The sequence below is a fragment of the Pandoraea apista genome (assembly GCF_001465595.2).
GTDB lineage: Bacteria > Pseudomonadota > Gammaproteobacteria > Burkholderiales > Burkholderiaceae > Pandoraea > Pandoraea apista.
Genome location: NZ_CP013481.2, coordinates 2,751,229 through 2,808,899 on the forward strand (window position 1 = coordinate 2,751,229; position 57,671 = coordinate 2,808,899).

General features: G+C 63.7%; 41 protein-coding genes and 1 pseudogene (1 of these 42 running past the window's edge). 17 read left to right on the top strand and 25 right to left on the bottom strand.

What is annotated here, in order from left to right:
• A protein-coding gene (locus AT395_RS12770) for a ferredoxin--NADP reductase (protein ID WP_039374413.1) crosses the window boundary here: on the top strand, positions 1 to 663 show its 3' portion. The gene continues 108 nt to the left of window position 1, outside the view; 663 of the gene's 771 nt are visible here — the last part of the coding sequence; the start codon falls outside the window, past its left edge; the stop codon is at positions 661 to 663.
• 119 nt (positions 664 to 782) lie between these two features.
• Here the strand turns inward: AT395_RS12770 and AT395_RS12775 are convergent, their stop codons facing one another.
• The gene (locus AT395_RS12775; RefSeq protein WP_237165723.1) at positions 783 to 3,032 is read right to left on the bottom strand and encodes a TonB-dependent siderophore receptor; all 2,250 of its coding nucleotides are present in this window, start codon (positions 3,030 to 3,032) and stop codon (positions 783 to 785) included.
• Positions 3,033 to 3,174: 142 nt separating this feature from the next.
• The gene (locus AT395_RS12780) at positions 3,175 to 4,833 is read right to left on the bottom strand and encodes a PepSY-associated TM helix domain-containing protein (protein WP_048629388.1); all 1,659 of its coding nucleotides are present in this window, start codon (positions 4,831 to 4,833) and stop codon (positions 3,175 to 3,177) included.
• A 37-nt stretch (positions 4,834 to 4,870) separates the two neighbouring features.
• Here AT395_RS12780 and AT395_RS12785 point away from each other — a divergent pair.
• The 9 genes and pseudogenes from AT395_RS12785 to AT395_RS12825 form a co-directional block, all read left to right on the top strand.
• Positions 4,871 to 5,917: pseudogene (locus AT395_RS12785) on the top strand (TraG/VirB4 family ATPase); the annotation flags it as partial.
• Positions 5,914 to 6,669: a P-type conjugative transfer protein TrbJ gene (gene trbJ, locus AT395_RS12790; protein WP_027457565.1), complete on the top strand. Its 756-nt coding sequence runs from the start codon at positions 5,914 to 5,916 to the stop codon at positions 6,667 to 6,669. The pseudogene AT395_RS12785 and the gene trbJ, both read left to right, overlap by 4 nt.
• Before the next feature lie 11 nt (positions 6,670 to 6,680).
• Complete coding sequence (locus tag AT395_RS12795; RefSeq protein ID WP_027457564.1) at positions 6,681 to 6,980, top strand: hypothetical protein; 300 nt, start codon at positions 6,681 to 6,683, stop codon at positions 6,978 to 6,980.
• Complete coding sequence (gene trbL / locus AT395_RS12800; RefSeq protein ID WP_048629390.1) at positions 6,977 to 8,329, top strand: P-type conjugative transfer protein TrbL; 1,353 nt, start codon at positions 6,977 to 6,979, stop codon at positions 8,327 to 8,329. Before AT395_RS12795 ends, trbL begins: the two co-directional genes overlap by 4 nt.
• A gap of 11 nt (positions 8,330 to 8,340) precedes the next feature.
• On the top strand, positions 8,341 to 9,045 hold the full coding sequence (trbF, locus tag AT395_RS12805) for a conjugal transfer protein TrbF (protein ID WP_048629391.1): 705 nt from the start codon (positions 8,341 to 8,343) through the stop codon (positions 9,043 to 9,045).
• On the top strand, positions 9,042 to 10,046 hold the full coding sequence (trbG, locus tag AT395_RS12810) for a P-type conjugative transfer protein TrbG (RefSeq protein WP_048629392.1): 1,005 nt from the start codon (positions 9,042 to 9,044) through the stop codon (positions 10,044 to 10,046). Before trbF ends, trbG begins: the two co-directional genes overlap by 4 nt.
• A 2-nt stretch (positions 10,047 to 10,048) precedes the next feature.
• Positions 10,049 to 11,317 (top strand): TraB/TrbI/VirB10 family type IV secretion system protein, encoded by a 1,269-nt coding sequence (locus tag AT395_RS12815; RefSeq protein WP_048629393.1) that lies wholly within the window; start codon positions 10,049 to 10,051, stop codon positions 11,315 to 11,317.
• Positions 11,314 to 11,559: a DUF2274 domain-containing protein gene (locus tag AT395_RS12820; protein ID WP_048629394.1), complete on the top strand. Its 246-nt coding sequence runs from the start codon at positions 11,314 to 11,316 to the stop codon at positions 11,557 to 11,559. The genes AT395_RS12815 and AT395_RS12820 overlap by 4 nt, the downstream gene beginning before the upstream one ends.
• 590 nt (positions 11,560 to 12,149) lie before the next feature.
• On the top strand, positions 12,150 to 13,364 hold the full coding sequence (locus AT395_RS12825; protein WP_042115877.1) for an MFS transporter: 1,215 nt from the start codon (positions 12,150 to 12,152) through the stop codon (positions 13,362 to 13,364).
• On the opposite strand, the gene AT395_RS12830 is transcribed toward AT395_RS12825, so the two are convergent.
• From AT395_RS12830 to arfB, 5 genes are all read right to left on the bottom strand, one after another.
• Entirely contained in the window at positions 13,262 to 14,692 is a 1,431-nt protein-coding gene (locus tag AT395_RS12830) for an MATE family efflux transporter (RefSeq protein ID WP_197090700.1), read from the bottom strand. The two genes, AT395_RS12825 and AT395_RS12830, sit on opposite strands and share 103 nt — an antisense overlap.
• Before the next feature lie 149 nt (positions 14,693 to 14,841).
• Positions 14,842 to 15,426, bottom strand: coding sequence for a DUF2239 family protein (locus tag AT395_RS12835; protein ID WP_048629395.1), 585 nt, complete (start codon positions 15,424 to 15,426; stop codon positions 14,842 to 14,844).
• A 159-nt stretch (positions 15,427 to 15,585) separates the two neighbouring features.
• A complete protein-coding gene (locus AT395_RS12840; protein WP_048629396.1) occupies positions 15,586 to 16,881 on the bottom strand; it encodes a type II toxin-antitoxin system HipA family toxin in 1,296 nt (431 codons plus the stop codon).
• A 53-nt stretch (positions 16,882 to 16,934) separates the two neighbouring features.
• Positions 16,935 to 17,222 (bottom strand): helix-turn-helix transcriptional regulator, encoded by a 288-nt coding sequence (locus AT395_RS12845; protein WP_231586104.1) that lies wholly within the window; start codon positions 17,220 to 17,222, stop codon positions 16,935 to 16,937.
• A 122-nt stretch (positions 17,223 to 17,344) separates the two neighbouring features.
• On the bottom strand, positions 17,345 to 17,761 hold the full coding sequence (gene arfB / locus AT395_RS12850) for an alternative ribosome rescue aminoacyl-tRNA hydrolase ArfB (protein ID WP_042115881.1): 417 nt from the start codon (positions 17,759 to 17,761) through the stop codon (positions 17,345 to 17,347).
• Positions 17,762 to 18,359: 598 nt separating this feature from the next.
• Between arfB and AT395_RS12855 the strand changes: the two genes are divergently transcribed.
• Both AT395_RS12855 and AT395_RS12860 read left to right on the top strand, forming a co-directional pair.
• Positions 18,360 to 18,971 carry a hypothetical protein gene (locus tag AT395_RS12855; RefSeq protein WP_048629397.1) on the top strand — a complete coding sequence of 204 codons (612 nt, stop codon included), beginning with the start codon at positions 18,360 to 18,362 and terminating at the stop codon, positions 18,969 to 18,971.
• 122 nt (positions 18,972 to 19,093) lie between these two features.
• On the top strand, positions 19,094 to 19,684 hold the full coding sequence (locus AT395_RS12860; protein WP_048629398.1) for a hypothetical protein: 591 nt from the start codon (positions 19,094 to 19,096) through the stop codon (positions 19,682 to 19,684).
• On the opposite strand, the gene AT395_RS12865 is transcribed toward AT395_RS12860, so the two are convergent.
• The 5 genes from AT395_RS12865 to AT395_RS12885 form a co-directional block, all read right to left on the bottom strand.
• Positions 19,672 to 21,132 (bottom strand): heavy metal sensor histidine kinase, encoded by a 1,461-nt coding sequence (locus AT395_RS12865; RefSeq protein WP_082118037.1) that lies wholly within the window; start codon positions 21,130 to 21,132, stop codon positions 19,672 to 19,674. The genes AT395_RS12860 and AT395_RS12865 overlap by 13 nt on opposite strands.
• Before the next feature lie 21 nt (positions 21,133 to 21,153).
• Complete coding sequence (locus AT395_RS12870; protein ID WP_042115882.1) at positions 21,154 to 21,828, bottom strand: heavy metal response regulator transcription factor; 675 nt, start codon at positions 21,826 to 21,828, stop codon at positions 21,154 to 21,156.
• A 9-nt stretch (positions 21,829 to 21,837) separates the two neighbouring features.
• Positions 21,838 to 23,307 carry an efflux transporter outer membrane subunit gene (locus AT395_RS12875; RefSeq protein ID WP_174554641.1) on the bottom strand — a complete coding sequence of 490 codons (1,470 nt, stop codon included), beginning with the start codon at positions 23,305 to 23,307 and terminating at the stop codon, positions 21,838 to 21,840.
• Positions 23,304 to 24,551 (bottom strand): efflux RND transporter periplasmic adaptor subunit, encoded by a 1,248-nt coding sequence (locus AT395_RS12880; RefSeq protein WP_048629399.1) that lies wholly within the window; start codon positions 24,549 to 24,551, stop codon positions 23,304 to 23,306. Before AT395_RS12880 ends, AT395_RS12875 begins: the two co-directional genes overlap by 4 nt.
• 65 nt (positions 24,552 to 24,616) lie before the next feature.
• On the bottom strand, positions 24,617 to 27,904 hold the full coding sequence (locus AT395_RS12885) for an efflux RND transporter permease subunit (protein ID WP_042115885.1): 3,288 nt from the start codon (positions 27,902 to 27,904) through the stop codon (positions 24,617 to 24,619).
• Positions 27,905 to 28,250: 346 nt separating this feature from the next.
• Here AT395_RS12885 and AT395_RS12890 point away from each other — a divergent pair, with 346 nt between their 5' ends.
• Positions 28,251 to 29,369: a Dyp-type peroxidase gene (locus AT395_RS12890; protein WP_048629400.1), complete on the top strand. Its 1,119-nt coding sequence runs from the start codon at positions 28,251 to 28,253 to the stop codon at positions 29,367 to 29,369.
• Entirely contained in the window at positions 29,366 to 30,196 is an 831-nt protein-coding gene (locus AT395_RS12895; RefSeq protein ID WP_042115887.1) for a family 1 encapsulin nanocompartment shell protein, read from the top strand. Before AT395_RS12890 ends, AT395_RS12895 begins: the two co-directional genes overlap by 4 nt.
• Positions 30,197 to 30,290: 94 nt before the next feature.
• Here AT395_RS12895 and AT395_RS12900 read toward each other — a convergent pair whose 3' ends face one another.
• The 4 genes from AT395_RS12900 to metE form a co-directional block, all read right to left on the bottom strand.
• Positions 30,291 to 32,006: a glycosyltransferase family 39 protein gene (locus AT395_RS12900; protein ID WP_048629401.1), complete on the bottom strand. Its 1,716-nt coding sequence runs from the start codon at positions 32,004 to 32,006 to the stop codon at positions 30,291 to 30,293.
• A 60-nt stretch (positions 32,007 to 32,066) separates the two neighbouring features.
• Positions 32,067 to 33,428: a sensor histidine kinase gene (locus AT395_RS12905; protein ID WP_042115889.1), complete on the bottom strand. Its 1,362-nt coding sequence runs from the start codon at positions 33,426 to 33,428 to the stop codon at positions 32,067 to 32,069.
• The gene (locus tag AT395_RS12910; RefSeq protein ID WP_042115890.1) at positions 33,425 to 34,084 is read right to left on the bottom strand and encodes a response regulator transcription factor; all 660 of its coding nucleotides are present in this window, start codon (positions 34,082 to 34,084) and stop codon (positions 33,425 to 33,427) included. Before AT395_RS12910 ends, AT395_RS12905 begins: the two co-directional genes overlap by 4 nt.
• Before the next feature lie 373 nt (positions 34,085 to 34,457).
• Positions 34,458 to 36,746, bottom strand: coding sequence for a 5-methyltetrahydropteroyltriglutamate--homocysteine S-methyltransferase (gene metE, locus AT395_RS12915; protein ID WP_058375198.1), 2,289 nt, complete (start codon positions 36,744 to 36,746; stop codon positions 34,458 to 34,460).
• 218 nt (positions 36,747 to 36,964) lie between these two features.
• Here metE and AT395_RS12920 point away from each other — a divergent pair, with 218 nt between their 5' ends.
• Both AT395_RS12920 and AT395_RS12925 read left to right on the top strand, forming a co-directional pair.
• Positions 36,965 to 37,558 (top strand): molybdopterin-dependent oxidoreductase, encoded by a 594-nt coding sequence (locus AT395_RS12920; RefSeq protein ID WP_042115892.1) that lies wholly within the window; start codon positions 36,965 to 36,967, stop codon positions 37,556 to 37,558.
• Positions 37,559 to 37,650: 92 nt separating this feature from the next.
• On the top strand, positions 37,651 to 39,096 hold the full coding sequence (locus AT395_RS12925; RefSeq protein WP_048629404.1) for a DEAD/DEAH box helicase: 1,446 nt from the start codon (positions 37,651 to 37,653) through the stop codon (positions 39,094 to 39,096).
• A 113-nt stretch (positions 39,097 to 39,209) separates the two neighbouring features.
• On the opposite strand, the gene AT395_RS12930 is transcribed toward AT395_RS12925, so the two are convergent.
• The 9 genes from AT395_RS12930 to AT395_RS12970 form a co-directional block, all read right to left on the bottom strand.
• Positions 39,210 to 41,339, bottom strand: a complete 2,130-nt coding sequence (locus AT395_RS12930) for an esterase/lipase family protein (RefSeq protein ID WP_072632829.1) — start codon at positions 41,337 to 41,339, stop codon at positions 39,210 to 39,212.
• Positions 41,340 to 41,407: 68 nt separating this feature from the next.
• Entirely contained in the window at positions 41,408 to 42,481 is a 1,074-nt protein-coding gene (locus AT395_RS12935) for an Lnb N-terminal periplasmic domain-containing protein (protein ID WP_082164830.1), read from the bottom strand.
• 370 nt (positions 42,482 to 42,851) lie between these two features.
• A complete protein-coding gene (locus AT395_RS12940) occupies positions 42,852 to 44,363 on the bottom strand; it encodes an efflux transporter outer membrane subunit (protein ID WP_082117888.1) in 1,512 nt (503 codons plus the stop codon).
• Between the two features lie 17 nt (positions 44,364 to 44,380).
• The gene (locus AT395_RS12945) at positions 44,381 to 47,668 is read right to left on the bottom strand and encodes an efflux RND transporter permease subunit (RefSeq protein ID WP_058375199.1); all 3,288 of its coding nucleotides are present in this window, start codon (positions 47,666 to 47,668) and stop codon (positions 44,381 to 44,383) included.
• Positions 47,665 to 50,835 (bottom strand): efflux RND transporter permease subunit, encoded by a 3,171-nt coding sequence (locus AT395_RS12950; RefSeq protein WP_042118449.1) that lies wholly within the window; start codon positions 50,833 to 50,835, stop codon positions 47,665 to 47,667. The genes AT395_RS12945 and AT395_RS12950 overlap by 4 nt, the downstream gene beginning before the upstream one ends.
• A gap of 28 nt (positions 50,836 to 50,863) precedes the next feature.
• On the bottom strand, positions 50,864 to 52,129 hold the full coding sequence (locus AT395_RS12955; RefSeq protein ID WP_042115896.1) for an efflux RND transporter periplasmic adaptor subunit: 1,266 nt from the start codon (positions 52,127 to 52,129) through the stop codon (positions 50,864 to 50,866).
• Positions 52,130 to 52,474: 345 nt separating this feature from the next.
• Positions 52,475 to 53,467: a sterol desaturase family protein gene (locus tag AT395_RS12960; RefSeq protein ID WP_042115897.1), complete on the bottom strand. Its 993-nt coding sequence runs from the start codon at positions 53,465 to 53,467 to the stop codon at positions 52,475 to 52,477.
• A gap of 12 nt (positions 53,468 to 53,479) precedes the next feature.
• Positions 53,480 to 54,511: a YVTN family beta-propeller repeat protein gene (locus AT395_RS12965; RefSeq protein WP_042115898.1), complete on the bottom strand. Its 1,032-nt coding sequence runs from the start codon at positions 54,509 to 54,511 to the stop codon at positions 53,480 to 53,482.
• A gap of 190 nt (positions 54,512 to 54,701) precedes the next feature.
• The gene (locus AT395_RS12970) at positions 54,702 to 55,289 is read right to left on the bottom strand and encodes a PadR family transcriptional regulator (protein ID WP_048629406.1); all 588 of its coding nucleotides are present in this window, start codon (positions 55,287 to 55,289) and stop codon (positions 54,702 to 54,704) included.
• 187 nt (positions 55,290 to 55,476) lie between these two features.
• Between AT395_RS12970 and AT395_RS12975 the strand changes: the two genes are divergently transcribed.
• Positions 55,477 to 57,498 carry an NADPH-dependent 2,4-dienoyl-CoA reductase gene (locus tag AT395_RS12975; RefSeq protein WP_048629407.1) on the top strand — a complete coding sequence of 674 codons (2,022 nt, stop codon included), beginning with the start codon at positions 55,477 to 55,479 and terminating at the stop codon, positions 57,496 to 57,498.
• Positions 57,499 to 57,671 lie beyond the last annotated feature (173 nt).

Here is a 57,671-nt window from a genome sequence, read left to right on the forward strand (position 1 = left end):
TTCACGATGATCGGGCTGGAAGTGGAAGGCAAACCGCTGCTGCGTGCGTACAGCATGGCAAGCGCGAATTACGAGGAAGAGCTGGAGTTCCTGAGTATCAAGGTGCAGGACGGTCCGCTGACCTCGCGTCTGCAGCATTTGAAGCCGGGCGACAAGGTTATCGTTGGCCGCAAGCCGACCGGCACGCTCATCAACGACAACCTGCTGCCGGGCAAGAACCTTTACCTGCTGTCGACGGGCACGGGACTCGCGCCGTTCATGAGCATCATCCGCGACCCGGAAGTCTACGATCGCTACGAGCACATCATTCTGGTGCACGGCTGCCGTTTCGCCAGCGAGCTGGCGTACCGCGACCTGATTACACAGCATCTGCCGGAACACGAGTATCTGGGCGAGTACATTCGTGACAAGCTGATTTACTACCCGACGGTCACGCGCGAAGAGTTCGAAAATCAGGGCCGTATCACGGAACTGGTGGAGTCGGGCAAGATGTTCACCGATATCGGCCTGCCGGAATTCAGCCCGGAGAACGATCGCATCATGCTGTGCGGTAGCCCCGCCATGCTCAAGGACACCCGCGAACTGCTGGAAAAGCGTGGCTTCGTGGAAGGTCACAACCACGCCCCGGGGCATTACCTCGTCGAGCGCGCGTTCGTGGGGTAAGACGGTGATCGTTGCCGTCTTGTCGTCGTCCAATACGCCACGAACGACGCGAACGAAGCAAACGTAAAAAAGGCCGCTCAATCGAGCGGCCTTTTTTCATGGTGACGTGACCGTGCCGGTCAGAAGTCCATCGTGGCGCTGGCGAGGAACGTGCGTGTCGAACCCGGCAGCACGAAGCCGTTGTACGTCGTGGTCCAGTAGTGCTTGTCCGTCAGGTTGTTGATCGCGGCGCGCAGCACCACCGACTTGCCGGCGATACGCGTGGCGTACTTGGCCGACAGATCGATAGTGGTGTACGCGGGGATCGACAGCGTGTTGGCGGCATCCACTTCCTGCTGGCCGGTGACCTTCACACCAGCGGCGAGCGTCAGGCCGCGCACGAACGGGGTGTCGTACTCGACTCGCCCGGTCACGACATAGCGCGGTGCGGCGAAAATGCGCTTGCCCGCGACGCTCGGATCGTCGACATCCACGGCCTTCGTGTTGAGCAGCAGCACGCCGCCCATCACGCGCCAGTCGCGCGCGAGACGCACCCAGCCGCTCGCGTCCAGTCCCTGGAAGCGCTGCGTGCCGTCCTGCACGTAGTAGTTTGCCTGGTTGGTGTAGCCATAACCGCGCTCGACGCGGAACAGCGCGAGATTCGCCCCCCATGTCTGTTTGTCAGCCTTCCAGCCCACCTCGTACTGCTTGCTGGTGAGCGGCCCGAAGGTCTGCGGAAAGTTGACGTTGGTGATGCTCGCCGAACCGCCCGGCTCCAGCGACTCGACGTAGCTGACATACGCCGTCGAATCGTTGTCGGTCTTGTACATCAGTGCGACAGTCGGCGAGACGGGTTTTGCGCGATACGACGTGCTGGTCTGACCGGAAATGTCGTACAGGTCGTCATTGAACTGGGTGTACCGCAGGCCGGCCAGCAGCGAAATGCGCGAGGTGATGCCAATCGTGTCGCTGGCATAGATCGCCCGTTGCGAGATCTTCTCGCTGCGGTACGGCTGGTAGTTCAGTCCGAAGTCTTGATTCGGCAGCAGCGACGGGTTGTAAATATTGCTTGTGCCGAGCGAAATCCCGTTGCCGCCGTCGCCGTTATCGTTGAGCTTGACCTGGCTCTGATAGGCCACCCCGAATACCACGTCGTGCTTGAGCGGGCCGGTGGTGAACTTGCCCTGCATCATGGCGTCCCACGCCTGGTAGTAATAGGCGGTCTTCCATTTGTACTGCGTGTCGGCGTAATCTCCCGCCGCATTGAGTACGGAGAGGAAACTGTCACCGTTCAAACGATTCTGACGTGCGAAGCGGTACTTGAAGTTCGCCTTCCACTGATCGTTGATGCGATAGTCGAGTGACGTGCCGGCCGTCAACGAGTCGGTTTCGTAATACGTGAACGGTTGGGCGAGATTGCGCGCGACCTTGTTCGCGTCGGGCACCGCACCCGCACCGTTGAAGTTCATGCCGAACAGGGTGCCGGTCGTCTGGCGTTTCCAGTACGCCACGTCGGCCGTCCATGTCAGATCGGGCGTGATACGAAAGTCCGTGGCAAACGAGATCGTCTTGCGACGCACGTGATTGTTCGGCTCGGCGGTGTTGCCTTCCTCGTTCACGAGGTTCAGACGATAGCCGAAGCGATCGTCGGGACCGAAGCGTCCGCCGAGATCGAGCTTCTCGCTCCACACATTGCTCGCTTCATAGCCCACCGAAAACTGACGCAGCGGCTCGTCGGTCGGTCGCTTGAGCACATAATTCACGATCCCGCCCGGCGCGCCGAAACCGTACATGAAGCCGGACAGACCTTTGAGCAGTTCCACTTGTTCGAACGGTTCGAGCGGAATGTCGGCCTGCCACGAGACAAAGTTCTGACCGTCGACCTTGGTACCGTCGAGCATATCCACGCGCATGCCGCGCACGGCGAAATACGAGTTCTCGTTGCGCTTGTTTTCCGAGAGCGTAGTGACGGCCGGGTCGTATTTGAATGCGTCCGTAGCGGTCTGGGCCATCTGGTTCTTGATCTGCTCGCTGTTCACGGCGACGACCGAGAATGGCGTGTCGACGGCGCGTCGCGTGCCCAATGCGCCGCTCGACACCCGCTCGACCTTGATGTCGTCGTCGCGGCCTGCCGACACCGTGGTGGCGGGCAGTGCAGCGGTACCCTGCGATGCGTTCGCAGCCGGTTGTGCGTCGGCAGTCTGCGACACTTGCTGCGCATGGACGCTGCCCGAGGCGAGCGTCAGCGAAGCGGCGCAGATCGCGAACACGCTGGCCACGGCCCGCGACATCGAGGACGGCGAGAGGGGGGAAGCGAGGCGAGGTGTCAAATCGTGCGCGGCGCGTGTGCGAGCGAGACCGCGCCCAGCGAGCGGGCGGTGAGGCAACATCGGTGTAAATCTCCCTATTGGTGATGCGTCGTGTGCCGACGGGTACGTCTTGAAATCGGTCTTCTTATGTGGGGACGGGCGAACGCGCTTGCTCAAGCGCAGCGTGCGACAGCATGTCGTCGCACGGCGCTTGCGAAAGCCCTCAGGTTCGCGCCGGGTCCGGCTGCTCGGGCAGCGCTGTAGTTGTGTTGGCCGTGTCTTGGCAGGCGGCGGCAGTGCGCTCTGCGGTGTGCGCCGGGTCAGTGTCGTGCAACGTCTGACCGTTGCTCGCAGCAGGCCGGGCCCAGACGCTGTTCGGATCGCCGCGACGGGCGCGTTGCCATGTGGCACGCGCGAACAGCGCAAAGATCGCCGCGCAGACGACGGCAATCAGATCGACGCCAGCGAGCACCCAATCGCCCGAGACCATCGAGTGCACCAGATTGTCGGGCGTGAGTGCTGCATCGAGCACAGGAATGGCGACGCACGCGAGCGCGGTCGCCGCGAGCAGTCCGGTGGCGGCCACAGGGGGGGCGGTGAGTGCTGCAAAGAGGACGGAAATCGCGAGCGTAGCGACGAAGATCGAAAGCGCCGTGGTACCGGGAGCGACTATGGCGCCGACGAAGGCGACGGCAATTCCCAGGCATGCGCCGAGGAATACGCCGGCGGTGGCTTTGGCCATCCAGCGCAAATTGGCAGGCTGAATGGCCGCGTTGCGCTTGCGACGCGATTCGAGCCACAGCAGGTTGCCGCTGTAGACCAGCACAGCGCCCATCAGCCCAAGCACGAAGTACACCCAGCGCATGGCGTCGCCCGCGAAGTTACCGAAGTGCGCGCCATAGATCATGCTCAACACCGCGTGGTTCGTGTCGCGCGCGCCCGGGCTGTGTTGACCGACGATCTCTCCGTCGTTCAGACGCACGGCCACGGCGGCGAAAACCCCCAACGAGTCGCTGGCCTCGCCGTAGACTTCGGCCACTGCGTCAGGCTTGCCGTAACGGGTCCAGGCCACGGCGGTGGCCTCCATGTCGGGCGCCGCATGTTCGGCGCGTGCAAGCACGGCCTGCAAGTCGAGCGGCTTGCCGTCCACCGGGGCGATTTTGGCAGGCACAGCGCCGGTGACCTGCGGGATCTGCGACATCAGCTTGCCTTCGAACGTCACGACGTTAAACGCCATCATGAGCGGCAGGCTCAGGCACAGCAGCGCGCCTGTGAGGGCGAAAACGATGTGAAACGGCAGACTCAGCACGCCGATGGCGTTGTGGGCGTCTTGCCAGAAGCGCTTGAGATTGCGCCCCGGGCGCAGCGCGAAAATGTCACGCGTTACGCGCGGCAAATGCACGATCACGCCGGAGATCAGTGCCATGCCGTAGAACAGGGACACCACCCCCATCAGGTACAGGCCATATGTCGGGATCGACAGCGAGTAGTGCAGCGCGTTGATCGTGCTCGACAGACCGGGGCGCGCGTTGCCAATGACCAGAGAGGGCGCAGCCCCTTCGGCGCCCAGGCCCAGACGCGCCTGCATCCATTCGCCGTTGGGCTCCTGCCAGTAGGCGAACGGCGTAGGAGAGTGATTGGGCAGCACGACACCCATCTGCTCGCGAGCTGCCGGGTATGTCTCACGTACTCTCTCGGCGAGCTGTTCCGTTTGGGCAAGCGAGAGCGGCGCATGGCGCGTGGCCGGTTGCTCCCAGCGTTCGATCTCATGATGGAACACGGTCAGAGCACCGCCGAGCATGGCGATGAACAGGGCGAAGCCGGCAACGATGCCGGCCCACGTATGAACACTCAGGTATTGACGCAGGGTTTGGGCGCGCATGGGACGATCCTTACCAGACGGCGCGCGCCAGCATCAGCGCATCTTCGCCTTCGACATGGGGCGTTCGATCCGTGCGGCCATCCTGGGCATGGGCGGCGAGCACTACGACCTGGGCGCGGATGACGAGATCGCCTTCCAGCCGCTCGCACGCATCGACCGCGAGGGCTACCGCACCTGGGCCAGCGAATGGGTGGAAGGCCGCCTGCTGCACGAAGGCGCGGCCGTCGGCCCGGACGAGAAGGCGGCCATCTGGTCTGCGCTGGGGAGCCTGGCCAGCGCGCCGGTGGAGCAGCGCACGCTCACGGGCCTGACGGCGTTGCTGCAATCGAACACGTTGCGCCAGGCACTCGCGCCCTACGTCCTGGGCGGCGCGCACGGCAGGCTGCTGGATGCCGACCATGACCGCCTCGGCACGGCCGATGTGCAGGCGTTCGAGATGGAGGAGCTGATGCACAGCAAGGCCGCTGTGCTCGCGGTGCTGCGCTACCTGTTCGCGCGCTTCGAGGAGCGGCTGGATGGTGCGCCCACGCTGCTGATCCTTGATGAAGCGTGGCTGTTCCTCGACGACCCGGTGTTTGCGGCGCGCATCCGCCAGTGGCTCAAGACGCTGCGCAAGAAGAACGTCAGCGTGATCTTCGCAACGCAGTCGCTCGCGGACGTGAAGGACTCGGCCATCGCGCCGGCCATCATCGAAAGCTGCGCGAGTCGGATTTTCTTGCCGAACCCGCAAGCGACCGAACCGCAGATTCGCACGATCTACGAGGGCTTCGGCCTCAACAGCCGGCAGATCGAGATCGTAGCCACCGCGCAGCCCAAGCGCGACTACTACTACCAATCCCGCCTCGGCAACCGCGTGTTCGACCTCGACCTGGGGCCGGCGACGCTGGCCTTCGCGGGCGCTTCCACGCCGCAAGACCAGCGAGACATAGACCGCGTGCTGGCCGACGCCGGCGTGCCCGGCTTCGCGGGCGCCTGGCTGCGCCATCGCGGCCTCGATTGGGCGGCTGACCTGCTGCCCTCGTTCCCCGGCCTCGCGCCGGGTTCCCTCCGTACCGCTGACCACCCCCAGGAGAACCAGCCATGAAATTGCATACCCCCAAACTCGCCGCGCTGACCGCTGTCTGCGTGCTCGCCTTCGGCATCGCGCAGCCCGCGCATGCCTTGTTCGGCGTCGGCGACATCGTGCTCGACCCGACCAATCTGATTCAGAACACGATGACGGCTGCGCGCACGCTGGAGCAGATCAACAACCAGATCCGCCAGCTCCAGAACGAAGCGCAGATGCTCATCAACCAGGCACGCAACCTGGCCAGCCTGCCGTCCAGCGTGGTCGGCCAGTTGCGCGCGAACCTGGCGACCACCCAGCGGTTGATCGCGCAGGCCAAGGGCTTGGCCTACGACGTGACGAGCATCGACCGCGAGTTCGCGCGCCTGTATCCCGAGAAGTACGCCGCCACGGTGAGCGGCAATCAGATGTACCTCGATGCGCAGGAGCGTTGGAAGAACACGCTCAACGGCCTGCAAACCACCATGCAGATGCAGGCCCAGGCATCGCAGAACCTGAGCGACGACGAAAGCGTGCTGGCCGACCTCGTGGGCAAGAGCCAGTCGGCCGAGGGTGCGCTGCAAGCAATGCAGGCCATGAACCAGTTGCTGGCCTTGCAGGCCAAGCAGTCGATCCAGACGCAGCGGCTCCAGATCACGCAAGACCGCGCGGCCGCGCTGGAACTGGCGCGGCAGGCGGCGGCCACGGAGCGCGGGCGCGAGGTGACGCGCCGTTTCCTGGGCGAAGGCACGCCGTACACGCCGCAGCCCGTCAATTTCTACAACCGCTGACGGAGGCTGCCATGCAACACACGCCCGTCGTGTTCGCCTTCGCCGTTCATGCGCTTGTGCTGGCCGGCTGTGGCTGGCCGCAGCAGTTGCCGGTGAATGCACTTGCCGCCGATCCGGCCCGGCTGCGCGCGCAGGGCGGCACGTTTTGCGCGCAGGTGGCCCAGGCCGACCTGGGGCGCTTTCTCTCCGGCCAGGCTGGGCCGGGCGAGTACCAGACGCTGGCCGACCTGCCGCCGATTCCGCCCGGCTTCGATGAACCCGCCGATTGCAGTGCGGCAATCGCTCTGCCTGGGCAGGAGGACTCGCCATGAACGACGTGACGGTCATCGACCGCTTCCTCGACACCTTCTCGCGCTACATCGACTCGGGCTTTGGCCTGTTGCACGGCGAAGTGGCGTTTCTGACCGCCACGCTGATCGTCATCGACATAACGCTCGCCGGGCTGTTCTGGGCGATGAGCCATGCCACCGGCCAGGGCGAGGACGTGATCGCCAAGCTGATCCGCAAGGTGCTGTACGTCGGCGCCTTCGCCTACATCATCGGCAACTTCAACTGGTTGGCCGGCATCGTGTTCCGCTCCTTCGCCGGGCTGGGCCTGACGGCCAGCGGCTCGGCCCTGAGCATGGAAAACTTCCTGCAACCGGGCCGGCTGGCGAAGGTCGGCATCGACGCCGGGGCGCCGATCCTCAAGCAGATCGGCGACATGGCGGGCTTTCCCGAAGTGTTCGTGAACATCACGCCCATCGTCGTGATGTTCCTCGCGTGGCTGATCGTCCTGCTGTGCTTCTTCGTGCTGGCGATCCAGCTTTTCATCACGCTGATCGAGTTCAAGCTGACCACGCTCGCGGGCTTCGTGCTGGTGCCGTTCGCGCTCTGGAACAAGACCGCGTTCCTTGCAGAGAAGGTGCTGGGCAACGTGGTGTCATCAGGCATCAAGGTGCTGGTGCTCGCGGTCATCGTGGGCATCGGCTCCGGGTTGTTCGCCGAGTTTCAGGTGCAGCCGACCGAGTCATCCATCGACCACTCCGTGGTCGTGATGCTGACCTCGCTGACGCTGCTGGCCTTGGGCATCTTCGGGCCGGGCATTGCGACCGGGCTGGTGTCCGGCGGGCCGCAGCTCGGGGCAGGTGCGATGGCGGGCGCCGCGCTGGGTGGGGCTGGCGCTGCTGTTGCCGTGGGCGCTGCGGCCACAGGCGTTGGCGGTGCAGTCGCCGCCGGGGCGCGCATGGCGCCCGCAGCCGCCAAGCTGGCCGGCAGCGGTGCGCGGGCTGCTGCTGGAGCCGCCAGCAGCGCGCGGTCGGCGTTCCAGGCCGGTTCTGCTTCGGCAGGCGGTGGCCTCAAGGGCACTGCCGTCGGCGTGGGCAACGTTGCCAAGACTGGCGCGCAGGCGACCGGGCAGAAGGTGGCCGAAGGCGCACGCTCAATGAAGGAGCGTGTCGCCGCTGCCTTCCGACCCGATGACGCCGGATCGGCGTCGGGTGCCGGTGCCGCGCAGGCGGCAACCGAGCCGCCCCCATCCACTGCGCAACCCGCCTGGGCCAAGCGCCTGCATCGCAGGCAGCAGCTCACCCATGCCGCGACCACCGCCGCCCACACGCTGCGCGGCGGCGATGGCGGTAGCTCCAGCCAGGGCCCAAGCCTTCGCGATTCCGATTCATAAGGAGAACTCCCATGCGATTCAAACGACCGCAGGTGCGCTACGCCGACACACCGCAACCTGCCACTCCGTACCAAGCCGCCGCCCAGGTCTGGGACGAGCGCATCGGCTCGGCCCGCGTGCAGGCGAAGAACTGGCGCTTCATGGCCTTTGGCTGCCTCACCTTGGCCGTGCTGATGGCCGGCGGGCTGGTGTGGCGTTCGGCGCAGTCCATCGTCACGCCCTATGTCATCGAGGTGGACAACGCGGGCCAGGTGCGCGCCGTGGGCGAGGCCGCCGCGCCGTACCGGCCCAGCGATGCGCAGATCGCCTACCACCTGGGCCGCTTCATCGGCCTGGTGCGCTCGCTGTCCATCGACCCCATCGTGGTGCGGCAGAACTGGCTCGACGCCTACGACTACACCACGGACAAGGGCGCCATCGCGCTCAACGAATACGCCCGCACCAATGACCCGTTCGCGCGCATCGGCAAGGAGTCGGTGACGGTGCAGATCACCAGCGTGACCCGCGCCAGCGACACGTCTTTCAACGTGCGCTGGACGGAGACGCGCTTTGTCAACGGCGCGCTGGATCGCACCGAACGCTGGAACGCGGTGATTTCCACGGTGCTGCAAACCCCGCGCACCGAGCAGCGTCTGCGCAAGAACCCCTTGGGCATCTACGTCAACGGGCTGTCTTGGAGCCGCGAACTGGAAGCGAACGAAGGAGCAAAACCATGAATGATCTTTTCCGTAAATCCGCCTTGCCGGTGATGCTTCTGGCTTCGACCGTGCTGTTCTCTGGCTGCGCCACGCAAGGCAAGCCACCGCCGTCCATCTCGCTCGATGAGCCGGTGCAGGCCCAGCCGCTGCCGGAGCCGCCTGCGCCTGTGGAAGTGGTGGCCGTTCCGCAAGTGCTGCCGATGCCGGCGCAGATGAAACCTGTGCCGGATGCCAAGCCCACGCCGGAACCCGCCGATGAAACCGTGCGCGTGTCCCGCGCCAACGCCGAGGCGCGCATTGCGCCTACGCGCGAGGGCTACGTCAATGCGATTCAAGTCTGGCCCTTCACGGACGGCGCGCTGTATCAGGTCTATGCGGCTGTGGGTCGCGTGACGGTGATCGCGCTCCAGCCGGGCGAGGAGCTGGTGACGGTGGCGGCGGGCGATACGGTGCGCTGGATCGTGGGCGACACATCGAGCAGCAGCGGTGATGCGCTGCGCGTGAATGTCATGGTCAAGCCCATCCGCTCGGGCCTCAAGACCAATCTGGTCATCACCACCAGCAGGCGTACCTATCTGCTGGAACTGACCTCGACCGAGAAGACGTGGATGGCGTCGGTGTCCTGGGAATATCCCAAGGACAAGATGCTGGCCTTGCAGCGCCAGGCGCAGGCGGCCAGCGCCGCCGCGCCGGTCGATAGCGGCCTGTCGTTGGAGAAGATCCGATTCCGCTACGCGGTCAGCGGGAGCAATCCGCCGTGGAAGCCGCTGCGCGCCTTCGATGACGGCGAGAAGGTCTATATCCAGTTCCCGCCGGGCATTGCCCAAGGCGAGTTGCCGCCGCTGTTCGTGATCGGCGCGCAGGGCGATGGGCAACTGGTGAACTACCGCTTCCGCTCCCCGTACTACATCGTGGATCGCCTGTTCGGCGCCGCCGAGCTGCGCCTGGGCGGAGACAAGGGTGATGTGGTGCGGATCGAGCGCACTGATGGCGTTTCCGGTGGCACGCGGAGGAACTGACCATGAGCCAGGACGATTCTCCTGATCTTGCACCGCAGGCGGGCAAGGTCGCACCCGAGGCAGTGGCGCTGCGCGCCCAACCGCGCCCGGTCACGCGCCTGAACCGGCGCACCTTGGCCATGCTCACGGGCGGCCTGTCGGTCGCCGTGCTCGGGGCCACGATCTGGTCATTGCAGCCGCACCGGCGCGGCGCGGGCGAGCAGACCGAGCTTTACAACGTGGATCGTGTCTCGAAGTCCGAAGGGTTGGACGGCCTGCCGGCCGACTACTCGAAGCTGCCGCCGAAGGTGCCCGAGTTGGGGCCACCGCTGCCGGGCGATGTCGGCCCGGCCATCGTGAAGTCGCAGCAGCCGGCGACGCCGACGTATGCGCCACCGGGCCACGACCCGGAGGATGCGCGGCGCAAGGAGGCTGATGCGGCGGCGGGTTCGTCGGTGTTCTTCCGCTCGGGCAACCAAGGCAAGGCCACCGCGCCGGTCACGGCGCAAGCCGCTGCGGCTGCGCCCGGCAGTGCCTTGGCGGGCTTCGACCCGCTGGCCGCTGGGCCGGCCTCGACGGCGGCCCAGCCATCCGATCCCATCGCCATGCAGAACCGGCAAGACCAGAAAGAGGCGTTCCTGAAAGGCGGCTCTACGGAAACCCGCAATTCCGGCAATCTGCAAATGCCGTCCTCGCCGTATCAGGTCATGGCGGGAACGGTGATCGCCGGGGCGTTGGTGACGGGCATCAAGTCGGACTTACCGGGCGACGTGATCGCCACGGTGACGGAGCCGGTCTACGACACGGCCACGGGCAAGTTCCTGCTGATCCCCCAAGGGTCGCGCATCCTGGGCAAGTACAACAGCCAGGTGAGCTATGGGCAGAGCCGCGTGCAGGTGGTGTGGAACCGCGTCATCCTGCCGGACACGTCTTCGCTGAAGCTCGACAACCTCGCGGGCACCGACCCGGCCGGCTATTCCGGCCTGGAGGATGGCGTCGATTGGCATTGGGATCGCGTCTTTGCCGGCGCGGCGCTGACGACGCTGCTGGGCGTGGGCGCCGAGCTGGCCGCACCGGAGAACCGGCAGAACGGCAACCGCTTCGTGATCGCCGGGCGCGATAGCGCACAGGACAGCATCAATCAGGTCGGACAGGAGATGACCCGGCGCAACATGAACATCCAGCCGACGCTGACCGAACGGCCGGGCCTACCGGTTCGCATCATCGTCAACCGCGATCTGGTGTTGCGTCCGTACCAGCCGATGTTCTTCCAGCGGGGAGCGATGCAATGAGCACGACCAAGAAACTGCGGCTCGGCCCGCTGCCCAAGACCGAGAATGTGAAGCTGACCTTCGCTTGCCCGGCCAGCCTGAAAGCCGACCTCGACCGCTACGCCGCGTTGCACGCGCAGGCATACGGCGAAGCGGTCGATGCGACGACGTTGATTCCGCACATGCTGGAGGCGTTCATGGCAGCGGATCGGGGATTCAGGAAGGGAGGTAGGGGCAAGGCCGCACCGCCTCAATCGGGCTGACGATGCAGACACACTCACCAGTCACTCACGATGAAAGCGCAGCCTACGGGCTGCGCTTTCATCGTTCTGGGAGTCGGTCAGTTGGGCTATTATGGAAACGCAAGTCGGTCTGCTGTTGGAAAACGTGCCCGATGCAACGCGCTCCGGCTTTCTCTCCTGTCGCTCTTATGTGGCACCTAGCCCACGATGCCCGAGTCGCTTCAAGCGGCCCTAAACAGAGCTAACTTTGCGTCCCATATAGAGTTTTAGACCTCGTGCGATTTGCACAAATGGCTTGACACGAGCAGTTTTTTATGGGCTACCCGGAAGCATGGGGGCATTGCTGGCTTGAGGCTGCACATCTATTGCAATGCAAGGTAGCAGTGGACATTTCGGCTGGGGGGTCAGTCAGTCTTGAAGTTCTGACGATGCTGCGTTGCAGCGCACGCGCTGCAGAAGTCACCCGGTTGGCGTAAAATCGGCCCCCTTGAACGGGGCTGCTTCGATGGGTCGACAAGGATCGACAATCGACGACAGGGGCAGTGCCCGATGCCGTTTCCCAAGTCGTTGCGGACGCCGTTGGCCCGTAGCGGCTGTCATTTCGAATCCCGATGAGTGCCCCCCAAATTCTGCCTGCTGAGGCTGCCGAAGCCTTGCCTCAGTCGTCCATTCCCGTCTGGCTCTCGTTCGTGGCGCTCGCCATGGGCGGATTCGGTATCGGAACGGGCGAATTCGTCATCATGGGTTTGCTGCCCGATGTCGCCCAGGGTCTGAACATCACGATCCCGCAAGCGGGGCATGCGATCAGCACGTACGCGCTTGGTGTTGTGATCGGTGCGCCGTTGCTCGCGGTGCTTGGCGTGCGTTTGCCGCGTCGCGCTTTTCTGATCGCGCTCATGGCAATGTTTGCCGTCGGGAATCTGGCGAGCGCGATGGCGCCGAACTATATCGCGCTGATCGTGTTGCGCTTTCTGAGCGGCCTGCCGCACGGCACCTATTTCGGTGTCGCCGCACTGGTCGGCGCGTCGCTCGTGCCCCCGCATCGCCGAGTGCATGCCGTGGGACAGGTCATGCTCGGTCTGACGCTCGCCACGCTCTTCGGCGTGCCGCTGGCTGCCGGGCTGGGGCAGTGGCTCGGTTGGCGCGCCGCGTTCGTCCTCGTCGGCATCATTGGCGCGATCACGGCTTTGATGGTCTGGCGCTGGGTGCCGAATGTCCCGGCGCCGCATGGGGCGAGCCCGTTGCGTGAGCTGAATGCCCTGCGCAACTCGCAGGTGTGGCTCACGCTGGGTATCGGTGCCATCGGTTTCGGCGGCATGTTCGCGGTGTTCAGCTATATCAAGCCCACGCTCATGCAAGTCGCCGGTGTTCCCGAAACGTGGGTGCCGTTCTACCTCGCGCTGTTTGGTGTGGGCATGGTGGCGGGCACCATCGTGGGACCGCGTCTGGTGGCTGCGGCGTCGCTGATGCGTGCCATTGGCGGCACGCTGATCTGGTCGGCGTTTCTGCTCGGCGCGTTCACCTTCACGTCGGCAAGCCCGTGGCTGGCAGGTATCAATGTGCTGGCCATCGGGACCATCATCATCATCGGTCCGGCCTTGCAGATTCGGCTGATGGATGTTGCCGGGGAGGCTCAGACCTTGGCGGCGGCGCTCAATCACTCCGCCTTCAATATGGCCAACGCCGCCGGCGCATGGCTTGGCGGCGTGGCGATTTCTGCGGGTTACGGTTGGACATCGACAGGTTGGGTCGGTGTTCTGCTGTCCTGCGCCGGCATGCTGATGTTCTTCTGGGCGCGGCACGATGCCCGCCGGAAAGCCCGGTAACACAGGCCCTGCATCGCCAGCATCGCGACGAATGCGAGCGGATACGCCCACCAGATCCCGGTAAGTCCTGCGATCCGCTCGAAGACACTTGCCGCAGGCACTTCGATACCCAGTAGCCCCACAGCGCTCAGCAGCATCGGCACCCACACCTTTCCACTCGCGCGCATGGCGCCGGCCATGATTGCCGTCATGCCCATCAGCAGTACGCTCCAAGCCACGATATAAAGCAGGTGCGTGGCAATCGAAAGCACCGCCGGATCGGTCAGAAATCCGCGCATGATCGTGGGAGCGGCCAGACAGACCAGCACGGTCAGACTCCCCGTCAATCCCAGATTGCAGAGAAAGCCGGTGCGTACAATGGCGCCGATGCGTTCGCTGCGGCCTGCGCCAATGGCATGCGCACATAGAATCGAAGCGGTAACGCCCAACGTCATCACGGGAAGTTGCAGCCAGCTCATGACCTGCGTGACGGCGCCATAGGCGGCGGTGGCGTTTGCGCCGTGGCGATTGACCATGCCGAGGAGTGCCATTTCGGCGATGGCCATCGTGAGCATCTGCATGGCGGCCGGCACACCGATGCGCAGAATGCCGCGTGCCAACGCCGGATTCCAGCGTACGGCGCACCACAGGTCGCGATCAGGGGCGAGCGGGTGTGCTTGACGGCGCCAGTAAACCGCCATGCACAAAAGTGCGATGCTGAAGGCGAGCAGTGTCGAGGCGGCGGCGCTGGCCACGCCGAGCCGGGGGAAGGGCCCCCAGCCGAAGATGAATGCCGGCGTGAATCCGAGTGAGAGCATCGTCGCAATCAGTAGGGTGAAGAGTGGCGAGACCGCGTCGCCCGTACCACGGCTCATGGATGTCGTCAGCCAGAGCAGGAATACGATTGGCATGCCGATGAGCATCCAGCGCGCATAAAGCGTTGCGGCGTCGAACACACTCGCGGGTGTGCCGAGGGCACGCATGAGCGGCGTGGCGAAAAGGCCGCCGGCCACGCTGATGACGACACCTGCCACGAGCATCATCGCGAGGGCGGTGCCGGCGATGTTTCGGGCGCGGGTGAGGTCTCGCGCCCCCCACGCCTGACCGATCATCACCGTTGCCCCGGCTGACAGGCCGATCACAATGGCGAGCAAAAAGAAGAAGACGGGGAAGAAGGCCGATACCGCCGCGATGGCATCGGTGCCGATCAAATGTCCGAGGTAAATGCCGTCGACCGTGCCGGCAATGGACTGGAGCCCGTTGGCGAGCGTCATCGGCACGGCAATCGTGAGCCAGGTGCGCCAGAGCGCACGTGGCGGTGCGGCTGGCGGGGAAGTCTGTTGCGTCATGGTCTGAGTTCCTTGGTCATGTCATGAACGGGAAGAGGGTTGAAAACGACAGGCAAAGCGATGCCCGTCCGGTGCGGCGGTCCGCCCGGCGAGCAGTGAAATCAGGGAGTTGGGGCGCCTCAGGCGATCTGAAGCGACCTCAGTTGGATCTAGGCGGCGTCAGCCAGATCGTCCGTGGACGCGAGTTGCAGCAAATGCGTACGGACGTCCTCGGGCCAACTGGCGATTCGTGCGCTCAGCGCCTCGGTGTCGCTTGCAAAGAGGGCACGCGACGCTTCTTCGAAATCAGGCAAATCACCTGCGATGGTCGACATGAAGCGGTAGGCGCGCTCCTGTGCGCGACGCAGCAGGTCTCGCCCGGCGTGCTTGCGACGCGCCTCTTCTACCAGCTTGCGTAGCACGACGGATGCGCCCCCCGGCTGCGCCGCCAGCCAATCCCAGTGGCGCGGCAATAGCGTGACTTCGCGCGCGACGACCCCGAGCCTGGGCCGGCCGCGTCCTTTGACAGGCACCCCATCGATGGCCGTCGCGGTACCCGTCGCAATACCCGTCGCGGCCACAGCCGGTGCGGGGTAGCGCGCCCGAATGTCGGCCGCCGAGCCGCGCACGTCGACGTCGCGTGTGGCTCCGCTCAGGTCTTCGAAAATCAGCACCGAGGCGTGAGGATTGGCAATCATCGCCTGCTGATAGGCAATGGCCGCATCGGCGAGCGAACCAGACGCGATACGGCGCATATCGCGAAAGACGGTATATCCAAGGGAATTGGGCACGGCAGACTCCGGTAGCGATAGAGAAATGTCGGTACCGGCGAATATTACCCGGGTGTTATTTGGATTGCAATATCACCCGGGTAATATTTGATGGTGCAACGTGCACGAGGGCGATTCGGGGCTTCAGGCCGTCAGGGCGACGCCACCGTTCAGGCGTTCGAGTACGGTGGCGCGCACGGCGTCCGGCGCGTCGTCGAGCAGCGAGGGCCATTTGGCCTGAGCCTCGCGCACGGTCTCGCGGGCGATGGCGGTCAACCGGCTGACGCGCAAAAGTCCGGCACCTCGCAGCAAGCCCTCCAGAGCATTCCAGTCGAAGGCCCGCAACGTCTTGTCGATGGCCCGATTCACGCCGTAGTGCGATTCGGGAACATCGTGGAAGAAGGCGGCAACGCACACCGGGTCGTACACCGGGGCCAGTTGGGGCGTGTGGGCGTCGGGGTAGGTCAGCGCCCAGTTCTTGAGGTGGGCGTCGGTATTGCCGAGCAGGATGAAGGCGATCAGGCGGCGCAGGAATTCACGCACGTCGCGCACTGGCTCGCCGGACAGTTGATCGAGTACCCGCAACATTGTCGAGTAGTCGATATCGAGCCCGCGTCCATACTTGCTACGAGGCGGATATTGCAGTACCTGAGCGAACTCCTCCATGTGCACGCGGCGTCCGTCGGGCAGGCGATCGAAGCGAGGCACGGCGAGAATGTGCTCGAACGGCACCTGCTCGGGCAAGTCGGCGTCGCGCCGCGAGATGATTTCGGCCTTCGCACAATCGAGATCAAGGGCCTCGCAAAGGCGATATCCCGTGAACTCGTTTTCGACGAGATCCGGGTGACGCGTCGTCGGCAGTTTGAGAATGACCGAGCCCGCGCGGCCCTGACGCTTGACGATGTAGCGTCGTCCGTCACGAATGGCGGAGAACTTGGTCACCACGCCGGGCAGCGAGGCGGCGTCTTCCACTGGCGTATCGACGAAACCCGGCTCGACCATTTCGAGGCCGAGGGCGGTGTGCCAGCGATGCACGACGTCAGGGACCCCCTCTCGGGCAGGTACGGGTTCGACTTCGAGTGCGCCCATCAGATCGTGGCCCGCGGCAGCAAGCAACTCGAACTCGTCGTCCGGGCTGCAACGGCGCTCGGCGGCGAGACGTTCCCGGTTATGTCCCTCTGGCAGCAGATTCTCGAAATACACGGGCCAGCGGCCGTCGGTGCGCACCAGACGGGCATCTTGCGGCGACGCGAGAATCTCCCGCGTTGCGGTTTCATTGGCGCCGCGATAGGCGAGCGAGAGCACCGGCCGCTGCGCGTCCGCGATGTAGTTCTCGTCGAACGACATACGCAGGATGTCGCCGTATTGCGACAGATAGCCGATGGCACGACGCGTCCCGTCGGGCATATGCAGATAGGCGCGCAGATATTTGATGTTCATGAGCGGAGATCCGGGAGCCAGGGCGAGTGAGCGCGAATGAGGGGATTGGCGACTTAGCGAGCGAGCGTCTCGACGATGGAGGGCGGGGCGGAAATGCCGCTGGGCTGCGCGAGATATTTGCCGCCCGAGCGAAGGAATGCTTCGACTTCCTGCCGCAAACTGGCAGGTACGAGCATTGGCTCGAGTCCGAGGGCGCGGGCCATTTCGAGCACCGTCGACATGCGCGGATCGAGCGCGCCGGACTCTACCTTTTGTACGGTCATGCGCGACAGTCCGGCCCGATCGGCCAGTTCGGCCTGCGTCATGGCGGCGTCTTTGCGAGCCACGACCAAAGATTCCATGAGGCTCATAATGATGTGCTTTTGTCGAAAAATGATGATTTATCTTAGCATTTTATCGAGCACATTTCATTAAGAGATAATCTAAATTATCTTTTTTTGACTAATGCTAATAATTGTTAGCATTAGTCCTCCCGGCCGGCCTGAACCTTGCCGCGGGACGCTTTGACACGAGAGCGGCCCTGCTTGGCATCGCGACGGCGTATCTGGCTGCCGAGGGTGGGGCGCGTTGGAACGCGGCGGCGTGGCGGTACGGCGGCGGCATCGACCAGCGCTTGCAAGCGCGCAAGCGCATCGGCCCGGTTGAGTTCTTGTGAGCGATGCTGCTGCGCCTTGATCACGACGACACCGTCTTGAGTGATGCGGTGATCCAGACGGGAGAGCAGGCGGAATTTGACGTCGTCTGGCAACGACGAGCGCATCACGTCAAAGCGGAGATGGATGGCGCTAGAGACTTTGTTGACGTTCTGGCCACCGGCGCCTTGGGCGCGCATGGCCGAGAGTTCGACGTCTTCGGGGGCGATAAGAATACGACGGTTCATGAGGCAAGGATAACGTTCTCGCTGTCTTGCCCACAAGCGCACAGAACCGATGACGCCGGAATGCGCATCCGGCGTCACGAGAACCTGGCTCGGAACCCAGCATTGAACGGGACGACGACACCGTGCAAACGCGACGCCAACGCGACATCGGCAGAAGGTTAAGAATTCAGAGTAGTGATTCGGATTGCAAATCGTCAAGCCGTAAACGCATCATCCGAACGGATTAAGAATTACTTGAATGTTGTGAGTAATTTTGTAACAACTTGTATCTTTGAAATTGATGGAAACGGTGTTATTCCCCGTCAGGATGGGAAAAAGTTTGATTTTTATCAAACAAAGATGCTTCTGTTCACCATATATGGTGATTTTTGTGGAGTCATAAGGTAATTCTCGAGCCATTTAAAAATCATGCGTTAGCTCTGATATTTGGCATGAAAACCGAAAATGACATTGCGGCCTGGAATTATTTTGTTACTATCCATCCGAAACATTCGGGTTTTCGTGAGGTTGCGTTGGACCCATTGTTTTTGTTCGGACAATTAACTAATTGCGATCCTTGCGTGGGAATCGCATTCGTCGATAACAAAAAGGACTCACCATGAAGCTTACGCAAGCCATGATTCTGGCCGGACTCTTGTCGCTCGGGACGGTGGCGCATGCTCAGGATGCGGCAAGACCGGCGCCAATCGTGCGAGGCGGCGTAGTCGAATTCCGTACCACGCTGCTCAATGTCGATGCCAAGAGCCGCACGATTCAAGTGGCTGACGACCACGGTAAACCCGTGACATTCGTCGTCGGTCCTGAGGTGCAGAACTTCGAACAGATGCGCAAGGGTGACAAGGTGATCGTGGCGTACGAGCGCTCCGTCGCCATTTCCGTGGCACCGGGCGATGGTATTCGCAGCCGCGTCGTGACCGAGGGGGCCGATCGGGCCGCGCCGGGACAGCGTCCGGCGGCAGATGCCGCACGGAACCTGCGAGTCGTGGCTACCGTGCAGAAGATCGATCGCAACGCGAACGTTGTGACGCTGCGCGGCCCGTCGCGCACGGTCGACGTTGCTGTCGGCGATCCGAAGCTGCTCGAAGGCGTGAAGGTCGGCGATGCCGTTACGGTGAACTACACCGAGGCGATTGCCGTTGCCGTTACCCAGGATCCGAGCGCCAAGCGCAAGTGGGTGCCGCCGACACCCGCACCTGCCCCGAAGCCCTGACGCCAAGGATGGGGGCCGCCAGACGCGCCTCGTATGCGCGGTCCCCATGAACGTTGCCAGTCGTCAGCGATGACTGGTTGACGCACACAGCCCCCCGAATACGGCAAGCCCCGGAGATTGCGATGGCACGTTCCGCCTTGAAATTCGACGATGCAACCTATGCGGCCTTGCTCGCCGCCGCACGCGAAGCCGATGCGGCACACCCTCACAATAACCCTGCCTTTCTCGATGCCTTTCTCGCAGAAGCATGGAAAGTCGCGCATCGGATCTACGGTGCACAGACCTATCTGCGCTTTGTCGCGCAGGCCGGCGTGACGCGTCGCCCCAGCGCGGGAACGGTGCAAAAAGCTATCGTGCGGGCGCGTGCGCTGTATGACGTCGTAAGCATTCCGGCGTTGGGCTCGCCGCTCTCTCACGGTCAATCTGTCTGGGCGCAGACGCTCGAACAGAATCTGGCGCGGGCCATGACGTTGCTCGACGCCATGCCCGAGGCTCGCAACCCGGTGAGCGCCCCCGTTACCGATGTGGATGACGCCGTGCGGCGCGTGCAGCATCTTGAGCGAGAGAATCTGGTGTTGCGGGCGCGGCTTGCGCAAATGACGATCGCGGCCGCTTACGCGCGCGAGGCGCTGGGCGAGACGCTGACCGGTTTCGCCCCCGAATCGATTCAGCCCATGGCGGGCATGCAGAGCCAGGGCCGTCAGGGCGTTTGACGCACGAGGGAGGATTGCGACGTTGCGCCGTCGTGGTTGTGAGACGGCCCGGTGTCCATCGGCGGCGCGTCGGATTTCCTGCCCGTGGACACCGAGAAGCCGAACGTGTTGAGCCCGCCTTCGCTGCGAGCCCACACGGTGCCGCCGTGCATCTCGGCAATCGCCTTGACGATGGCCAGCCCCAATCCGTGATTCTCCCGACTGTTCGTGCGCGACGGCTCGGCCCGATAGAAGCGGTCGAACAGATGTCGCAGTACGTCGGCCGGGATCGGCGCGCCCGGATTCGTGACTTCTATGCTGACCTGACGAGCGTCATCGGCCCGGGGCGAGATCCGAACGTCGATATTGGCCCCCTGCGCGCAATGCTCGATAGCGTTCATCACCAGATTGGCCAGCGCACGTCCGAATAGCGCCTTGTTCACGTGTGCAACGGCGCTGCCATGCAAACGGGCCGTTGTCTGCGCTTCTTCCAGCGGAATCTCCAGAAACTCCAGCGTGTGCGCCGCTTCGCTCGAGAGCGATACCGCCGTGAGTCCGGTCGCGCGTTCACCTTGATCGGCGCGTGAGAGGAACAGCATGTCGTTGATGATCGTGCGCATGCGGCCCAACTCTTCCAGATTCGATTGCAGCAGCGCCCGCAAATCCTCGACCGGCCGGTCGCGTGTGAGCGCCACTTCCGTCTGACCGATGAGGATAGTGACCGGTGTACGCAACTCATGCGCCACGTCGGCGTTGAACGACTCCAGCCGTTCATAGGCGCTGTCGAGACGGGCCAGCGCGCCGTTGAACGAGTGCGCCAAATCGTCGAGTTCGACGGGCAGGGAGCGCGTGTCGAGTCGTTGCGAACGGTTATCCGGGCGGATTTCGGAGGCTTCGCGCGTGAGACGCGTAAGCGGTGCGAGGCCCAGACGCGTGACGGAATAGCTAAGCAGCAGCACCCCCAGACTGCCGAGTGCGGAGAGTGCCGCGAGGCCCAGACCGAAGGCGCGCAGCGTGCGTTCGTTTGGCGAATAACTGGCGGCAACCTGCAAGGCAACGGCCGGACGCGAGCCGTAGGGCGGCAGAATTTCGCGTGTGGTCAGCATGTCGTCGCCGCCGCCGTCGGGCTTGATTCGCACGTAACCGTTGGACAGGCGTTTGACGAACATGCCGCTCACCGGCGTGCCGAAGGTGTACTTCGGGTCGTCGCTCGTCACCGCGTAAGTGGTGGTGCCGTCGCGCGGGGTCATGTCGCTGAGCTTTTCGCGGGCGATCTGCCACTTCTCGGGCGTGCCGCCGTGATAGACGATGATGTGGGCGATCTGGGCGCGGTCGTCGAGCGATTCTCGCAGGTGCCGTTCCAATTGCACGCGCAGCATCATATAGAGCGCCGCGCCCACCAGCGCGAACACCGACAGCGCCACAACGGCGAACATGGCGGCGAGGCGACGGGAGATCGAGTGTTTCACGATACGGCTCACGCGCGGCACTCAGGCCTCGCGTACCTCCAGCACATACCCCATGCCGCGCACCGTGTGCAGCAGTTTGGTCTGGAAGGGCCCGTCGAGCTTGGCGCGCAGTCGCTTGATCGCCGTCTCCACCACGTTCGTATGGCTGTCGAAATTCACGTCCCAGACCAGTTCGGTGATGGCGGTCTTCGACAGAATGTCGCCCTGACGACGGGCGAGCACGGAGAGCAACTGGAATTCCTTGGCGGTGAGATCGAGCCGCTGGCCGTCGCGTGTGGCCCGGCGGCCGATCAGATCGACGTACAGGTCGCCGACCGAAATCAGTGTCGATTCCTGCACCCGCGTGCGGCGGGCGAGGGCGTGCAGACGCTCCACCAGTTCGATGAACGAGAAGGGCTTGGTCAGGTAGTCGTCGGCCCCTTCGCGCAGGCCGCGTACCCGATCGTTCACATGATCGCGAGCCGTGAGCATGATGACCGGGGTGGACTTGCGTTCGCGCAGCGAGCCGAGCACGGCAAAGCCGTCGCGTTTGGGCAGCATGACGTCGAGCACGATCACGTCGTAGTCGAACTCCAGCGCCAGATGCGTGCCTTCCTCCCCATCGAGCGCCACGTCGACCACCCAGCCCTGCTCGGTCAGCCCGGAGCGCAGATAGTCCACTACCTTGTGTTCGTCTTCAACGATCAGTACTTTCATGTCGCCACCTCATCTTTGCGCATTATACGAGTCGGAGGATGGGTCCGATGACGGCAGCCAGCCGCCGCCCAGCGCCTTCACCAATGCGACCGACAGGACCAGTTGCTGGGCGCGAATCTGAACGTCCTGACGCTCGCTCGCCAGCAGTCCCTGCTGCGCTGTAATCACGCTCAGATACGCCGTGAGCCCCCCCGAATAACGGTCGTTTGCGAGGCTCAGGAGCCGTTGCGCGTCGACCACAGCCGCATGCGATTCGCGCGCGGCGGCGTCGAGTACCGACAGACCGGCCACGCCGTCTTGCACTTGCTGGAACGCGGTGAGCACCGTCTGGCGGTAGTTCGCTTCCACGGCACGGTAGCCGGCGCTGGCGAAGTCCACGCCGGCCTGACGTCGTCCGCCATCGAAGATCGCTTGCGTGGCGAGCGTGCCCACGGTCCATAGCAGACTCGGGGCCGAGAGCAGGTTGGCGAACTCCGTGCTTTGCCAGCCAATCCCGGGGTTGAGCGTCAGGCTGGGGAAGAAAGCGGCCTTTGCCACCCCGATCTGCGCGTTCGCAGCCGCCATGCCGCGCTCGGCCGACGCCACATCGGGACGGCGTTGCAGAATGTCGCTCGGGACCCCGAGCGGGATCGGCGGCAGCGTGCCCGGCAGCGCGCCGGCCGGTACCGAAAACGCTGGCGCGGGCACGCCGACGAGTGCGGCAATCGCATGCTCGTATTGGTCGCGTTGCTGATGAAGCAAGCGTGCCTGCACCCGTGTCGTGTCGAGCTCCGATTGTTGTTGGAGAACGTCCAGCCCCGAGACGGCCCCAAGGTCATGCTGTGCGCTCACATAGTCCAGCGCCTTCTGTTGCAGCGTGACGGACTCGTCGAGCACCTTGATCTCGGCGTCGAGTGCGCGCAACTGAAAGTAGGCAGTGGCGAGTTGCGTGGTCAGCACGAGCCGCGCGTTGGCCAGATCGTCGGCCGCCTGTTCAGCGGAAGCGCGGGCGCCTTCGACCTGACGCCGGATGCGGCCGAACAGATCGGTGTCGTAGTTCACACCGAGGCCGACCTGCACGTTGTTCTGCACGGTGGACATGCTGCTCGACGAATAGCTTGTGACCGGCCGGTTCGCCGAAATACGCTGTCGAGCGAGACCGAACGATGCATCGACTTCCGGCAACCGCTGCGCAGCGACGCCCGACAGGGTGGCTTGCGCCTGATCGTAATGCGCCACGGCTGCGGCGAGCGTCTGGTTCTGGGCGAGGGCCTGCGTCTCGAGCGCGTCGAGCGTGGGTTCCTGGAAGCCCTTCCACCAATCGGGTTGCAAAGGCGCGTGCGACGGTTGCGCCAGCCGCCAGTACCCGTCGGTTTTCCAGTCGGGCGGGGTCGAGACCTCGGGCCGGTGGTAATCCGGGCCGACGGCACAGGCGCCGAGCAACGCTGTGGCACCGAGCAGGGCCGCGCCGAGACGCGTACTGCGCGCAAACGTCTTCACGATTGCGCCCCTTGCGGCTTACCGCTGCTCTTGGCGCTGCCCTTGACCGCAAGTGCCCTGGCCTGCACGCGGTCCCCGTCGTCAATCGAATCGCTCGGATTGACAATGACGCGGTCGGTCGCGGACACACCATTGGACAGTTCCAGCGCCTGTCCGAGGTCTTGCGCGATCACGATCTTGTGCAGATGAACGACACCCTGATCGTCTACCACCGCCACACGCGGCCCTTCGGCGCGGAACAACAAAGCGTTGGCCGGCACGCTCAGATGCGCCTGAACGGCGCCAGGCAGGGCGAGTTGCACATAGGCGCCGGGGCGCAACTTGCCGTCGGGATTCGGCAGGGCGGCTTCGATTTGCAACGAACGGGTCGCCACGTCGATGGCGCCGGACACGTGCGTGATCTTGCCCTGGAAGTGCTCCCCGGGCAGTTCGGCCTGCGTCACGACAACGGGCTGACCCACGCTTACCCCTTGTGCGTAGGCCTGCGGGACCTGAACGTACACTCGCAGCGGGTCAGTTTGCGCGAGCGAGAACAGCGCACGGCTGTTGCCGCTGCCCGCGTCGATCAGGTCGCCGACATCGACATTGCGCTGAGTGATCACACCGTCGAAGGGCGCCACGATCCGCTTGAACGACTCAAGTTGCTGGAGCCGTTTGACGTTGGCGTCGGCCGCGGCCAGATTGGCGATGCCTTGTGTGTAGGTGCTCTGACGCTCATCGAGTTCCTGCTGCGAGACAGCGTCGCGCTGACGCAGTTGTTGCCACCGGTCGAGCGACGATTTCGCGAGTCCGAGGCTGGCGCTGATCTGATTGCGTTGCGCTACGGCCTGCGCGAGTTCCTGATCGATCTCCGGCGTGTCGAGGTCGGCCAGCAACTGCCCCTGTTTCACACGAGCGCCGATGTCGACGTATCGATGCAGCAGATAGCCGGTCGCGCGCGCATAGATCGGTGATTCGACCGCGCCCCGCAATGTGGCGGGCAGCAGCGTTTCGCTGGCTTCGGTCGCCTGCGGTGTCACGACGCTCACGTACTGCCGCGCGTTCTCGACTGTCACGTTGGCCACCGCGCGGCGTTGCAGCGCGTTGGAGATGGTCGTGCGCGCGGCGCCCGCCGCCAGCAGCACCGCTACCACGATCAGCACGATCTTGGCGCGCCGGAATTCGCCGCGACGCGGCGGCAACTGCCTGCCGTCGGCAGGATCGCGCTCGGGAATGGCCAGTTCGGCGTGGTGTTTCTCGGTCATGTCGTTCAACCCGTCAAGACTTGATAGCTGGTGTGGGGAAAGCCGGCTGCGGCGTGTTCTGAGTGTTATGCATTGCCATTGCCGCCGCTGTTGCCGTTGTTGCCGTTACCGCCATCGCGGTCATCGTCTTTCGAAATGGGAGGCGCGGGGGGCGCCGGGGAATGGCTGGCCGTGCTTGCACCTCGGGCGGCATCCCGTTCTGCCGTGCGTGCCTTCTTCTGCACCAGCCGTGTGTGGATACCGGCAAAGACCAGCGGCACGAAGAACAGTGTCGAGACCGTGGCGAACAGCAGGCCACCAATCACCGCACGGCCCAGCGGCGCGTTCTGTTCGGCGCCTTCGCCCAGCCCGAGTGCCATCGGCACCATGCCGATAATCATTGCCAGTGCGGTCATCAGCACCGGACGAATTCGGCTAGCCCCGGCCTCGAGCGCCGCTTTAAGCGGCGCCATGCCGGCTTGCATGCGCTGACGTGCAAACGCGACCACGAGAATACTGTTGGCGGTGGCCACGCCCATTGTCATGATGGCGCCTGTCAGCGCCGGTACCGATAGCCGTGTGCCGGAGAGGAAGAGCATCCAGACAATGCCCGCGAGGGCGGCAGGCAGGGCGCTCACGATAATGAGCGGATCGACCCACGACTGGAAGTTCACCACAATCAGCAGGTAGACGAGCACGATGGCCATCGCCACCCCCACGCCCAGCCCGAGGTAGGAGCTTTGCATGGTGCTGACCTGACCGCGCACGGTGATCTGGCTGCCGCGCGGCAAATCCTTGCGGGCTTGTGCGACGAGCTTGTCGATGTCGCCCGCCACACTGCCCAGATCCCGACCCTCCACGCTCACGAAGATGTCGATTACCGGGCGAATGTTGTAGTGGCTGACCACAGCGAACTGTTGTGTCGGCTCGACCTTCACGAAGTTGGCGAGCAGTTGCGGCTGGCCGTTGTTGGCGGTGCCCGCCACCGGCAGGCGCAGCAAGTCGTCGATCGAGCTGATGCGGTACTGCGGCGATTGCACCGACAGGCTGTACTCCACGCCGTTCTGGTTGTTGAACCAGAATCCCGGCGATGTCTGCGAACTGCCTGAGAGCGAGATCAGCACGTTCTGCGCAACGGCGTTGGCGTTCAGGTTCAGTTGCTGCAAACGCGTGCGATCCATATTCAGATGTAGCGTCGGTGCGTTCACCCGTTGCTGAATGTGGGTGTCGACGGTGCCCGGCACCTGCCGCACCTGCTTGAGCAGCCGGGTGGCGACATCGAAATTCGCCAGTTGCTGATTGCCGCTGATCTGAATGTCGATGGCGGCAGGCAGGCCGAAGTTGAGAATCTGCGTAACGATGTCTGCCGGCTGGAAGAAAAACTCCACTCCCGGAAAGCGCTGTGGCAGCAAGGCCCGCAGTTTGTCGATGTAACCCTCGCTCGGGTGATGATCGGGGCTCAGCGCGATCTGAATCTCGCCGTCGAGTGTGCCGATGGTGCCCGCGTTGCTGTACGAGAGGTTAATACCGCTGTAGGGCAAGCCGAGGTTGTCGAGAATCGTTTCGAGTTCGTTGGCGGGCACGACCTCGCGCACCACCTTCTCGACTTCGTCGGCCAGTCGCGCCGTTTCCTCGATGCGGGTGCCGGTCGGAGCGCGCATGTGCATGCGGATATCGCCAGCGTCCACCGTGGGGAAGAAGTCGGCGCCCAATGCGAACACCAACCCCATCGACAATACGCAGAAGGCCAGGAAACCGGTGGCGAAAACGCGTCGGCGCACCAACAGCATCGAGAGCACGACGATGTACGCGGCGCGCATACGCTCGAAGCCGGCGTCGAAGCGCAGGTAGATACGGCGAAACGCGCCGGGCTTCGCGTTCGGATCGGCCTGATGCGCGTGTCCCATGAGCAACATGGCGAGCGTGGGCACCAGTGTGCGCGAGAGGATATACGACGCGAGCATCGCGAACACCACGGCCTCGGCGAGCGGCACGAACAGGTAGCGCGCCACGCCTGTGAGGAAGAACATCGGCACGAACACGATACAGATACACAGCGTGGAGACGAGCGCGGGCACGGCGATTTCGCCCGCGCCGTCGAGAATCGCCTCATGCAGCGGTGTTCCCATATGGAGATGACGCTCGATGTTCTCGATGGTCACGGTCGCATCGTCGACCAGAATACCCACCGCGAGCGCCAGCCCGCCCAGCGTCATGATGTTGATCGTCTGGCCCAGCGCGTGAAGCGCGAGCAGTGAGGAGAGAATCGAGAGCGGAATTGAGATCGCGATAATGCAGGTGCTGCGCCAGTTGCCGAGGAACAGCAGAATCATGGCGGCGGTGAGTGCTGCGGCGATCAATGCCTCGTGAATCACGCCCTGCACGGCGGCCTTCACGAAGACCGACTGGTCGAACAGCGCAGAGATATGCAGATCCGGCGGCAGCGCGGCGCGCGCCTCGGGCAGCAGGGCCTTGAGCGAGTCGACCACGGACAGGGTCGACGCGTCGCCCGTCTTCATGATCGACATCAGCACGCCGCGCTGACCGTTCTGACGCACGATGTTCGTCTGCGGCGAGAACCCCGTGCGAACGTGCGCGACTTCTCGCAAATACGTGGTGGCGCCGCCCACTGTGCGTACCGGAATGTTGTTCAGCCCTTCGACCGTTGGCGGCGAACCGTTCATGTCGACGGTGTACTCGCGCGGGCCGATCTTTGCCGTACCGGTCGGCAGGATCAGGTTCTGGGCGTTCACGGCGGCGACCACGTCTTGCGCCGTCAAGCCCTTGGCGAGCAGGGCGCGCGTGTCGATGTCCACCGAAATCAGGCGGGTCTTGCCGCCATACGGATAGGGCACGGCGGCCCCGGGGATCGTGACCAGTTGCGGACGCAGAAAGTTGAGCGCAGTGTCGTTAAGCGCAGGCTCCGACAGACTGGGGCTCGACAGGCCGAGCTGCATCACCGGGATCGAGGAGGCCGAGTAACTGATGACGAGCGGCGGTGTCGCCCCCGGCGGCATTTGCTTGACCTGCGCCTGCTCGACCGCGACGACCTGCGCGATCGCCGTCTGGATATTGGCCGTGGGTTGCAGGAAGATCTTGATGATGCCGATGCCCGGCAACGACTGCGACTCGATGTGCTCGATATTGTTGACGGTGGTGGTCAGCCCGCGTTCGTTACCGGAGATCATCCGGTCGGCGATGTCCTGCGCCGACAGACCGTTGTAGGTCCAGATGATGCTGATTACTGGGATATTGATTTCCGGCAGCACGTCGACCGGGGTGCGCATGAGCGCAAGCGGCGTGGCGAGCAGGATCAGAATGGCCATCACGATGAACGTGTATGGCCGTTTGAGCGCAACGTTAACAATCCACATGGTTCAGACGCGCTCGGGCGCAGTCGCAGGCGTACGGACAAGGGCCGTCCGGCACGTGCGCAGACGCGCTGTCCCGGTACCGGATGGAACGCCGCCATGGTAGGGGCGCACCCCCAACGCCAAAATGGCGCCAAAATGGCGAAATTGCCATAAATCATTCAACGCCCCGCAAAGCCGCACGGCATAAGGCTTTGCTGGTCTGTCCGACGATGGGAGTGGCATATTACGGTGTGTTGCGTTATAAAGTTGACACACCAAAAGTCGCCGCCCGATAGCCCACGGCCTGCCGTTTCCGCCGGGGCCGCGGTTGCCGGCGTCGAGAACCCCAGTCCCACGCAGGAAAGCAATGACCGAACGTCCGACGTCTCCTCCAGAACCTCAGCCCGTCTCCGGTACCGTCACCCGCAGCGCTATTTTCCTCGTCGCCACCGTGCGTGACGACGAAGCGGCTCACGCGAGCGTGCGGGGCTGGTGTGCCGATGCTGCTGCTTATGTCCGCTCGGTCGGCAAGCGTGTGCCGTCGGGCAATTTGTCGTGTGTGGTGGGCTTCAGCGACAACGCCTGGGACCGTCTATTCGGCGACCCGCGGCCTGCCGAGCTGCATCCGTTCCGTGAATTCGGTTCGGGCAAGCGGCATGCACCGGCCACGCCCGGCGATCTGCTGCTGCACATTCGCGCCGACCAGATGGACCTCTGCTTCGATCTTGCAACGCTCATGCTCAATAAGCTGGGCGACGCAGTGACTGTGATCGACGAGGTTCACGGCTTCCGCTATTTCGATATGCGCAGCATGGTCGGTTTCGTCGACGGTACCGAGAACCCCGTGGGCAAGGAAGCGCTCGAATTCACGGTGATGGGCGACGAAGACCCCGAATTCGAAGGCGGTAGCTATGTCCTCGTGCAGAAGTATCTTCATGACATGGCGGGCTGGAACGCACTGCCGGTCGAGGCGCAGGAGCGCATTATCGGGCGCACCAAACTCTCCGACGTCGAACTCGATGAGGGCGTGAAGCCCAGTTGGTCGCACAGCGCCCTGACCACGCTTGAGGAAGATGGCAAGGAAATCAAGATCCTGCGTGACAATATGCCGTTCGGCCGCCCCGGTTCCGCCGAGTTCGGCACCTACTTCATCGGCTATGCCCGCTCCCCGGCCCCTATCGAGCAAATGCTCGAGAACATGTTCGTGGGGCGTCCGCCCGGGAATTACGATCGTCTGCTCGACTTCAGCAACGCCGTGACCGGCGGGCTGTTCTTCGTGCCGTCGGCGCCGCTGCTTGAAGCGCTTGCCGAGCGCGAGCCCCCGGCGGCGGCCACCGAGTCGGCGACGATCAAGACACTGATCGATGCAGCGTCGGCGGCCACGCCCGTGGTCGACGTCACGGTATCGTCTCTCACCTCATCGAGCGCCGCCCCGGCGGATGGCTCACTGCAAATCGGATCGCTTAAAGGAGTTTCTCAGGCATGAATAACCTGCATCGCGAACTGGCCCCCATTTCGAACGCCGCCTGGGCGCAAATCGAAGAAGAGGTGGCGCGCACGTTCAAGCGGACGGTCGCCGGCCGTCGAGTCGTCGACGTCAAGGGCCCGGGCGGTCTGGCGCTCGCGGGCGTTGGCACGGGTCATCAGAAGGCCATCGATGCGCCGTTCGACGGCGTGGGTGCGCGTCAGCGCGAAGTGATGCCGCTCGTGGCACTGCGTGTGCCGTTCGAACTGTCGCGTGAAGCGATCGACGATGTCGAGCGCGGCGCCAACGACTCGGATTGGCAACCGGCCAAGGACGCCGCCATCAAGCTGGCATACGCAGAAGATCGCGCGATTTTCGACGGTTACAAAGCCGCGCACATCACAGGGGTGCGCGAAGGCACGTCGAACCCGGTGCTGCCGCTGCCGGCGAACATTGCCGATTACCCGACCGTGATCGCCAAGGCGCTGGAGCAGCTTCGCCTGGAAGGGGTCGATGGTCCGTACAGCGTGCTGCTGGGCGCCGACGCCTACACGGCGGTGACCGAGGCCAACGATCAGGGCTATCCGATTCTCGAGCACATCGGGCACATTGTGAGCGGCGAGATCATCTGGGCGCCGGCCATCGACGGCGGCTGCATTCTCTCCACGCGCGGCGGCGACTACGAGATGCACATCGGTCAGGATGTCTCGATCGGTTACCTCGACCACACCGCGACCACGGTTCGCCTGTACCTCGAAGAGACCTTCACGTTCCTGATGCTGACGGCGGAGGCCGGTGTCTCGGTCGGTCAGGCCAAACCGGTAGATGGAAAGAAGAAGTCGAAATAACTTGAGGTAAGTCGAGCAAGTCTCTGACGGAAAAAGAAAAACGGCTGAAGGCAAAACGTTGCCCTCAGCCGTTTTTTCATGGTCGCTACCGCAATCAGTTGGCGGCAGGCGCCTGTGCGTCCATCGGCTTCTCGATGATGACGCGGCGGTTGTCCCGCGCGATGACCTTCATCGGCAAGCCGAGCGTTTCCAGCACCGTGAACTTCTCCGGATCGACCAGCGCCAGTGCCTTGGGGGCGGCCATCCAGACATCGGCAAACTTGTCGAGCGTCGGAATCCAGCTATCGGGGGCTTGCGAGATGCCGAATTCCAGTTCGTCCTGTACCGCCACCATCGTCATCGGCTGACGCAGGTAGTACGGCATGGTGTGGTCGAGCGTGCCGACCGAGTAGAACGGCGTGTCCGGTCCGAGACGATCCATTTCCGCGCGCACCGCCGGCACCAGATCGATCCCCGAACTCGCGCGTCCGAAGGCTTCGTGGCCCGTGCCGCCGATCATTGTGAAGGCCAGCCAGGTGCCTGCAAATGCAATGAGCGCCTGCTTCGTGCTGCGCTTGCTCAGCCAGTGGGTGATACCGATACCAATCAGGCCGACAACGCTTGCCGCGTACAGGTAATACGAAAACGCACGGTAGGATTCCACCGGGTTGCGGCTGTCCGAGTGATGCGAGAGGAACACCAGACACGTCACGATCGTGCCGGCGAACAGCACGACGGACACCACGAGATGCTTGCGCAGCGAATCGCGCGAGATGCCCGCAATGCCCAGCCCGATGAGCAGCGCGATGGCTGGCACGATCGGCAGCACGTACGAAATGAGCTTCGAGTGCGACAAAGAGAAGAAGCAGAAGATGAAGACGGCCCAGACCGTCGTCATCAGCACCGGACGAAAGCCGTTGGCCTGACGCGGGACGGCACGCGACGCCGAGAAGGCACGCGGGACCATCGACAGCCACGGCAGGAAGCCGACGATCAGCACCGGGACGAAGTACCAGAGGGCGCCGGGGCGATGGTGATCGGGCTTCAGGAAGCGGTTGAAGTGTTCGTTGATGAAGAAGAAATCGAAGAACGAGGGGTTACGCGCCATCACGGCAGCGAACCACGGCACGGTCACGGCGAGCAGCACGATCAGGCCGCTGACGATATAAAGGCGTTTCCACAAGGCCCAGTCGCGTGAAATCAGCGTGTAGATCACGAGCACGGCACCCGGCAACACTACGCCGATCAGCCCTTTGCTCAGGACCGACAGTCCCATCGCCGCCCAGCACAACCACATCCAGTTACGGGTCTGCGTGTCGGTGAGCCCCGGCCGCTGCGCCAGCAGCAGCGAGCACAGCACCAGCGTCATCATGAACGACAGGCCCATGTCGAGCACGTTGAAGTGACCGAGCAGGCTCCACAGCGGAGCGCTTGCCAGGGTGAGCGCGGCGAAAAAGCCTGCACGAGCGCCGAATACCCGACGTCCGGTGTAGCCAACGAGCAGCACGCCGCCGAAGCCAGTCAGGGCGGTCCACAGGCGTGCCTGCCAGTCGCCCAGACCGAAGATCATGAACGTCAGGGCGTTCATCCACGTCTGGAGGGGCGGTTTCTCGAAGTAAAGATAGCCGTTATAGCGCGGCGTGACCCAGTCGCCTGTGGCCAGCATTTCGCGCGCCATTTCGGCGTAGCGGCCTTCGTCGCTTGGAATCAGATGGCGCAAATTCAATACGCCAAACCAAACCAGGGCGAACACGGCGAGCAGCCACAGCAGGGCGGCGGGAGAGATCGGCCAGGGTTCCAACTCGGCGTCACGTTGAGGGCGTGTGGACATGAATGCGAAGCTTCCGGTCTTGATGAATAAGGTAAAGGTAATGAATCTGGCGAACGACGATCAGGCGCTTGGCGTGGAGGTGGCGTCCGGGTTGGGCAACGTGACGCGTACGTGAAGACCGCGTGGTGGTGTCAGGCTGGCATCTTTCAGGCTCACCTGGCCGCCGAGGCGGTCAACGATGGCGCGCACGATGGCCAGGCCCAGCCCGGTACCTTCGCCGCCATTTTCGCGGGAGTCCCGTTGTTCGGTCGCCCGGTAGAACGCGTCGAATACGCGCTCGCGCTTGTCCGCGTCGATCCCCGGGCCCGAATCGATCACGTCGATAGCCACGTCGTGGCCAGTGGCCGACAGGCGGACCGAGACGGTCCCGCCCGCAGGCGTATAACGCACGGCGTTGCCGACAAGATTACTCAACAACGTGACAATCTCGCGTTTCGACCCCATCACGCGCAGATGAGAGCGGCCGGGCACGCTCGACGACGCATCGATCAGATCGAGCACGATCTGTTTGCGGTCGGCCAGAACGAACACGTCTTCGAGCGCTTCATGCACGGCGGGCAGCAGCGTGAGCGGCGCTGCCGCGACCGTCGGTGCGCTTTGTGCTCTGGCGAGGGTCAGCAATTGCTCGATCAGCGTGCGCGTGCGTTGCAAACCGCTCTTGAGTTTGATGAAGCGATTGCGTGTTTCCGCATCGAGCCCCGCCGGGGCGAGCGCCCGGTCGAGGTTCTCGGACTGGATCACGAGTGCCGTCACCGGCGAGCGCAATTCATGGGCGGCGTCGGCAACAAAGCGGCGCTGCTCGTCGAGTGCCTTCGCCAGCCGGGCCAGCAGCCGATTGATCGAGACGATGAATGGCTCGATTTCAGTGGGTGCGCCCCGGGTATCGAGCGCATGCAAATCGGTATCGCGCCGGGTGTCGATCTCGTCGGCAAGGCGTTGCACCGGCCGCCATGCGCGACGCACGGTGACGACAATGGCACCGATCAGCAACGGCACAAAGCCGACGAAGGGCAGCGCAGTGCGCAGGCCGCTGTTACGGGCAATCTCGTTACGGCCTTCCGTCGGCTGGGCGACAACGATGCGCAACTCCGGCGCGATGGTGCGCACGAACGCGCGCCACGTGTGATCGCCCGTGTTGACCGTGTGAAAGCCATCGGCGAGTGTGACCGGGAAGGTGCCGCCAAGGCGCTGGACCGTCAGGCGGTAATCGTGGTCCTGGATCGGCAGGCCGTGCATGGCACTGTCGGCGGCGGCCAGATTGCGCGTATCGACGAGTGCGGCAAGTTGCAGTAATTGGTCGTCCTGAAATCGATAAGCTTCGCGAAAGGCCGACCAGTAGGACACGAAGCCCGCGACGATAGCCAATCCCAGCGCGCAGGCCGAGAGCGTGACCACCAGCCGGGACTGCAATGAACGCATCATGCCTTGGGCACCAGCCAGCCTGCGCCACGGATGTTACGGATGACATCCGCACCGAGCTTCTTGCGAATCGAGTGAATCAGGAAGTCGATCATGTTGCTCTCGATCTCTTCGCCCCAGCCGTACAGACGGTGCTCCAGCGCATCGCGCGAGAGGATCGTACCGGGGCGCAGCATCAGGGCATGGAGCAGCGCGTATTCGCGCGCCGAGAGCACGCAACTGTTTTCGCCGTAGCTCGCCTGATGCGTTGCGGGATCGAGCGCGAGTGCGCCGTTGGTCAGCACCGGCACTGCCACACCGGCCTGACGGCGGATCACGGCGCGCATGCGTGCGAGCAATTCGCCGACTTCGAACGGTTTCACAACGAAGTCGTCGGCCCCGAGATCGAGCCCCTGAATAATGTCTTCGGCGCCATCGCGCGCCGTCACAACGATGATCGGCGTGCGCCCGCCCGCGCCGCGATGGGCTCGCAGCACCTCCCAGCCGTCGCGTCCGGGCAGGCCGAGGTCGAGCAGCATGAGGTCATAGGCATGGGCCGCGAGGGCCGCCAGCGCAGCGTCGCCGTCGCGGCACCAGTCGGCCGCATACGAGGCGTCCTTGAGCGCCTGCATCATGGCCTCGCCGATCATGGTGTCGTCTTCTACGAGCAATATCCGCATGGTTTTCCAAACACTTACCGACGCGCCGGTCGGGCGCGTGCCCATTATCCTGCCAGTCACCGAGGATGGCACGGGCGCACGATAGCGCGCGAAACTTAGGAGAAACTTAGCTCGCGACGATGTGCGCTCGCGCGACTATGCCATGCAAAGCCACTGTAAATCAATGACTTAGAAAGGTTTTTTGATGTAATGCCGACGTGGCCCTCGTGGAAAGCCCTTTGGGCAAAAGCTGACGCCTGTCATGGCGTCCGGGGGCGGGATTTGAGGCGGGGGGGTAAGGGCTAGAAAGCCGACGGGCCGGCGTTGGCCGGCCCGTCGTATCGAGGTCATCTCGTAATGGCGGACCTATCCGATCCGTGTCTCGGGTGCCGGTTTACTGGGCGCGCAGTGTCTTCGCGGCGGCGACCATGTTTTGCAGCGCCGGAATGACTTCGGCCCATTGACGCGTCTTCAGACCGCAGTCCGGGTTGACCCAAAGACGCTTGGCCGGAATCCGCTCCGCGGCCTTTTGCATGAGCGAGACGATGTGCTCTTGGGTTGGGATGTTCGGCGAGTGAATGTCATACACGCCCGGTCCGATCTCGTTCGGGTACTGGAACGAGTCGAACGCATCGAGCAGTTCCATGTCCGAGCGCGAGGTCTCGATGGTGATCACGTCGGCATCCATATCGGCAATGGCCGCGATGATGTCGTTGAATTCCGAATAGCACATGTGCGTGTGAATCTGCGTGTCGTCCTGCACACCGTTCGCCGAGATACGGAACGCCTCGACGGCCCAGTCCAGATACGTCTGCCATTGCGCGCGGCGCAGCGGCAGGCCTTCGCGCAGCGCGGCTTCGTCGATCTGGATCACGCGCACACCGGCACGTTCCAGGTCCAGCACTTCCTCGCGGATCGCCAGGGCCAGTTGGAAGCACGATACCGAGCGGGGCTGGTCGTCGCGCACGAACGACCAGTTCAGGATCGTAACCGGGCCGGTCAGCATGCCCTTCATCGGCTTGCTGGTCAGCGACTGCGCATACTTGATCCACTCGACGGTCATGGCCTTCGGGCGGCTGATGTCGCCGAACATGATCGGCGGCTTCACGCAACGTGAGCCGTACGACTGCACCCAGCCGAACTGGCTGAAGGCGTAGCCCTCGAGCTGCTCGCCGAAGTACTCGACCATGTCGTTGCGCTCGGCTTCGCCGTGCACGAGCACGTCAAGGCCCAGGGCTTCCTGTTCGCGAACGCAGCGGGCAATCTCGGCCTGCATGGCGGCGACGTAACCGGCCTGATCCAGCTCGCCGGCCTTGAACTGGCGGCGAGCGGTACGGATTTCGGACGTTTGCGGGAACGAACCGATCGTTGTGGTCGGGTAGCGCGGCAGGTTCAGCGTGGCGGCTTGCTTTTCGGCACGCGTCGCATACGGGCTCTGACGGCGGCCCAGCGATGCTTCGATTTTCGCCACCGCAGCTTTTACGGCCGGGTTGTGCACACGCGGCGACGCGCGGCGGCTGGCGATGGCTGCGGCGTTTGCAGCCAATTCGGCACGAACCGCGTCACGGCCTTCGTTAAGGGCACGGGCCAGCACATTCACTTCCGCCAGTTTTTGCTTGGCGAAGGCCAGCCACGACTTGATTTCGGCGTCGAGCTTTTGCTCGCTGTCGAGATCGACCGGCACGTGAAGCAGCGAGCACGATGGGGCGAGCCAAAGGCGGTCGCCCAGCGTCTTTGCGACCGGCTCCAGCCAGTCGAGCAGCGCCGTCAGATCGGCCTTCCAGATATTGCGGCCGTTGACCACACCCAGCGACACGATCTTGTCTGCCGGCAGGGCGGCGATGGCTTTTGCGACTTCTTCCCGCGCATTCACGGCGTCGAGGTGCAGACCGTCGATCGGCAGACGGCAGGCCAGCGGCAGATTGTCTTGCAGTTCTCCGAAGTAGGTGGCGAGCAGGCGCTTGACGGGCGTGGAGGCGAGGGCGGCGTAGGCCGTCTCGAAAGCCTTCCGCCAGTCGGCGCTCAGTTCGGTGACGAGGATCGGCTCGTCGATCTGTACCCACTCCACGCCCTGCGCGGCCAGCGTTTTCAGCAGCGTCACGTAGACGGGCAGCAGGCGCGGCAGGAGGGCGAGCTTGTCGCTGTCGTCCTTGGCCTTGCCGAGCCAGAGATACGTGACGGGGCCGATGATGACCGGCTTGGCCTTCACGCCTGCGGCACGGGCTTCGGCGAGTTGCTCGACCAGCCGCGAGGCGTCGAGCGAGAAGTTCGTCGCCGCCGAGAACTCCGGGACGATGTAGTGGTAATTGGTGTCGAACCACTTGGTCATTTCGCCGGCCGCCACGCCACCGCAGCAACCGGCGTGCGCTTCGGCGCTTTGAGCCGAGCGGCCACGGGCCACTCGGAAGTAGTTGTCCAGCACGTCGCCATGGAAATCCTGCACGCGCTCGGGCAGGTTGCCCAGCGTGAAGCTCATGTCGAGGACCTGATCGTAGAACGCGAAATCGCCAACCGGCGCCAGGTCCAGTGCCGCCTGATCCTGCCAGTGGCGTCGGCGCAGCGAGGCGCCAAGCGCCTTCAACGCGTCGCGTGACGATTGGCCTTTCCAATAGGCTTCCTGACCGAACTTCAGTTCGCGCTTCGCGCCGACGCGCGGAAATCCCAGATTATGTGTCTTTGCCATGATCTCTAATGACGCTTGCCGCCAGAGGAAGGAAACAGTGACGACGATCATAGAGATTTTGGTTTATGAATGAAAATGGTCTTATTTGTGATTAACGTTAATTTAATTCATGAATGCGTGGGTGAGCGAACAAGCGAAAGGCCGCGCAATCTTCGTGATACGCTCGTGCGACGCTGTGGCGCACCTGCTGTCATGCACAACTACCTTCGCAAACATCCATGAAAAAAAGAGAGTTTCTCGCTGGCGCGGCCGCCTTAGGTGCGTCGGTGCCCGCGTTGGCCAAGCCGGCCGGTTCCGCGGAGCCGGTTGCCACCACGCCGCTCGTCACCATCAGCGGAGCCATCCGGCAGCGCAACCGAGGGCCTGTCGATCCGGCGCTCGATCAGCTCTTCCATAAACAACTGGTCCGGTTCGACGGCGCGTACGCCTTCGATTTCGGCATGCTGACGCGCTTGCCTGCACAGACGATCCGCCCCACGCTGGAATACGATGCACGGCCGCACACGTTGCGCGGCCCGCTTCTGATCGATGTACTGGCGCAGACCGGCGTTCCCGGCAATGCGCAAACGCAAGTGCTGCTGCGCGCCATCGACGGGTATATCGTCTCCACCACGCTCGCGCAGGTTCGCGACTACCGGTTTCTGCTCGCAACGCATCTCGACGACAAGCCGCTCCCGCTCGGCGGCCTCGGGCCGCTGTGGGCGGTCTACGATCCGGCGGCAATTCCCTTGCTGGCAGGCAAACCACTCAAGGAGCGATTCGAACTCTGCCCGTGGGGCATCTACCACATTCAGATCAACGCCGTTTCCTGAACCGGCACCCCTTTTGCTGCGAGATCGTGAGATTTGCACGCGGTCGCGCGCGCAGGAACCGCTAGAATTGCGGTTTTAGCCCGAAATACACCATGTCTTTTGCCTCGCTTGGCCTGATCGAGCCGTTGCTGCGCAACTTGCAGGAACTCAATTACAAGACACCTACGCCGGTGCAGGCCAAGGCGATCCCGGCAGTCCTTGGTGGCAAGGACGTCATGGCTGCGGCACAGACCGGCACGGGCAAAACGGCGGGATTCGCACTGCCGCTGTTGCAGCGGCTGGTGCAGCATGGGCCGGTTGTGTCCAGCAACCGTGCGCGGGTTCTGGTGCTGGTGCCGACGCGAGAACTCGCCGAACAAGTGCTGCAAAGCTTCATCGAGTACGGCAAAGGCCTCGACTTGCGATTTCTGGCCGCCTACGGCGGTGTGAGCATCAATCCCCAGATGATGAAGTTGCGCAAAGGCGTGGATGTGCTTGTTGCCACGCCGGGCCGTTTGCTCGACCTCAATCGCCAGAACGCCGTACAGTTCGATCAGATTCAGACGCTGGTGCTCGACGAGGCCGACCGCATGCTGGATCTGGGGTTTGCGCGCGAACTCAATGCTGTCTTCGCTGCGCTGCCTGCAAAGCGTCAGACCCTGCTGTTCTCTGCCACGTTTTCCGACGATATCCGCGCCATGGCCGCGAGCATTCTGCGCCAGCCGGTCGATATCAGCGTGAGCCAGCCTAACGCCACGGCCAGCAAGGTCAAGCAGTGGGTGGTGCCGGTGGACAAGAAGAACAAGCCCGATCTCTTCATGCATCTGGTGGCGCAAAACCGCTGGGAGCATGCCCTGGTGTTCGTCAAGACACGCAATGGCGTGGATTACCTGGCGGCCATACTGGATGAAGCGGGCTATGCGGTCGACACCATTCACGGGGACAAACCGCAACCCGCACGCTTGCGCGCGCTGGAGCGCTTCAAAACGGGCGAAGTCTCCATGCTGGTCGCCACGGATGTGGCGGCGCGAGGGCTGGATATCGACGACCTGCCGCTAGTGATCAACGTTGATCTGCCGATCGTGGCGCAAGACTACGTGCATCGTATCGGGCGCACAGGCCGCGCGGGCGCCAGCGGGGTGGCGGTGTCGCTCGTGTGTGCCGATGAGGCGCCGCAATTGGCCGCGATCGAAGCGCTGATCCGGCAAACGTTGCCACGAGAAGAAGAGCCGGGTTTTGAAGCCGAACACCGCGTGCCGCAAACCAGCGAGACCGGCCAAATCATCAAGAAGCCCAAAAAACCGAAGAAACCCAAAGGGGTGCAAGCGGCACCGGGCGCCGCACCGGTGCCCGCCAAGAAGCCGCGTTCGCAAACCGGCGACAACAAACGAAAGCCTGTAACGCGGGGCGCCACGGGTGCGGGGAAAGGCGCGAGTGTGTCTGGTGGTAACCCGTTTGGCGCGCAAAAGCCACGCAGCAAATCCGCCGGCAAGCCCGCAACGGGTTCACGTAAGCCTGCGGGAAAGTCTACTGGCGGGCGTAGCAAACGCCAGCCCTGATCGATAGGTCGACAGGTCGACAGGTCGACAGGTCGATACGAACCGATGCGAACGAGCAAGCTTGGCGCTGGGCCCGTTCACCGGCGCGGCCTCGTCAAGACCGCAATCGACCTTCAGCGCGACATGGGCAGACCGGCCGTGGGCTTCGGTTGTGCGGCCGGCTTCGCGGGGGCGGCGAGCGGCGGCGGATCGATGACCTTAAAAGGTCCCGCCCGGCCGGGAAGCTTGACCAGATCGAGTTCGTCGACGTCCTCATGCAGGATGCGGCGGATTTCGAGAATCGCTTGCGGGGTTTCCTGCACGCTGTGGCCCGACACGATCACGCGTTCCGACTGCGCGCCCGCCAGATGGGCACTCGTGTAAGGCACCACGCCGTCGCTGGATTCCTCCAGCGGCCCTTGGGGGTTGCGTCGCGCAATGATCGAGTGGTATTGCACGGCCGGCGAGATCTTCAGCCTGGCGGCCGTCACCACATAGGGATCGGTATCCCGCAACTGGTCGACACTGTTCGGCACATAGCGCGTCTTGCCTTCTGACGGATCGTCTTCGGAACCCGTTGCGAAATGCAGCACGTCGTCGATACCCGAGAGTAGGGTGACAGGCAGCTTGATGAGGTTGGAAACCCAGCGTCCCAGCCGGTTACGTGCGAAGGGCGTGCCACGGTGCGGTGCGGCGATGAAAATGGCACGTTCGAACTGCGGCACCGGCTTGAAGTGGAACAACGGATCGAGCCGGTCGCGAGCGCGTTCGATCTGCCCCTCGTCGAGGTGGTAGTCGTTCTGAAACGCGGACCACAGCTCATCGTCCGCACTCGACACCATCAACCGGGCAATCACCCCGCCCATGCTGTGCCCGATGACCACAGCGTCGTGCGACGCGGCAGACTGTCCGTCCGGATCGAAATGACTCAGCGTGGCCTCGAACGCATTGCGGATCGCCATCGCATTGACGAGAATCGGCGAATTCGTCGGGTAATACACCTGCCAGATCTGAAAATGCGCTCGAAGTGTGGCGTCGCCCTGAATCTCGTTGGCCAGATTGACCCATGCCTCCGGGCTGCTCGCCAGTCCATGCAGCATCAAAATGACGCGGCGTCCCGGATCGAACGGCTGCATCAGGTAGATATGCGGGCGCACTATCCCCCGGTCACGGCCGAACAAGGTGCGTAACGATTGCTCGGCAAAGCCCGAACGCGCGAGCCACAGCCCGTATCCGGCGGTGAAGTTGCCCGCGAGCGGCACCGTCTGATGGTTCAGCTCGACCGACGACTGCCGGTAAGGATCGTAGACAACGAGCGTGGCGACATGCGTGGTCAGGATTTCGTCGAGCGTGATGCCGTCGAAACGCAGCAACAACGTGAGCGACGGCGAGGGCATTTCGCTATATACCGGCCCTGCATTGGGATCGAGGGCCCGGCGGAAGTCTCGCGACGCGCGGCTCTCGCGATGGTTGCGCGCGCCACGGCTCTGTTCGTCGGGTGCCGAATAAACATTGTCGTTATCGGGGCCGGTCGAGGCGTCGCCGCGCGGGGCCGGGGTGCGGCTCACCGACGATAGCGCGTCGGCGGCCGATTTGTCGTCGAGCACGGCCACCAGTTCCGCGCCGAAACCATCACGACGATACGGACTGCGCAGGCCCGCGAACGATAAAGTGGATGCGGGCAACACCTCGCGCGGCTGGATGAGTTCGCCGCCGAAGCGCACGCTGCTGGCGTCGACGGGCAGCGTCCATCCGGCGATCTCGTCGTTCCCCGTTTGCTGTACGCGCCGGAAGAGCGCGACGGAGAACGTTTGCACCGCGTAGTTATAGTAGTCGCGCACCTGCGTCTGGCGGTCTTCGAAGGCTCGCTCGCTCGACGGCCGGTCGCCGTAGAAGAGATAGGCATACGCATAGCGCGCCGAGCGCAGCCAGAGATCGAACTGCGCGTCGTTCCACTGCTTTTCGCCCGTGGGCGTCTGGGCAATGGCAAGCTGCATCGACATCTCGGCCATGGCAGCCAGACGCCGGTCGACGTCGATTTCCTTGGCGCGGCCGAGGGCATCGATACAGTCGAGTGATGGCTTGGCGCAGATTGTTCCGTCGAGGCCCGCGACACGGATCACATCGCCGGTCGACGTGCTGAGCTTACCCGTGGACAGAATGTCGCCGCGCTTCATGGCGATGTACTGCTCGGGACCGAGCGAACGCACTGCGACCATGGCGCAGCCCGACAGGCCCGCCAGCCATGTGGCGGCGGCGAGCATCGCGGCTTGTCGGAGTCGGCGTGGACAGGGGCAGAAGGTACGCAAGGGCGCGAGGACTGCCGCACGCGTCATGGCGTCACCTTCGGATCGTCGCCGGGCACGCCTTGGCGTATCAGCGTCGAGAAGTCGGGCGAGTCGCCTGCGGCCAACGCGCGGGCGACGAAGTTGCCGCGTTCATACAGTTGCGCGTAGGTGAAGCCCGGTGTGAGACCGCCCTGATCGTAGGCGTATTCGGCGAAGTAACCGGATAGCAGCAGACGATAGTCGAGGGGCAGGCCCGGCGCGATGATGCGTGCCAGTTCGAACACAATGGTGGTGCAATTACTCGTGAGCGTGTTGTACCAGGCGGGCTCGCGCCGCAGTTCGCGTGCCCGTTCCAGATAGCCGAGAAACACCTCGCGCAGTGCTTTGGGCGGGATATTGAGGCGATACAGATAAACCGTTTCACCGCGCACGTTGCTACGCACGCGCAGAATGTCACGCTCGTCGGCAGCGACCAGCGTGGCTTCGAAGTCCTTGAAGAAGCCGCCGATCGCCGAGAACTTCTGGCCCTGCTTTTTGCGAATCTCGATGGAGAACACGATGCGCTTGCCGTCTGAAAACCCGAACGACACCAGCGTATGGGCGATGGCGGGACCCATCCAGTAAGACAGCACGAGATCGGCACTCACGAGCTTGTCGAGATCGTATTCTCTTGTCTCCCACCGCGGTGTGAAGTCGGTCTCGGTGCGCCATTCGAAGTTGCGCACGTTGTGCAGCGTGATGCGCGAGCCGTTCTGCTGTGGGTCGAGTAGTTGGGCGACGTCGGCGGCCCAGTCGCGGTCGTTGGAGGGTAATAGCGTGTGCCACCAGCCCAGCAACAAGACCATGGCGATCAGAAAGCCGAGCGGCCAGCCCCGGAGCGGTGCACCGGCACGCACGCGCAACAAGGCGACGATTGCCACGACGCTCAGTACGACCCACAGGGCAATAACGAGATACCGGACGAGCGCCGGACCGGGGCAGCGGTAGGCAAGGGCCATGGCCCCCCACGCGCACGCGCCCAGCACAACGAGCGCAAGAAACGAGCGCAGCACGTAGACGTACCACGCGATGTGAGAGCCGGCGAGCGCGTCGCCGGCATGAGATTGCAGTTGCACCATGATTCGCAGAATTCAGACGTCATGCGTTGCTGTGCCGGAGGGGGGCGCTAACGGATCGCCCGGCCCAACGGGCCCATACGCAGAACACAAGACAAGCCGTGACGGCGGCGATAGTGGCAATAGCGGCAATAGGCAACGCAGTCACAGCCCGCAGGCGGCCGATTGACTGCCTTGCCAGCCGCTCGGCTCAGCCGGCGCGGCGCACTACCCGTATTTCAAGTCCAGCGCCGAAGAATACCAGCAGACCGGCCCTCCAGCACTGCTAAGCACTCATGGGCGTGCTGCGACGCCGAGCCGACTAGGCTCTGCAACAACGGCTTATCGATGACACGCAGCCGCAGGGCAGGCATTGGCCGTGCCCGTCATGGCATCATTTTTTCGCATCCACGGCTTGCGAAAGTTGCGTATCCGACCAGCCACCGCCGAGATCGCCGATGAGTGCCGTCGCGGCAAGCAGTCGCGATTCCTGCACGTTCAGGGCGTTTTGCTGCGTGTTGAGCTGTGTGGTTTGTGCCGTGACAACCGTGGTGTAGTCCACAATGCCCGCCTGATATTCGTTCATTGCGATGCGAGCGCCGTCGGTCGCGTCGCGAACCGCCGCCTCAAGCGCCTGCGCCTGCTGCTCCAGAATGCGCAGCGACGCCAGATCGTTCTCCACTCCCTGCAACGCGCTCAGCACCGTCCCCCGGTAGTTGGCGACCGCGCCGTCGAAAGCCGCCCGGGCCGCGTCGACCTTGGCGCTGCGCGCACCGCCGTCGAAGATCGTTTCGCTCGCACTCGCGCCAAGCGCCCATACGTAGTTCGCGATCTTGAACAGCCCCGCGACCGGGGCGGCCGAGAAGCCGTCGGAGAGCGACAGTGTGATGTTCGGGTAGTACGCGGCGACGGCGACCCCGATGGCCGCATTTTGCGCCGCCATCTGGCGCTCCGCCACTGCAATGTCTGGCCGGCGTTGCAGGAGTGTCGACGGCAAGCCGATGGGCACGTCGGGCTGCACTGGCACCGAAGTGCTGTGCGGGATCGTGAGCGATTCGGGATTACGCCCAACCAGCACGGCAATCGCATGGGCGTACTGCGCGCGCGATACGCCAAGGGCGATGAGGCTCGCTTTGGCGTTCTCCAACTGTGTGCGAGCGGTGATCAGGTTGGAGGGAGGCACGGTTCCTGCGCGATCCTGATCGGCCACCACGCGCAAATATTCGGTATAAGCGCTGACCGTCTGGGTAAGCAGATCGATGTTGGCATCGGTGATGCGCAGGTCGATGACCGCGTTGGCGAGCGCAATCTGTTCGGAGAGGGTGGCGTTCGCCAGCGTGGCCTCGCTGGCCTGCGCCGTGGCACTGCTCTGCTCGATGGAGCGTCTCACCTGACCCCAGATATCGGGCGCCCAACTGGCGGTACCCTCGGCCGACGCCGAGTTGACGATGGTGGCGCCGCTGCGCGACGCGAGTGCCGCCGACGTGCTCGCGCCGCCACTGCTACCACGCGAGCGGTTGCCCGAGGCGTCGACACCCAGCGTGGGAAAGAGGCCCGCGCGCGCCTGCCGCACCTCGGCCAGCGCCTGTTGATAGTTGGCGTAGTTCTGACGAACCGTCTGATTCGAGACCTGCACCTGAGGCTCCAACTCGTCGAGCAACGGATCGTGGAATGCTCTCCACCACTCGCCCTTCGGCCCTTCGGCGTCGGGTCTTGCCTGCGTCCAGCCGTCGAGTTCGGTGAATTGCGTGGGCATATCGACGGCCGGGCGTTGATAGTCGGGGCCGACCGCGCATGCGCCAAGCAAGACGAGACTGGCGGCGCAGACGGCGGCGAGACGCAAGGATCGTGCGGGGCGTGGGAGAGGCTTGGGCTCGTGCGGCACCTTGCGGGTTCGGAATGGCATTCTGGGCGGTCTCATGGTCAAACCTCCGTGCCCGCGTTGCGGTTCCAGGGCAGGCGTTCGGACCAGCGCGCGACGCGTGCACGCAGCCGGTCAAGGTACAGATAGATTACCGGGGTGGTATAGAGCGTAAAGACCTGACTGAGCAGCAACCCTCCCATGACCGTGACCCCCAAGGGCTGGCGCAGCGAAGCGCCTTGTCCGATCGCGATGGCGAGCGGCACTGCGCCGAGTACGGCGGCGAATGTCGTCATCATGATCGGACGCAACCGGACGACGGCCGCCTGGTGAATTGCCTGCTTGGCCGGCATGCCCTCGTTGCGCTGCAACTGAATCGCCACGTCCACCATCATGATCCCGTTTTTCTTGACGATCCCGATGAGCAGAATGATCCCGATCATGGCGATGACGGAGAAGGGCGTGCCGAAAATGAGCAGGGCGAGCGTTGCGCCAATGCCCGCCGAAGGTAATGTAGAGAGGATGGTGAGCGGGTGAATCGTGTTTTCGTAGAGCACGCCGAGTACGATGTACACGACTCCCAGCGCGGCCAGAATCAGCAACGGCACGGTGCCCATCGATTGCGAAAAGGCTTGCGCAGCGCCCGCAAAGGCGCCGTGAATCGATGCTGGCATACCAATCGCCTGCGACGCTTCGTCGATGGCGATCTGGGCCTGACTGAGCGAGCCGCCTGCCGGCAGGTTGAACGAGACCGTAGCGGCCACCATGCCGCCCTGGTGGTTGACCTGTGTGGCGGTGTGGCGGGCCGAGAAGCTGGCAAGTGCCGTGAGGGGCACCATCGTCTCGGCGGCGGTGCTGTCCGCGCTGCCGCTGGAATTGCCGCCCCGGCTGTTGGAAATCGAGTTGGTCTGCTGATTGGCAACGGCGTTCGCGTTCTGCGAATTGGTGCCCGACGCCGCCGTCTTCACGTTCGTTCCACGCACCGTCTTGCTCGACATTTGCGTTTGCGCCGTGCCGTTGGCGTTGCCTGCCGCCGTGCTCAGGTAGATCTGGTCGAGCGAATTCGGGTATTGCCAATACTGCGGCGCGACTTCCATTACCACGAAGTACTGATTGATCGGGTTGTAGATGGTCGACACCGTACGCTGACCAAACGCGTCGTAGAGCACGTTATCGATCTGATTCGGCTGCAAATTAAAGCGTGCCGCCGTCGAGCGATGCATGTCGATGTACATCTGCAACCCGTTCTGCTGCAAGTCGGTGTTGACATCAAGCACGCTCTGCCGGTGTTTGTTCAGTTCGGCCACCAGCCTGGGCACCCATTGATAGAGCGCCTGGGCGTCGTCGCTGGTCAGCGTGTACTGGTATTCGGCGGCCGATTGGCGTCCGCCGATGCGCAAATCCTGCTGGGCTTGCAGGAAAAGCCGCGCGCCCGAGACCCCATTGAGCTTCGGTCTGAGCCGGTTGACGACGGCATCGGCTGACAGGTGCCGCTGCGCCAGCGGCTTCAGTTGAACGAATATGGTGGCCGAGTTGAGCGAGCGCCCGCCCGTAAAGCCCGCCACCGACGCGACGGCAGGATCGGTCTGCACGATGGTCTGCAACTGCTCGAGCTTTTGGCGCATTGCCGGGAACGAGATGCTCTGATCGGCCAAGATCTGCCCGATCAGAATGCCCGTGTCCTGCTCGGGGAAGAAGGTCGCGGGCAGCAGGCGGAACAGAAACAGATTGCCGACGAGTAGCGCAAGCATCACCAGGCCGACCAGCCCGGCGTGATCGAGCACGGCAGTGAGCGAGCGCGAGTAGGCGTCTCGAAAACGGTCGAACTGGCGGCCGATCCACTGCGACCAGCGTGCGCTGGAGGTCGCCGACTCGCGGGTGAGTACGTAGGCGCACAGCGTGGGGGTGACGGTCAGCGAGATCACCATCGAGATCAGAATGGCGATGGACAGTGTCACGGCGAACTCGTGGAACAGCAGCCCGACGATCCCCGGCATGAGCAGAATCGGCAGGAACACCGCGATCAGCGACAGACTCATCGACAGCACCGTGAAGCCGACTTCGCCGGCACCGATCAGCGCCGCCTCTCTGGGCGCTACCCCCAACTCCAGATGACGCACGATGTTTTCCATGACGACGACCGCGTCGTCGACCACGAAGCCGGTGCCGATGGTCAGCGCCATGAGAGAGAGATTATCGAGGCTGTATCCGAGCAGATACATTGGCCCGAAGGTGCCGACGATGGACAGCGGCAGCACGACTGCCGGAATGAGCGTCGAGCGGCCCGAGCGCAGAAAGACGAATACCACGCCGATGACGAGCAACACGGCGAGGATCAGCGTGCGCTCGGTGTCCTGTAACGACGCTTCGACCGAGACCGAGCGGTCGAGCGCCACGTTGACCTTGATGTCGTGGGGCAACGTGGCCTCCACGAGCGGCAGAATCTTGCGGATCTGGCTGACCGTCTTGACCACATTGCTGCCGGGCGACGGATACACGATGACCAGCACAGCCGGCTTGTTGTTGAACAGACCGGCATTGCGGATGTTCTCGTTGCTGTCGCGCACAAGCGCTACGTCGCGCAGCAACACGGCCGAGCCGTTGCGATAGGCGACGACCAGATCCTTGTAACCGTCGGCCTTGCTGATCTGGTCGTTGGATGTCACTTCGAAACGTTGATCGCCCTGATCCAGATGGCCTTTGGCACTGTTGGCATTGGCGGCCGAAAGCGCGGCCCGCACGTCTTCGAGCCCGATGCCGTAGCTGTTGAGCTTGCCCGGCTCCAGTTCGACCCGCACCGATGGCAGTGCGCCGCCGCCGACCGTGATCTGACCAACGCCGTCGACCTGAGAGAGTTGCTGAAGAATGATCGAGTCGGCCGAATCGTAAAGCTGCGCCGTAGTGAGCGTGGCCGAGGTCAGGGCGATCACCATGACCGGCGTGTCGGCAGGATTGAATTTGCGATAGCTCGGATTGCTGCGAAGCGTGGTCGGCAGATCGGCGCGCGACGCCTGAATCGCAGCCTCGACGTCGCGCGCCGCGCCTTCAATGTTCCGATTCAGACCGAAGACCACCGGGATCGATACCGAGCCGACGGTGCTGGTCGAGGTGAGTTCGGTGACGTCGGCAATCACGCCGAGGCGTCGCTCCAGCGGTTCGGCCACCGTGGAGGCCATGATCTCGGGGCTCGCGCCCGCCATGCTGGCCTGCACGGCGATCACCGGGAAAGCCACGTTGGGCAATGGCGCTACCGGCAGGCGCAGATAGGCGAGCATGCCGGAGAGCAGCACCGCGATCGCCAGCAACGTGGTAGCGACCGGGCGCTTGATGAAGAGCGCCGAGAGGTTCACGGCGTATCTCCGCCCGGTGGCTTATCGGTGCTGTTCTCCGGTGCCGGAGGCGTCGAAGCAGGCGGCAGGCGCCGCGCCCGGCGGGCGGCGCGGCGTTCGCGCACGCGTGCGGCAAGCCGGTCGAAGTACAGATAGATCACCGGGGTGGTGAAGAGTGTGAGCAACTGGCTGAGCGTGAGACCGCCGATGATGGCCAGCCCCAGCGGACGCCGCAGCTCGGAGCCTGTGCCCGAGCCAAGCAGCATGGGGAGTGCGCCCAGCATGGCCGCGAGCGTGGTCATCAGAATCGGCCGGAAGCGCAGCAGCGACGCCTCGAAGATGGCTTCGCGCGGCGGCTTTTGCTGCATGCGCTCGGCGTCGAGGGCAAAGTCCACCATCATGATGGCGTTCTTCTTGACGATCCCAATGAGCAGCACGATACCGATAATGCCGATGACGTCGAGGTCGCTGCCGGTCATCATCAATGCGAGCAATGCGCCAATGCCTGCCGATGGGAGCGTGGAGAGAATCGTCACTGGGTGGATGAAACTCTCATACAGCACGCCCAGCACGATATAGACCGCGACCAGCGCTGCGATCAGCAGATAGACCTCGCTCGAGAGCGAGTCTTCGAACGCCTGTGCGGCTCCCTGGAACGACGAGGCAATTGAGGCAGGCAGATGCACCGCATGTTCGGCATTGTGAATGTCCTTCACGGCGCTCGAGAGCGACGCGCCGGGCGCCAGATTGAACGACACCGTCACGGCCGGGAACTGCTGCAAATGACTGATGGCGAGGGGCGTGCGCACCACCTTGAGCGAGGCGATGGCCGAGAGCGGTACCTGTCCGCTCTCGCTCGTCTGGCTGGGCAGGTAGATCGAACCCAACGACTGGATCGTACCCAGCGCTCCGGGCTTGGCCACGAGGATCACCCGGTACTGGTTCGACTGCTCGAAGATCGTGGAGACAATGCGCTGACCCAGCGCGTCGTATAGCGCGTTGTCGATGGTCGCCGGCGTGATGCCGTAGCGCGCCGCCAGTTGGCGATTGACCTCCACCTGAATCGACAGGCCGCTGGTGTCGAGATCGCTCGCGACGTCCGTGATCGAGGAAATCTGCTTCATCCGCGCGATCAGTGGTGGCACGTATTGCGCCAGCGTGGCCTGATCGGGCCCGCGCAACACGAACTTGTACTGGTTCGGGGAGACCGTAGTGTCCAGCGTCAGATCCTGTGCGGGCTGCACGTAGAGCTTGATGCCGGGCACCTTTTCGGTCGCCTGCTGAATGCGGCGGCCGATGTCGGCGGCGGTCTCCGAGCGGTCGTCGCGCGCCTTCAGGTTGATGAGGAAGCGGCCATTGTTGAGCGTGGTGTTGATGCCGTCGATGCCGACATACGACGTTACCGAGGTCACGTCAGGATCTTTCAGCACGATATCCGCCAGCGCCGCCTGCCGTTTGACCATCGCGTCGTACGACACGGAATTGTCCGCAACGGTGATCCCTTGCAGCACACCGACGTCTTGCACAGGGAAGAGCCCCTTCGGGATCACGACATACAGCACGATGGTCAGCGCCACCGTCGCGAGCGCGACGAGCAGCGTCAGAAACTGGTGGTCGAGCACCCAGGTCAGTCCGCGCTCATAGGCGGCAAGCGTCTTGTCGAACAGCCGCTCGCTGATCCGCTCGAAGCGGCTGGGGTGCCGGTCGCCCTGCGCGCGGAGAATGCGGGCGCACATCATGGGCACCACCGTGAGCGAAACGATGGCCGAGATCACGATGGTGACCGCGAGGGTCACGGCAAACTCGCCGAACAGGCGTCCGATCACGCCCCCCATGAACAGCAGGGGGATCAGCACGGCAATGAGCGAAATCGTGAGCGACATGATCGTGAAGCCAATCTGTCCGGCACCCGCCAGCGCTGCCTCCAGCGGCGCCATGCCCGCTTCGAGGTAGCGCACGACGTTCTCGATCATCACGATGGAGTCGTCCACCACGAAGCCGGTGGCGATGATGAGGGCCATGAGCGAGAGGTTGTCGATCGAGTAGCCCAACTCGTACATCACAGCCAGCGTGGCAATCAACGACACGGGTACCGAAATGCTCGGGATGATGGTCGCGGGCACGTTGCGCAGGAACACGAAAATCACCGCGACGACAAGCACCACGGCGAGCACGAGTTCGAAGGCGGCGTCGCTCACGGACGACCGGATCACGCCCGTGCTGTCGGACACCACGCTGACTTGCATGCCGGCGGGTAGCGTGGCTTCGAGCTGCGGCAGGGCGCGCTTGATCTGGTCGACGGTGGCGATCACGTTTGCGCCGGGCTGGCGCTGTATGTTCAGCACGATCGCCGGTGTCTTGCCCAGCCACGCGCCGCGCTCGATGTCCTGCGCCGCCTTGGAGACATGGGCCACATCGCGCAGAAACACCGGACTGCCGTTCTGGTAGGCAATGACCGTGTCGAGATAGTCCTGGGGATCGGTGATCTGGTCGTTCGCGTCGAGGGTGTAGTCGAGTTCCGGCCCGTCGAAGTTGCCTTTCGGCTGGCTCACATTCACGTTGGCGAGCAGCGTGCGCAAGTCGTCGAGATTCAGTCCGTACGCCGCCAGCTTCTGCGGATCGGCCTCGACCCGCACCGCCGGAACATTCCCACCCGCGAGCGTGACCACGCCGACCCCGGCGACCTGCGAGATCTTCGCGGCAAGACGATTGTTGGCGGCGTCCTGCAACTGCGTGAGCGAGAGCGAATTCGACGTCACGGCCAGCGTCATGATCGGCTGGTCGGCCGGGTTGACCTTGGCGTAGGTCGGCGGCGCGGGCAGGCCGCTCGGCAGCAGACTGGTCGCGGCGTTGATCGCCTGCTGCACGTTTTGCTGTGCGACGTCGAGATTGAGCGCGAGATCGAATTGCAGCGTGATGACGGACGATCCTTCTGCGCTGTACGAAATCATCTGCTGCAAGCCGGGAATCTGGCCGAGTTGCACTTCAAGCGGGGCCGTGACCGTGGTTGCCATCACCGAGGGGCTCGCCCCGGGGTAGAACGTCTGAACCTGAATGGTCGGATAGTCGACGCTCGGCAGCGACGAGACCGGCAGCACGCGCACGGCTACCAGGCCGATGAGCACAAGGGCGATCATCAGCAGCCAGGTGGCGACCGGACGCAGGATGAAGATGCGGGAAAAGTTCATGGGCGGTGGCTGACCGTGGCAGCCCGGGTCACTGGGCTGAGGGGGCAGACCCGCCCGCCCCGCGATGCCCGCCATGCCGCGAGGCTGCCGGGGTGCCCTGCGGTTGGCCCGGGGCGGTGGCTGCGCTGGCAGATACCGGCAGCGCGATGTGTGCCCCGTCGCTCAGCCGGTCCATGCCGTCTGTCACGACCGTGTCGCCCGCGTTCAGCCCCGCAGTGATGACAGTGTGCTTGCCGTCGCTGGGCCCGATGGTGACCTTGCGCAGGGCAGCGGTCTTCTGCGGCGTTACGACATAGACGAACTCTCCGGGCGCCCCGCTTTGCACGGCGGGGGTTGGCACGAGCACCACATGCTGGAGCGTATCGACGAGCAGCTTCACGTTGACGAACTCCTGGGGGAACAGCACCTCGTCGTCGTTGGCGAAGCGTGCGCGTAACGTCACCGTGCCCGTAGCGGTAGCCATCTGATTGCTGACGGCGTAAAGCGTGCCGGTGGCGAGTTGGTCTTTGTTGTCGCTCGAGTAGGCCGTGACAGTCAGCGGCGTGCCGGTACGGAACCGTTTCATCACGGCGGGCAAGGCGTTTTGCGCCACCGTGAATTCGACCGTGGTGGGTTTGATGCTGGTGATGACCGCAATGCCGGTCGTGCTCGTGGCCGTTACGTAGTTGCCCGGGTCAACGAGCCGCAGCCCGACACGCCCCGACACCGGTGCGGTGATCCGGCAGTAGGTCAGGTCCAGTTCGAATTGCTTGATGTTGGCCTGATCGGCCTGCACGGCCGCTTCGTCCTGGGCGACGGTGAATTGCTGGTCGACGAAGGTTTGCTCGGCAATCGATTTCTGCTCGTGCAGTTGGGTATAGCGCGCAAGGTCGGCCCGGGCTTGCGCGAGTGCCGCGCGATCCTTGGCGAGTTGCGCCTGCGCCTGTTCCTTGCTGATTTCGTATTGGCGCGGGTCGATCTGGGCGAGGAATTGACCTTGCTTGACGTCTTGCCCCTCCTGATAGCCGACCTGCGTGAGATAGCCGCTCAACTGGGGCAGTACGGTGACGGTGGCCTCGGGCGTTACGGTGCCTAGCGACGTAATCGTCACCGGCATGTCGCCGTAAGCCGCCTGCGCGACGGAAACGATTTGCGGTTGCGAGGTTCGCTGAGTGCTGCGGCGATGCATCAAATGCCATCCGATCCATGCCACGAGCACAAGCACCACGATACCGATCCACAGGGCAGTGCGGCGCCGCTTCGGCTGCGGCTGTCCCTGCGAGGGCGGTGTCGTGGTATCCGGCGTGTCTTCCATAGTTGCCTCCTGCACGGCGCCATGCACCGCACATGCCCCGGCTAACGCACCGGGAATGCCTCCCGGAACGGCCCGGGATGCCACGATTAGCAGTCTAGCGACGAGGGTGCCGGTTTTGGCGCGCTGAACGGCGCGGGAAGTTACGGCGTGTTACCTGTTTTCAGGCGCACAGACACCCTGCCGACGGGCGTAAAGACTTGTCGTGCCAAGGAAAATTGAGGGGAAAGGTGCCGGCAGGGTGGGACCCGGCGGGGAGGGGGACGAGAACGGTCCCCCTGTTACATCGTGTTACCCGAGCGTGCGGTGCGCGCCGGACGGGGACGCCCGGCGAACGTTTCTGCAGGGTCAGACCGCCGGACGACGCGGCGCCAGACGACGGGCAATGCGCCCGAATGCGCGCACCTGCTGGGCCACGACACCCAGACCGTACCGGCGCGACCGGCCTTGCGGCGCGGGGAGCTGATCGCGAATGCCGGTTGGCTCCACGGCACGCTCCCACGACGCTGTGCGGAACAGCATGTCCCACCACGGGAACAGCACGCCGAAGTTGCAGCCATAGCGCGTGCCTTCGTGGCCGTAGCCGATAGCGTGATGGCGGCGATGGAAGATCGGGCTCACGATCAGGCGTTCGAGTACCGGGCCGAACGGCAAGCGGGCGTTGACGTGCTGTACGCTTTGCAGGAAGTTGCCCACCGCCACCAGCACAACGTACTGCGCCGGTTGCACGCCGATGAAAAGGGCGATCGCAGCGAAGAACGCGGCCTGCACGATGTCGTCGAGGAAGTGGTTCCGGTCGTCCGACCACAGCGACATCTGTTGCTGGCTGTGATGCACTGCGTGCAGCTCCCACCACACGCCGAAGCGATGCTGCCAGCGGTGATACCAGTAGCCGGCGAAGTCGAGCACGATCAGGTACATCAGGAACGACACCAGCGGCTGATCGGTGACGCCCGGATACAGGCCGTCGAGATCGATACTCGGCAGGCCGTGAATCACCATCTGGCTCTGCAACTCGTTGAAGACCGGCTGCAACACCACGAAGAACAGCAGATTCAGAATGCCGAGCTTGGCGATCCACGTGTAGATCACGTCGGCACGAACCTGCCGGCGATCCGGCCATTGTTCGACCGGGCGCAACGCCTCGAGCGGACGCAGCAGTGCATACGTCACGCCAATCTGCAAGACACCGATGAGCACCCAGTACAGGGCGTCATAGATATCGTCGTCGTAACCCATCATGTTGAAATGGAACAGCAACGGCTGTACCACATCCACATAGATGAGCGTTTGTACGGCGGAGATGCCGCTGTCGACGACGTTGAGGGCTTCCTGAATCATCTTTCGGCCTTGTCAGTCCGGATTAGGCGAGAGAACGGGGGCACGATCGGCAAAGAAGATACCGTGCGGCGAACGATTGACGGCAATGCGGTCGACCAGTTGACGTGTCGTCAGGTCGATCACGCCAACGTGGCGCGCAAACCGGAACGTTACCCAAAGATAGCGCTTGTCAGCCGACAATTCCATGTCATCCGGTCCCGGCATCAGGCCAGTGATATCGGCGACCTTGGTGAGCGACTCGTAATCCAGAATGCTGATCGTACTTGCAACCCGGTTGCTCACCGCAATATGACGGCCATCGGAGAGCGAACGGAAGTTGTGTGCGCCGCGACCTGTCTGGATACGTTTGACGACCTTCTGCGCCCGCCAGTCGACCACGGCGACGTCGTCTTCGCCGGTCATGCCGACGAGCAGGTACTTGTCGCCAGGCGTCATCCACAGACCTGCCGGGGTTTTACCGACCGGCATGCGCCATTTGACGGTTTGCGTGGCGAGATCGATGGCGGCCAGTTCGCCCGAATCCTGAAGTGTGACGAATACCGTCTTGCTGTCCGACGAGAACGTCATGTGGCTGGGCGTTTTGGCCAGCGGAATGCGCTTGGCGACCGTGACGTTTTCACCGTCATAGTGATAGACGTCCACACGGTCCAGACGCAGTGCTGCCGTCACAAACCATTTGCGGTCGGGCGAGAAGCCGAGTTGGTACGGATCGTCGATATCGGCGACCTGACGTTGCAGCTTGCCGGTGTTCGGATCGAGGAACATCAGGCTGTTCGACACCGAGTTCGCCACGATTAGCGAGCGCTTGTCGGGCGTAATCATGAGGTGATGTGGCTCTTTGCCCGTGGGCATTGTGCCAATGACCTTATGCGTTGCCTGATCGATGAGCGAAAGCTGAGCCGCGCCGGAGTCGAGCACGATGACCGTGCCCGCGTGGGCGAAGGAGAGCGGAAGGGCGCCGGCGACCAGGGCGGACAGCGTTGCAAGGGTGCGAACGCGGCCGGTCAGCCAGGAAAGCTGAGAAAGCTTGGAAGAAAACACCATGAGTGCCTAGGGTGGGGCGAAAAACGGTGACGCAGGCCGGTAAGCCTCACATCGATTCCTTCGTTAAACGCGCCACGTCCGCTGTCCGTTGACACGAAAATGGGACAAATGGGGGCGGATAGCGACGCGTTGGTCATCGAGCCGATTTCACGGCTATCGCCTGCTTGCCACGCGGCCGTTAGCCGGTGTTTCAGGCCGGGGTATTGTCTCCGGCGGACTCATCGTCCTCACCGTCCTCACCGTCCCAACGTTCCAGCAGGGTCAGGGCATCGCGAGTCCAGTCGAGCCACCCCTGCTCATAGCGCACGCCCAGCAGCAAAATGTGACGTTGCAGCGCGGTTTCCCGTGTGGGCGTCCGGTCTTCCGGAAAATCGCGGGCCTCGATCGCGCGATAGGCCGCAAGCCTTTGGGCGTGAAGGGCCACCCGGCGACGAAGCTCGGGTTGCAGTCCGAGCGGGCCGATGGCGGCGTCGGCGCGCAATCGGACCATGAGGTCGTCGCGCAGATCGGAGGGGGCCGTCGGCGTAGCCGCCCAGGCGAGCAGTTCGTCCCGGCCGGCGTCGAGCACGCGGTACACACGTTTGCGGGTTCGCCCGCCGTCGGGGGCAGCCATGGAGTCGATCCAGCCAGACGCCTCCATGCGCGCCAACTCGCGGTAAATCTGTTGATGCGTGGCGTGCCAGAAGAAGCCGATCGACTTGTCGAAACGGCGGGCGAGGTCATACCCCGAGGAAGATTTCTCCAGCAACGAGGTCATCAGGGCGTGGGCGAGCGACATGACGGGCAGTGTAGGGACTCTAATTCCACTATGCAACCCGTTGCATAGTTGGCGTTGCCCACATAGAATCGCCGGAAAACTATGCAACGAGTTGCATAATCCATAGACACGCCGTCGACGTGTCCTGGGCTATGCCGGAATGCCCCCAAAACCTACGGCTCGTGCCGACCGATTGAGAGACACAACGATGAGCGGCTATCCCCACTTGATGCAGCCCCTGGATCTGGGCTTTACGACGTTGCGCAACCGTGTGCTGATGGGTTCGATGCACGTTGGGCTTGAAGAGGCGCGCAACGGCTTCGCCCGCATGGCGGCATTTTATGCGGAACGCGCGCGCGGCGGCGTGGCGTTGATGGTGACGGGTGGCATTGCACCGAACGATGCTGGCCGGCCCTACGCGGGCGGGGCAAAGCTCAGCACCGAAGAGGAGGCCGACAAGCACCGGGTGGTCACGCAGGCCGTGCATGCGGTGGGTGGCAAGATCGCCATGCAGATCCTGCACTTCGGACGCTACGCCTACCATCCCGATCTGGTCGCGCCCAGTGCGTTGCAGGCGCCCATTACGCCCGCCAGGCCGCGCGAGTTGACCAGTGACGAGGTCGAGGCAACCATCGACGACTTCGTGAACTGTGCTGCGCTGGCGCAGCAGGCCGGTTACGACGGCGTCGAGATCATGGGCTCCGAGGGGTATCTGATTAACGAATTCATCGCGGCCCGGACCAATCATCGTACCGACGCCTGGGGCGGTAGCTATGAGAATCGCATACGCTTCGCTGTGGAGATCGTCCGACGCGTGCGAGCGCGCGTTGGGCACGAGTTCATCATCATCTACCGGCTGTCGATGCTTGATCTGGTCGAGGGCGGCTCCACTTTCGACGAGGTCGTCCAACTGGCCCGCGCTATCGAGGCGGCTGGCGCCACGCTCATCAATACGGGTATCGGCTGGCACGAGGCGCGCATTCCGACGATTGCGACGAGCGTGCCGCGTGCTGCATTTGCCTGGGTGACCGGCAAGCTCAAAGGGCATGTCGGCATTCCGCTCATCACGACGAATCGCATCAATATGCCGGACGTCGCCGAACGGATTCTTGCGGATGGCGAGGCTGACATGGTGTCGATGGCTCGGCCGTTGCTGGCCGACCCCGATTTCGTGAACAAGGCCGCCGCCGGGCGCGCCGAGGCCATCAACACGTGTATCGGCTGCAATCAGGCGTGCCTCGATCACACGTTCAGCGGCAAGATCACGTCCTGTCTGGTGAATCCCCGCGCGTGTCATGAAACGGAATTGCGCGTCGAAGCGGCGGGACGCGTGCGCCGCGTGGCCGTCGTCGGGGCGGGCCCGGCCGGTCTTGCGGCAGCCACCGTGGCAGCCCGCCGTGGGCACGACGTCACGCTCATCGAGTCTGATACCGAGATCGGCGGCCAGTTCAATATGGCCAAGCGCATTCCCGGCAAGGAAGAATTCTTCGAGACCCTGCGTTACTTCCGTCATGAACTGGAAGCCACGGGGGTCAAGGTGCAACTCAATACGCGAGCCTCCGTGGCGTCGCTGGTCGAAGGCGGTTACGACGATGTCGTGCTCGCCACCGGTGTAGTGCCGCGCACGCCGGCCATCGACGGCATCGGGCACCCGAAGGTCCTCAGCTACACCGACGTATTGCGCGGTGGTGCGCCGGTGGGCAAGACCGTGGCCGTGATCGGGGCGGGGGGAATCGGCTTCGACGTGGCCGAATTCCTGACGCAGGCAGGCGAGAGCGCTACGCTGGTTCCCGAGAAGTTCTACGCAGAATGGGGTATCGATCCGGCGTACGCGCATGCGGGCGGCCTGCGTGCGCCGGTGCCGGAGGCCTCGCCCCGCAAGGTGTACCTGATGCAGCGCAAGACCTCGAAGGTAGGCGACGGGCTGGGCAAGACCACCGGCTGGATTCACCGGACATCGCTTAAGCACCGTGGTGTGGAAATGATTCCTGGCGTGACCTATCGCCGGATCGACGACGACGGCCTGCACGTCACCATCGACGATCAGCCTCATGTACTGCCGGTCGACAACATCGTCTTGTGTACCGGGCAAGAGCCATTGCGGGATTTGGCCGATGGGCTCCAGTCGGCAGGCGTGCGCGTACATGTCATCGGCGGGGCGGACGTAGCGGCCGAACTCGACGCCAAGCGCGCGATCAAGCAGGGCACGGAACTGGCGATCGACCTATAAGCCGGTGAGCGTGAGGCAGGGGCCGGCGGGTGATTGGTGTGCGACAATGGCACCGCTTCGTCCCGGGTGCCTGCCCGTTCCGAAGCGAAGCGAAGCCAAAGCGTGTGTGCCTTGTGCCGGGCACAACGAGTCCGCGGCGCGCTGCGGCGTGCTGCCATCCCGGCGGCACCCGT

What these genes read in the sequence shown, in the direction of transcription:
- trbF (WP_048629391.1), top strand. Translation starts at nt 8,341, where the DNA reads ATGCGATTCAAACGACCGCAGGTGCGCTACGCCGACACACCGCAACCT.
- AT395_RS12975 (WP_048629407.1), top strand. Translation starts at nt 55,477, where the DNA reads ATGAGCGGCTATCCCCACTTGATGCAGCCCCTGGATCTGGGCTTTACG.
- trbG (WP_048629392.1), top strand. Translation starts at nt 9,042, where the DNA reads ATGAATGATCTTTTCCGTAAATCCGCCTTGCCGGTGATGCTTCTGGCT.
- metE (WP_058375198.1), bottom strand. Translation starts at nt 36,746, where the DNA reads ATGGCAAAGACACATAATCTGGGATTTCCGCGCGTCGGCGCGAAGCGC.
- AT395_RS12925 (WP_048629404.1), top strand. Translation starts at nt 37,651, where the DNA reads ATGTCTTTTGCCTCGCTTGGCCTGATCGAGCCGTTGCTGCGCAACTTG.
- AT395_RS12835 (WP_048629395.1), bottom strand. Translation starts at nt 15,426, where the DNA reads ATGCGCCGTATCGCGTCTGGTTCGCTCGCCGATGCGGCCATTGCCTAT.
- AT395_RS12880 (WP_048629399.1), bottom strand. Translation starts at nt 24,551, where the DNA reads ATGACCGAGAAACACCACGCCGAACTGGCCATTCCCGAGCGCGATCCT.
- AT395_RS12960 (WP_042115897.1), bottom strand. Translation starts at nt 53,467, where the DNA reads ATGATTCAGGAAGCCCTCAACGTCGTCGACAGCGGCATCTCCGCCGTA.
- AT395_RS12870 (WP_042115882.1), bottom strand. Translation starts at nt 21,828, where the DNA reads ATGAAAGTACTGATCGTTGAAGACGAACACAAGGTAGTGGACTATCTG.
- AT395_RS12895 (WP_042115887.1), top strand. Translation starts at nt 29,366, where the DNA reads ATGAATAACCTGCATCGCGAACTGGCCCCCATTTCGAACGCCGCCTGG.
- AT395_RS12965 (WP_042115898.1), bottom strand. Translation starts at nt 54,511, where the DNA reads ATGGTGTTTTCTTCCAAGCTTTCTCAGCTTTCCTGGCTGACCGGCCGC.
- AT395_RS12860 (WP_048629398.1), top strand. Translation starts at nt 19,094, where the DNA reads ATGGCACGTTCCGCCTTGAAATTCGACGATGCAACCTATGCGGCCTTG.
- arfB (WP_042115881.1), bottom strand. Translation starts at nt 17,761, where the DNA reads ATGAACCGTCGTATTCTTATCGCCCCCGAAGACGTCGAACTCTCGGCC.
- AT395_RS12900 (WP_048629401.1), bottom strand. Translation starts at nt 32,006, where the DNA reads ATGTCCACACGCCCTCAACGTGACGCCGAGTTGGAACCCTGGCCGATC.
- AT395_RS12905 (WP_042115889.1), bottom strand. Translation starts at nt 33,428, where the DNA reads ATGATGCGTTCATTGCAGTCCCGGCTGGTGGTCACGCTCTCGGCCTGC.
- AT395_RS12940 (WP_082117888.1), bottom strand. Translation starts at nt 44,363, where the DNA reads ATGCCATTCCGAACCCGCAAGGTGCCGCACGAGCCCAAGCCTCTCCCA.
- AT395_RS12815 (WP_048629393.1), top strand. Translation starts at nt 10,049, where the DNA reads ATGAGCCAGGACGATTCTCCTGATCTTGCACCGCAGGCGGGCAAGGTC.
- AT395_RS12775 (WP_237165723.1), bottom strand. Translation starts at nt 3,032, where the DNA reads ATGTTGCCTCACCGCCCGCTCGCTGGGCGCGGTCTCGCTCGCACACGC.
- AT395_RS12820 (WP_048629394.1), top strand. Translation starts at nt 11,314, where the DNA reads ATGAGCACGACCAAGAAACTGCGGCTCGGCCCGCTGCCCAAGACCGAG.
- AT395_RS12935 (WP_082164830.1), bottom strand. Translation starts at nt 42,481, where the DNA reads ATGGTGCAACTGCAATCTCATGCCGGCGACGCGCTCGCCGGCTCTCAC.
- AT395_RS12795 (WP_027457564.1), top strand. Translation starts at nt 6,681, where the DNA reads ATGCAACACACGCCCGTCGTGTTCGCCTTCGCCGTTCATGCGCTTGTG.
- AT395_RS12840 (WP_048629396.1), bottom strand. Translation starts at nt 16,881, where the DNA reads ATGAACATCAAATATCTGCGCGCCTATCTGCATATGCCCGACGGGACG.
- trbJ (WP_027457565.1), top strand. Translation starts at nt 5,914, where the DNA reads ATGAAATTGCATACCCCCAAACTCGCCGCGCTGACCGCTGTCTGCGTG.
- AT395_RS12855 (WP_048629397.1), top strand. Translation starts at nt 18,360, where the DNA reads ATGAAGCTTACGCAAGCCATGATTCTGGCCGGACTCTTGTCGCTCGGG.
- AT395_RS12830 (WP_197090700.1), bottom strand. Translation starts at nt 14,692, where the DNA reads ATGACGCAACAGACTTCCCCGCCAGCCGCACCGCCACGTGCGCTCTGG.
- AT395_RS12885 (WP_042115885.1), bottom strand. Translation starts at nt 27,904, where the DNA reads ATGTGGATTGTTAACGTTGCGCTCAAACGGCCATACACGTTCATCGTG.
- AT395_RS12910 (WP_042115890.1), bottom strand. Translation starts at nt 34,084, where the DNA reads ATGCGGATATTGCTCGTAGAAGACGACACCATGATCGGCGAGGCCATG.
- AT395_RS12970 (WP_048629406.1), bottom strand. Translation starts at nt 55,289, where the DNA reads ATGTCGCTCGCCCACGCCCTGATGACCTCGTTGCTGGAGAAATCTTCC.
- AT395_RS12780 (WP_048629388.1), bottom strand. Translation starts at nt 4,833, where the DNA reads ATGCGCGCCCAAACCCTGCGTCAATACCTGAGTGTTCATACGTGGGCC.
- AT395_RS12930 (WP_072632829.1), bottom strand. Translation starts at nt 41,339, where the DNA reads ATGCTCGCCGCCGCCACATGGCTGGCGGGCCTGTCGGGCTGCGCCATG.
- AT395_RS12825 (WP_042115877.1), top strand. Translation starts at nt 12,150, where the DNA reads ATGAGTGCCCCCCAAATTCTGCCTGCTGAGGCTGCCGAAGCCTTGCCT.
- AT395_RS12845 (WP_231586104.1), bottom strand. Translation starts at nt 17,222, where the DNA reads ATGGAATCTTTGGTCGTGGCTCGCAAAGACGCCGCCATGACGCAGGCC.
- AT395_RS12890 (WP_048629400.1), top strand. Translation starts at nt 28,251, where the DNA reads ATGACCGAACGTCCGACGTCTCCTCCAGAACCTCAGCCCGTCTCCGGT.
- AT395_RS12950 (WP_042118449.1), bottom strand. Translation starts at nt 50,835, where the DNA reads ATGAACTTTTCCCGCATCTTCATCCTGCGTCCGGTCGCCACCTGGCTG.
- AT395_RS12920 (WP_042115892.1), top strand. Translation starts at nt 36,965, where the DNA reads ATGAAAAAAAGAGAGTTTCTCGCTGGCGCGGCCGCCTTAGGTGCGTCG.
- trbL (WP_048629390.1), top strand. Translation starts at nt 6,977, where the DNA reads ATGAACGACGTGACGGTCATCGACCGCTTCCTCGACACCTTCTCGCGC.
- AT395_RS12955 (WP_042115896.1), bottom strand. Translation starts at nt 52,129, where the DNA reads ATGGAAGACACGCCGGATACCACGACACCGCCCTCGCAGGGACAGCCG.